49 protein-coding genes and 2 tRNA genes (1 of these 51 only partly in view) are annotated in these 57671 nt (G+C 71.4%); 39 read left to right on the top strand and 12 right to left on the bottom strand.

Annotated features, from left to right (window positions below):
* Window positions 1-209 precede the first annotated feature (209 nt).
* Window positions 210-1370, top strand: a complete 1161-nt coding sequence (locus ACFY3I_RS35730; protein WP_390865165.1) for a glycosyltransferase family 2 protein — start codon at window positions 210-212, stop codon at window positions 1368-1370.
* A gap of 27 nt (window positions 1371-1397) precedes the next feature.
* On the opposite strand, the gene ACFY3I_RS35725 is transcribed toward ACFY3I_RS35730, so the two are convergent.
* The gene (locus ACFY3I_RS35725; protein ID WP_390865135.1) at window positions 1398-2798 is read right to left on the bottom strand and encodes a polysaccharide pyruvyl transferase family protein; all 1401 of its coding nucleotides are present in this window, start codon (window positions 2796-2798) and stop codon (window positions 1398-1400) included.
* 235 nt (window positions 2799-3033) lie between these two features.
* On the opposite strand from ACFY3I_RS35725, the gene proB reads away from it, so the two are divergent.
* The 5 genes from proB (at window position 3034) to ACFY3I_RS35700 (ending at window position 8057) form a co-directional block, all read left to right on the top strand.
* Window positions 3034-4140 carry a glutamate 5-kinase gene (gene proB, locus ACFY3I_RS35720; protein WP_390865164.1) on the top strand — a complete coding sequence of 369 codons (1107 nt, stop codon included), beginning with the start codon at window positions 3034-3036 and terminating at the stop codon, window positions 4138-4140.
* 125 nt (window positions 4141-4265) lie between these two features.
* A complete protein-coding gene (locus tag ACFY3I_RS35715; RefSeq protein WP_189261483.1) occupies window positions 4266-4694 on the top strand; it encodes a hypothetical protein in 429 nt (142 codons plus the stop codon).
* A gap of 121 nt (window positions 4695-4815) precedes the next feature.
* Entirely contained in the window at window positions 4816-6102 is a 1287-nt protein-coding gene (locus tag ACFY3I_RS35710; RefSeq protein WP_390865134.1) for a glutamate-5-semialdehyde dehydrogenase, read from the top strand.
* Between the two features lie 210 nt (window positions 6103-6312).
* Window positions 6313-6897 (top strand): hypothetical protein, encoded by a 585-nt coding sequence (locus tag ACFY3I_RS35705; protein ID WP_390865133.1) that lies wholly within the window; start codon window positions 6313-6315, stop codon window positions 6895-6897.
* Window positions 6898-6986: 89 nt separating this feature from the next.
* Window positions 6987-8057, top strand: coding sequence for a hypothetical protein (locus ACFY3I_RS35700; protein ID WP_390865132.1), 1071 nt, complete (start codon window positions 6987-6989; stop codon window positions 8055-8057).
* A gap of 78 nt (window positions 8058-8135) precedes the next feature.
* Here the strand turns inward: ACFY3I_RS35700 and ACFY3I_RS35695 are convergent, their stop codons facing one another.
* Window positions 8136-9248 (bottom strand): M48 family metallopeptidase, encoded by a 1113-nt coding sequence (locus ACFY3I_RS35695; protein ID WP_390865163.1) that lies wholly within the window; start codon window positions 9246-9248, stop codon window positions 8136-8138.
* Between the two features lie 101 nt (window positions 9249-9349).
* Here ACFY3I_RS35695 and ACFY3I_RS35690 point away from each other — a divergent pair, with 101 nt between their 5' ends.
* The 7 genes from ACFY3I_RS35690 (at window position 9350) to ACFY3I_RS35660 (ending at window position 13803) form a co-directional block, all read left to right on the top strand.
* Entirely contained in the window at window positions 9350-9511 is a 162-nt protein-coding gene (locus ACFY3I_RS35690; RefSeq protein WP_390865131.1) for a hypothetical protein, read from the top strand.
* Window positions 9512-9700: 189 nt separating this feature from the next.
* On the top strand, window positions 9701-9868 hold the full coding sequence (locus ACFY3I_RS35685; RefSeq protein ID WP_390865168.1) for a hypothetical protein: 168 nt from the start codon (window positions 9701-9703) through the stop codon (window positions 9866-9868).
* 69 nt (window positions 9869-9937) lie between these two features.
* Entirely contained in the window at window positions 9938-10630 is a 693-nt protein-coding gene (gene nadD / locus ACFY3I_RS35680) for a nicotinate-nucleotide adenylyltransferase (protein ID WP_365288857.1), read from the top strand.
* Between the two features lie 16 nt (window positions 10631-10646).
* Window positions 10647-12362 carry a LytR C-terminal domain-containing protein gene (locus ACFY3I_RS35675; protein ID WP_390865130.1) on the top strand — a complete coding sequence of 572 codons (1716 nt, stop codon included), beginning with the start codon at window positions 10647-10649 and terminating at the stop codon, window positions 12360-12362.
* Between the two features lie 101 nt (window positions 12363-12463).
* Window positions 12464-12907 (top strand): ribosome silencing factor, encoded by a 444-nt coding sequence (gene rsfS / locus ACFY3I_RS35670; protein ID WP_365288855.1) that lies wholly within the window; start codon window positions 12464-12466, stop codon window positions 12905-12907.
* Window positions 12907-13575, top strand: a complete 669-nt coding sequence (locus ACFY3I_RS35665; protein WP_365288854.1) for a histidine phosphatase family protein — start codon at window positions 12907-12909, stop codon at window positions 13573-13575. The genes rsfS and ACFY3I_RS35665 overlap by 1 nt, the downstream gene beginning before the upstream one ends.
* 155 nt (window positions 13576-13730) lie before the next feature.
* Window positions 13731-13803: transfer RNA gene (locus ACFY3I_RS35660), tRNA-Ala, on the top strand.
* Window positions 13804-13863: 60 nt separating this feature from the next.
* On the opposite strand, the gene ACFY3I_RS35655 is transcribed toward ACFY3I_RS35660, so the two are convergent.
* On the bottom strand, window positions 13864-14775 hold the full coding sequence (locus tag ACFY3I_RS35655) for a helix-turn-helix transcriptional regulator (RefSeq protein WP_365288853.1): 912 nt from the start codon (window positions 14773-14775) through the stop codon (window positions 13864-13866).
* Window positions 14776-14901: 126 nt separating this feature from the next.
* Between ACFY3I_RS35655 and ACFY3I_RS35650 the strand changes: the two genes are divergently transcribed.
* From ACFY3I_RS35650 to ACFY3I_RS35640, 3 genes are all read left to right on the top strand, one after another.
* Window positions 14902-16371 carry an MFS transporter gene (locus ACFY3I_RS35650; protein ID WP_390865129.1) on the top strand — a complete coding sequence of 490 codons (1470 nt, stop codon included), beginning with the start codon at window positions 14902-14904 and terminating at the stop codon, window positions 16369-16371.
* 68 nt (window positions 16372-16439) lie between these two features.
* Entirely contained in the window at window positions 16440-16613 is a 174-nt protein-coding gene (locus ACFY3I_RS35645) for a hypothetical protein (protein WP_390865128.1), read from the top strand.
* 3 nt (window positions 16614-16616) lie between these two features.
* Window positions 16617-16850: a hypothetical protein gene (locus tag ACFY3I_RS35640; RefSeq protein WP_006136074.1), complete on the top strand. Its 234-nt coding sequence runs from the start codon at window positions 16617-16619 to the stop codon at window positions 16848-16850.
* On the opposite strand, the gene ACFY3I_RS35635 is transcribed toward ACFY3I_RS35640, so the two are convergent.
* Complete coding sequence (locus tag ACFY3I_RS35635) at window positions 16829-18040, bottom strand: glycosyltransferase 87 family protein (RefSeq protein WP_390865127.1); 1212 nt, start codon at window positions 18038-18040, stop codon at window positions 16829-16831. The two genes, ACFY3I_RS35640 and ACFY3I_RS35635, sit on opposite strands and share 22 nt — an antisense overlap.
* Window positions 18041-18153: 113 nt before the next feature.
* Here ACFY3I_RS35635 and ACFY3I_RS35630 point away from each other — a divergent pair.
* A tRNA-Ala gene (locus ACFY3I_RS35630) sits at window positions 18154-18226 on the top strand.
* Window positions 18227-18373: 147 nt separating this feature from the next.
* Here the strand turns inward: ACFY3I_RS35630 and ACFY3I_RS35625 are convergent.
* Window positions 18374-19984 carry an NADH-ubiquinone oxidoreductase-F iron-sulfur binding region domain-containing protein gene (locus tag ACFY3I_RS35625; protein ID WP_390865126.1) on the bottom strand — a complete coding sequence of 537 codons (1611 nt, stop codon included), beginning with the start codon at window positions 19982-19984 and terminating at the stop codon, window positions 18374-18376.
* Window positions 19981-21252, bottom strand: coding sequence for a cytochrome b/b6 domain-containing protein (locus ACFY3I_RS35620; RefSeq protein WP_390865125.1), 1272 nt, complete (start codon window positions 21250-21252; stop codon window positions 19981-19983). The genes ACFY3I_RS35625 and ACFY3I_RS35620 overlap by 4 nt, the downstream gene beginning before the upstream one ends.
* A 426-nt stretch (window positions 21253-21678) precedes the next feature.
* Between ACFY3I_RS35620 and leuS the strand changes: the two genes are divergently transcribed.
* From leuS to holA, 9 genes are all read left to right on the top strand, one after another.
* Window positions 21679-24558, top strand: coding sequence for a leucine--tRNA ligase (leuS, locus tag ACFY3I_RS35615; protein ID WP_390865124.1), 2880 nt, complete (start codon window positions 21679-21681; stop codon window positions 24556-24558).
* A 152-nt stretch (window positions 24559-24710) separates the two neighbouring features.
* A complete protein-coding gene (locus ACFY3I_RS35610; RefSeq protein ID WP_390865123.1) occupies window positions 24711-25439 on the top strand; it encodes a hypothetical protein in 729 nt (242 codons plus the stop codon).
* A 72-nt stretch (window positions 25440-25511) separates the two neighbouring features.
* Window positions 25512-26357: a DegV family protein gene (locus ACFY3I_RS35605; RefSeq protein ID WP_390865122.1), complete on the top strand. Its 846-nt coding sequence runs from the start codon at window positions 25512-25514 to the stop codon at window positions 26355-26357.
* 353 nt (window positions 26358-26710) lie between these two features.
* Window positions 26711-27589: a helix-hairpin-helix domain-containing protein gene (locus ACFY3I_RS35600; protein WP_390865121.1), complete on the top strand. Its 879-nt coding sequence runs from the start codon at window positions 26711-26713 to the stop codon at window positions 27587-27589.
* Window positions 27586-30246: a ComEC/Rec2 family competence protein gene (locus tag ACFY3I_RS35595; RefSeq protein WP_390865120.1), complete on the top strand. Its 2661-nt coding sequence runs from the start codon at window positions 27586-27588 to the stop codon at window positions 30244-30246. The genes ACFY3I_RS35600 and ACFY3I_RS35595 overlap by 4 nt, the downstream gene beginning before the upstream one ends.
* Before the next feature lie 13 nt (window positions 30247-30259).
* Entirely contained in the window at window positions 30260-31105 is an 846-nt protein-coding gene (locus ACFY3I_RS35590) for an arylamine N-acetyltransferase (protein WP_390865162.1), read from the top strand.
* A 174-nt stretch (window positions 31106-31279) separates the two neighbouring features.
* Window positions 31280-32161 carry a YceI family protein gene (locus tag ACFY3I_RS35585; protein WP_390865119.1) on the top strand — a complete coding sequence of 294 codons (882 nt, stop codon included), beginning with the start codon at window positions 31280-31282 and terminating at the stop codon, window positions 32159-32161.
* Window positions 32162-32231: 70 nt separating this feature from the next.
* On the top strand, window positions 32232-32477 hold the full coding sequence (locus tag ACFY3I_RS35580) for a hypothetical protein (RefSeq protein WP_390865117.1): 246 nt from the start codon (window positions 32232-32234) through the stop codon (window positions 32475-32477).
* 45 nt (window positions 32478-32522) lie between these two features.
* A complete protein-coding gene (gene holA / locus ACFY3I_RS35575) occupies window positions 32523-33512 on the top strand; it encodes a DNA polymerase III subunit delta (RefSeq protein ID WP_365288841.1) in 990 nt (329 codons plus the stop codon).
* 207 nt (window positions 33513-33719) lie between these two features.
* On the opposite strand, the gene rpsT is transcribed toward holA, so the two are convergent.
* The gene (rpsT, locus tag ACFY3I_RS35570; protein ID WP_133041041.1) at window positions 33720-33986 is read right to left on the bottom strand and encodes a 30S ribosomal protein S20; all 267 of its coding nucleotides are present in this window, start codon (window positions 33984-33986) and stop codon (window positions 33720-33722) included.
* Window positions 33987-34207: 221 nt separating this feature from the next.
* On the opposite strand from rpsT, the gene lepA reads away from it, so the two are divergent.
* Window positions 34208-36082, top strand: coding sequence for a translation elongation factor 4 (gene lepA / locus ACFY3I_RS35565; protein ID WP_365288840.1), 1875 nt, complete (start codon window positions 34208-34210; stop codon window positions 36080-36082).
* Window positions 36083-36355: 273 nt separating this feature from the next.
* Window positions 36356-38230, top strand: a complete 1875-nt coding sequence (locus tag ACFY3I_RS35560; protein WP_390865114.1) for an AMP-dependent synthetase/ligase — start codon at window positions 36356-36358, stop codon at window positions 38228-38230.
* A gap of 81 nt (window positions 38231-38311) precedes the next feature.
* On the opposite strand, the gene ACFY3I_RS35555 is transcribed toward ACFY3I_RS35560, so the two are convergent.
* Entirely contained in the window at window positions 38312-38875 is a 564-nt protein-coding gene (locus tag ACFY3I_RS35555) for a response regulator (protein ID WP_365288838.1), read from the bottom strand.
* Entirely contained in the window at window positions 38872-42975 is a 4104-nt protein-coding gene (locus ACFY3I_RS35550; RefSeq protein WP_390865112.1) for a HAMP domain-containing protein, read from the bottom strand. Before ACFY3I_RS35550 ends, ACFY3I_RS35555 begins: the two co-directional genes overlap by 4 nt.
* Window positions 42976-43077: 102 nt before the next feature.
* On the opposite strand from ACFY3I_RS35550, the gene ACFY3I_RS35545 reads away from it, so the two are divergent.
* The gene (locus ACFY3I_RS35545; RefSeq protein WP_390865110.1) at window positions 43078-45126 is read left to right on the top strand and encodes a SpoIIE family protein phosphatase; all 2049 of its coding nucleotides are present in this window, start codon (window positions 43078-43080) and stop codon (window positions 45124-45126) included.
* A 27-nt stretch (window positions 45127-45153) separates the two neighbouring features.
* Window positions 45154-46386 carry a radical SAM family heme chaperone HemW gene (gene hemW, locus ACFY3I_RS35540; RefSeq protein WP_390865108.1) on the top strand — a complete coding sequence of 411 codons (1233 nt, stop codon included), beginning with the start codon at window positions 45154-45156 and terminating at the stop codon, window positions 46384-46386.
* Window positions 46387-46463: 77 nt separating this feature from the next.
* Here hemW and ACFY3I_RS35535 read toward each other — a convergent pair whose 3' ends face one another.
* Window positions 46464-47270, bottom strand: coding sequence for a DUF3097 domain-containing protein (locus ACFY3I_RS35535; RefSeq protein ID WP_390865106.1), 807 nt, complete (start codon window positions 47268-47270; stop codon window positions 46464-46466).
* 34 nt (window positions 47271-47304) lie between these two features.
* Complete coding sequence (locus ACFY3I_RS35530) at window positions 47305-48045, bottom strand: MBL fold metallo-hydrolase (protein ID WP_390865104.1); 741 nt, start codon at window positions 48043-48045, stop codon at window positions 47305-47307.
* Between the two features lie 163 nt (window positions 48046-48208).
* On the opposite strand from ACFY3I_RS35530, the gene hrcA reads away from it, so the two are divergent.
* From hrcA to ACFY3I_RS35505, 5 genes are all read left to right on the top strand, one after another.
* A complete protein-coding gene (hrcA, locus tag ACFY3I_RS35525) occupies window positions 48209-49225 on the top strand; it encodes a heat-inducible transcriptional repressor HrcA (protein WP_362565933.1) in 1017 nt (338 codons plus the stop codon).
* Window positions 49226-50362: a molecular chaperone DnaJ gene (gene dnaJ / locus ACFY3I_RS35520; protein ID WP_217549614.1), complete on the top strand. Its 1137-nt coding sequence runs from the start codon at window positions 49226-49228 to the stop codon at window positions 50360-50362.
* Between the two features lie 195 nt (window positions 50363-50557).
* Window positions 50558-51676, top strand: coding sequence for a nitronate monooxygenase (locus tag ACFY3I_RS35515; protein ID WP_390865103.1), 1119 nt, complete (start codon window positions 50558-50560; stop codon window positions 51674-51676).
* Window positions 51673-52431, top strand: a complete 759-nt coding sequence (locus tag ACFY3I_RS35510) for a 16S rRNA (uracil(1498)-N(3))-methyltransferase (protein WP_390865102.1) — start codon at window positions 51673-51675, stop codon at window positions 52429-52431. Before ACFY3I_RS35515 ends, ACFY3I_RS35510 begins: the two co-directional genes overlap by 4 nt.
* Before the next feature lie 29 nt (window positions 52432-52460).
* Complete coding sequence (locus ACFY3I_RS35505; RefSeq protein WP_365288830.1) at window positions 52461-52853, top strand: VOC family protein; 393 nt, start codon at window positions 52461-52463, stop codon at window positions 52851-52853.
* On the opposite strand, the gene ACFY3I_RS35500 is transcribed toward ACFY3I_RS35505, so the two are convergent.
* Window positions 52795-53190: a hypothetical protein gene (locus ACFY3I_RS35500; RefSeq protein ID WP_390865101.1), complete on the bottom strand. Its 396-nt coding sequence runs from the start codon at window positions 53188-53190 to the stop codon at window positions 52795-52797. The genes ACFY3I_RS35505 and ACFY3I_RS35500 overlap by 59 nt on opposite strands.
* A 97-nt stretch (window positions 53191-53287) precedes the next feature.
* Here ACFY3I_RS35500 and ACFY3I_RS35495 point away from each other — a divergent pair, with 97 nt between their 5' ends.
* The 4 genes from ACFY3I_RS35495 to ACFY3I_RS35480 all read left to right on the top strand — a co-directional run.
* Window positions 53288-53836, top strand: a complete 549-nt coding sequence (locus ACFY3I_RS35495) for a hypothetical protein (RefSeq protein ID WP_390865100.1) — start codon at window positions 53288-53290, stop codon at window positions 53834-53836.
* A 46-nt stretch (window positions 53837-53882) separates the two neighbouring features.
* A complete protein-coding gene (locus tag ACFY3I_RS35490) occupies window positions 53883-57095 on the top strand; it encodes a S41 family peptidase (RefSeq protein WP_390865098.1) in 3213 nt (1070 codons plus the stop codon).
* A 147-nt stretch (window positions 57096-57242) separates the two neighbouring features.
* On the top strand, window positions 57243-57596 hold the full coding sequence (locus ACFY3I_RS35485; protein WP_365288826.1) for a histidine triad nucleotide-binding protein: 354 nt from the start codon (window positions 57243-57245) through the stop codon (window positions 57594-57596).
* A 6-nt stretch (window positions 57597-57602) separates the two neighbouring features.
* Window positions 57603-57671, top strand: partial view of a ribonuclease Z gene (locus tag ACFY3I_RS35480; RefSeq protein WP_390865096.1) — the start only. Its footprint extends 837 nt past the window's final position; the window shows 69 of its 906 coding nt (coding positions 1-69); its start codon is at window positions 57603-57605; its stop codon lies beyond the right edge, outside the window.

The raw sequence follows: 57671 nt of genomic DNA, 5'->3' as shown, positions 1-57671 counted from the left end.
TGAAGTAACCCGCTGTACACCACATGGCAGGACGCATGTCATGTGACGTGTGCCACTGGAAGAGCCCCCCGAGGCAACCGGCCGTGCCGGTCGGCCATCTAAGACGTTGCGAACCAGGTGATACCGGGGGAACACACCATTGACTAGGGGGAAACGTGACCGTCGCTGCGCAGCCTGATGTGACCGTGATCATCGGGGCGTACGAGGCGATGCCGTATCTCGTCGAGTGCCTGACCTCCGTGGAGAACCAGACCCTCGACCCGGCACGCATGGAGGTCATCGCCGTCGACGACGGCTCGACCGACGGTACGGGGGAGTACCTGGAGGAGTTCGCGGCCCGCGCTGCCATGCCGGTCACCGTGATCCGCCAGGAGAACTCCGGCGGCCCCAGCGGCCCCCGCAACGTCGGCCTCGGCAAAGCCGCCGGCCGCTACGTGTTCTTCCTGGACGCCGACGACCGCCTCGGCCCCGAGGCCCTCGCGCGCATGGTCGCCATGGCCGACGAGAACAACACCGACGTCGTGCTCGGCAAGGTCGAGGGAATCAACCGCAAACCCCCGCAGTCCATGTGGGGCAAGACGCTCGACCGCACCGACGTCTTCTCGTCCAACATCAAGTTCACGCTCAGCGCGCAGAAACTCTTCCGCCGCGCACTGCTCGACCGGCACGGCATGCGCTTCGACGAGTCACTGTGGACGGGCGAGGACGCGCTGTTCACCATGGAGGCCTACCTGCGCGCCGACGGCGTCTCCGTGGTCGCCGACTACCCCTGCTACTACCTGGTCGGCCGCGAGGACGGCAAACACGTCACCAAGAGCGGCAGCTACACCCTGCGCTTCGACTCGGCACGCGCCCTGATGAACCTGATCGCCGACATGGTCCCCGCCGGACCGCGTCGTGACACCCTCATGGTCCGGCCGTTCCTGGTCACCCTGCTCCCGCAGTTCGGCCCCAGATTCCTGAAGGACAGCGACGAAGTACGCCGCAAGAAGCTGGAACTGGCCAAGCCGCTGATGGACGCCCACTGGAATCCGGAGATCGCCCGCAGACTGAGGGTCCACGAACGGCTGCGACTCCACCTGGTCGCCGTGCAGAGACCCGACCTGCTCCTGGACGTCGTCGAATTCGTACGCGCCAAGAAGCAGGCCGGAGCCCTGCTGGAGAAGCGCGGCACCCGCGTCTACTTCGCCTACCCGCACTTCCGCACCCGGACGGCGGGCGTTCCCGACTGGATCTACCTCGCCGAGGCCCGCGAGGCCCGCGCCGTCGCGGGCTACCGCGAGGGCGCGGCCAACAGCTTCCTGCGGCGCGCGCTGCGCAGACTCCGCCGATCGCTGCCCAGCCGCGGAGTCAAAGCGGCGGCGGCCTGACAGGCCGCCCATCGCCCGGCCGAGGCCTTACTGGCCGGTGCCCAGCGCCCGCCGGATCGGCTTGCCCACGGCCCGGCGGGCCCGCCGGTACACCGAGGCCTGCGGGGCCGGCACGACGACCGTCTTGGCGCGGGCACCCGAACGCGCCAGTTCCTTCTGCAACCTGGCGTTGTCCAGCGACAGTTTGTCGATCCGGCTGTGCATCCAGCCGAACCGCGTGGCGAGCGAGGCGAAATCCGCCTCGTTCCACGGCCGGATACCCGCCGGGAACGTCAGCGCCCGCATCCGCTCCTCGAAGGCCGCCCCGCCGTCACCGTGCGTGAAGGTGTTCTGCAGACCGTTCCGGTCGAGGAAACCGGTGAACCGCTCGAAGCGCTCCCGGTGGCCGCCGACCAGCCCGCCGAAGTCCGCCTCCGCGTACAGCTTCGCCGGATCCGCCGAATCCAGGTCCTTGACCGCCTCGTCCAGCCGCCGGTGCGGAATCTCGAAGTAACGGCACAGCTCCAGCGTCCGCGAGTCGCCGCACAGCACGGTGGCCGGGGTGCCGGCGAGCAGTGCCGCGATGTTGCCGTGGATCCGTGAACCGAAGGAGAAGTCGAAAGAACGCAGATCGTCGATCCAGGTCAGCGGATCGATGTAGACCCGCACCTTGTCCTCGCGGAACATCGGGTGGTCCGGGTGCGTCGGCATCGCCGTCACCGCCGCGTTCGGGTCCGACAGGTCCCGCCAGTGCAGCTGCCGCGCGTCACTGAGGTTCTGGCCCACGAACCGCAGGTTCGGATAGCGCTCGTGCGTGCGCCCGATGATCCGGTCCAAGCCCTGCGCGCGCACCGCGCTGTGCGAGCCGTTGATCGCGATCCGCGACTGGGGCGTCAGCTCCAGCGCCTTCTTGTGCACCTGCAACCGGTCGCCGTGCATGAACAGCGAAGGACAGCCGATGGTCTCGACGTCTTTGAAACCCATGTCCCTCAGGTACTGCTCGGTGAACTCGCCGCGCACCCCGATCGACGCGCTGCGCTCCAGCACCGCCGCGCAGAACTCCCGCACGGTCGGCTCGATGCGCTTGAGCCGGTCGGCGTTGTAGCCGACCCCCGTCTGCGCGCCGACGCCCAGCACGACCACCGGAATCCGCAGCTTCGAGATCAGCCGGGTCATCCGCTTCAACGCGCTCTCGAAAGACGGCCGGAAGGCGTTCGCGAGCGGGATGACGAAGGCGTCGTACTCCGCGTTGATGCGGGCGGCCGCGGAGACGTCGGACGGCATCCCGTTCGAGACGACCTCGGTGCCCGGCGTCTCGAGGATCTTGTGCGCGGCATCGCTGAAGATCAGGTTGCCCGAGTTGGTGGCTATGACGTCCCGGTGCAGAGCCTCCTCGACGCCGACGACGTCGTAGGGGCTCTTTCCCGACCTGAGGAGGATGCGCTTCACGCTGCGCTCTTTAGATGACACAAACTTCAAGTTAACTTTAAGTTCGTTTCGATTTCTATGGACAGTCCACACAACCTTTTTGCCGTGTTCGGTACGTGTTCACAGCGCTACGCACCGCTGCGACCGCCGCCGTGTCCGGAGGCTGGACGGGACGGCCGGACGATGGTCCCGTTCGCGTAGATTGCTGCCACGCGTGAGGAAGTGGGGACAGGACGTGGCAAGCGCAAGGCAGGCCGTGAGCGAGGCCCGCAGGATCGTCGTCAAGGTGGGCTCCTCCTCACTGACCACCGCCTCCGGCGGCCTGGACGCCGACCGGGTCGACGCGCTCGTCGACGTCCTCGCCAAGAGCCGCGTCGGCGGCGACAAGGAGGTCGTCCTCGTCTCCTCGGGAGCGATCGCCGCCGGTCTCGCCCCGCTCGGACTGCGCCGCCGCCCGCGGGACCTCGCCCGCCAGCAGGCCGCCGCCAGCGTCGGCCAGGGCCTGCTCGTCGCCCGCTACACGGCCTCCTTCGCCCGCTACGGCGTCCGCGTCGGCCAGGTCCTGCTCACCTCCGACGACATGAGCCGGCGCGCCCACCACCGAAACGCCTCCCGCACCCTCGACAAACTCCTCGCCATGGGCGCCCTGCCGGTCGTCAACGAGAACGACACCGTCGCCACCGACGAGATCCGCTTCGGCGACAACGACCGGCTCGCCGCGCTCGTCGCCCACCTCGTCCACGCCGACCTCCTGGTCCTGCTCTCCGACGTCGACGGCGTCTACGACGGCGACCCCAGCAGGCCCGGCACCACGCGGATAGCGGAGGTGAGGGGTCCGGCGGACCTCGCGGACGTCGAGATCGGCAGCGCCGGGAAGGCCGGCGTCGGCACCGGCGGCATGGTCACCAAGGTGGAGGCCGCCCGGATCGCCGCCGCCGCGGGCGTCCCCGTCGTCCTCACCAGCGCCGTGCACGCCGGCGACGCGCTCTCCGGCGCCGACACCGGCACCTTCTTCCACCCCACCGGCAAACGGTCCGCAGACCGCCTCCTGTGGCTTCAGCACGCCTCCACCCCGCAGGGCTCCCTCACCCTCGACGACGGCGCCGTCCGCGCGGTCGTCGAGGGCCGGAAATCACTGCTGCCCGCCGGGATCGCCGCCGTGGACGGTGAATTCGCCGCGGGTGACCCGGTCGAACTGCGCGACCCCCGGGGACACGCGGTCGCCCGCGGACTCGTCAGCTTCGACGCCAGGGAGATCCCCCAGCTGATCGGGCGTTCGACCAGGGAGCTGGCGCGCGAACTGGGTCCGGCGTACGAGCGAGAGGTCGTACACAGGGACGACCTGGTGATCCTGCACCCGTAAAAACGGGGGCGCGACGACGGACCCCGGTGGGGGACGTTCCGTAAAACCGCCACACGAACTCTTGCGGCCTGCTCAACTTTGTCTCAGGACCACGTTCCGTACGAGCACAGCTGAAGGAGGCCGTCGTGAGACGAGTGCGCCCTGGGGCTGCGGCGTCCCGCGGTGCTCTGACGAGCGTCGCGGCCGGGGACACCTACGAGGAGCCGAAGGACCTGCCCCGCCTGTGGCACGTCACCCTCAGTGTCTGCGGTGCCGAGGTCCCCCTGCCGGAACTCCGCCGTGGACTCGAACAACTGGCCCACGACCACCCGTTCCTCCTCACCAGCCGGTACGCCTGCGACCACGCCGAGATCCGCTACTGGGAAGAGGCCCGCGACCTCCACGACGCCGCCGCCGTCGCGCTGCGCCTGTGGGGCGAGCACCGTCAGACCGCCGGACTGCCCGCCTGGGAGATCGTCGGCCTCGAGGTCATCGACCGGACCACGTACCACCAGCGGATCGCCGAGGGTTACGGTCCGCCGCCGGCGACACCGGTCGGAATCCACCCCTTCTGACGCCGCCCGCGCCCGGCCCGCGTCCTGCCCACGGCCGTAACCGTGATTGCCCCCATTCGCACCCGTCTCGCGAGATGGAACGACCCGGGAACCGGGCACCCGCGCGCACTACCCTTCCCCCATGACGACGCTCTCGCCGTACGACGCCATGTCCCCGGTCACCCAGGCCGCCTACCGCGCCAAGGCCGCCGCCGCCGACCTCGCGCCGCTGCCGCGTGCCGTGAAGGACGACGCGCTGCTGGCCATCGCGGACGCGCTGGAGGTCCGTACGGGCGAGATCGTCGAGGCCAACGCGAAGGACGTCGCCAAGGCCCGGGAGAACGGCACCAGCGAGGCCATCGTCGACCGTCTCACCCTCACCCCGGAACGGGTCCGCGCCATCGCCTCCGACGTCCGCGACGTCGCCAAGCTGCCCGACCCGGTCGGCGAGGTGGTCCGCGGCTCCACCCTCCCCAACGGCATCGACCTGCGCCAGGTCCGCGTCCCGCTCGGCGTCGTCGGCATCATCTACGAGGCCCGCCCCAACGTCACCGTCGACGCGGCCGCCCTGTGCCTCAAGTCCGGCAACGCCGTCCTGCTGCGCGGCTCCGCGTCCGCCTACGAGTCCAACACCGCCCTCGTCCGCGTCCTGCGCGACGCCGTCGGCGGCGCCGGGCTGCCCGCCGACGCCGTCCAGCTGGTACCGGGAGAGAGCCGTGAGTCCGTCCACGAGCTGATGCGCGCCCGCGGCCTCGTCGACGTCCTCATCCCGCGCGGCGGCGCCTCCCTCATCCGGACCGTGGTCATGGAGTCCAAGGTTCCGGTGATCGAGACCGGCACCGGCAACTGCCATGTGTACGTCGACGCCCACGCCGACATCGACATGGCGGTCGACATCCTGATCAACTCCAAGGCGCACCGGGTCAGCGTCTGCAACGCCGCCGAGACCCTCCTCGTCCACCAGGACATCGCCGCCGAGTTCCTGCCGCGCGCCCTGGACGCGCTCGCCGAGGCCGGCGTCACCGTCCACGCCGACGAGCGCGTCCTCGCCCATGCCAAGGACTCCAGGGCGACCGTCGTCGAGGCCGTCCCGGAGGACTGGGAGACCGAGTACCTGTCGTACGACATCGCCGCCGCCGTCGTCGACTCCCTGGACAGGGCCGTCGAACACATCCGGCTGTGGACGTCCGGGCACACCGAGGCGATCGTCACCACCTCCCAGCAGGCAGCACGCCGCTTCACGCAGCTGGTCGACGCCACCACCGTCGCCGTGAACGCCTCCACCCGTTTCACCGACGGCGGCCAGTTCGGTTTCGGCGCCGAGATCGGCATCTCCACCCAGAAGCTGCACGCCCGCGGCCCCATGGGCCTGCCGGAGCTGACCAGCACCAAGTACATCGTCACCGGCGACGGCCACATCCGCCACTGACCCGCGCGGACCCGTCGCCCGCCCCGCGGACCCGCCGCCGGCCCTCGCGGGCCCGGGCCGCCACCCGTTCGGCCCAGCCGCGCACGCCCTGCGGCGTGCGGGCGCGCGGGAGGGCGCGCAGGCCTCCGCATGGCGTGAGGGCCGTGGCACGGGGCTGATGAATTTCCATACCGTCTGCCCAAATTGACCCCCCAGGTCTACTCTGGATCCGTGCCGGAGGACGTGGGGGGCACGCCGTTCCCTGACGGCTGGGAGCCCGACGACGACCATGACCGCGGGACGTCGGACGAAGAGTTCGACGCCGTGGTCTTCGACGAGGCCTTCGTGAAGGCGGCGGTGATCCACGAGCCGACCGCGGTCGAACGCCTCCTGGCCGCCGCGCAGGCCAGAGCCGAGGCCTCCGAGGCCGAGGCCCGCCGCGCCCACGCCAGCGGCGAGCGCTACGACGAAGGCGTGGGACCCGACGGCCCCGACTTCGGTCACGGCGACGGCCTCGACGAGCTGGACGACGGCGACGCGTCGGACGGCGGTCACGGCGCACCGGGGACGTACGGCAAGCACGTGCGCTGGCATCGCCCCGTGGCCTGGGTACTCGCCCTCGTGATGGGCATAGGCATGGTCGCGCTGGCCTTCGCGGCGGTCTACCGCGGCGCCTCCTCGGGCGGCAGCCGCGACCAGGTGCCCCGGCCTCCCTCCACCGGCCTGGAACAGGGCACCGCGGCCGCACCCTCCGCGTCCGCCGAGTACTCCCAGCCCGCCCGGACGGCGGTCTCCGCGATCCCGCGCACCCCCTGAGCGGCAATGGCCCGTTCTGGTGAGAACCTGTCAGAAGTTGTCGCGTAGCGGGGCGTTTACCTGAGGCTTCCGAGACCTACTCTGAGAGTATGGGCGGGCCTGTGGACCCACCTGAGGGGACACCCGAGGGCGGCCCCGTGGGTGGCGAGGACGAGTATCGATCCGTCGTCTTCGACGAATCGTTCGTTCGCGCTGCCCGCCTCCAGGAGTCCTCCGCGCGCGAACGCATGTCCGACCACGCGCCCGCCGTACGCCGCCGCCCGCCACTGCGCCGCGGCCTCACCCGGCAGGCCCTGATCCTCGTCCTGCTGATCCTCGTGGCCTTCGGTACCGCGATCTACATGGGCGTCCGTCACCCGTACGGCACCCAGGAGGCCCAGCAGCCCGTCGAGCCACTGCGGATGACCGTCGTCCCGCTCGCCCCGCGGGGCAAGGTGCCCGGCGCCGCCGACGCCGAGACCCTGTTCGCGCACAGCCCTGCCGCGCACTACGAGGTCGGCGCCGAGGGCATACCGCTGCCGCCCGTCCGCAGCACCGCGCACTTCTCCGACAGCCAGATCGTCACCGCCCTGACCACCGCCAAGGACTACATCGTCCGCTCCGCGCTCTACCCCGAGGTCCTCGACAGCAGCGTGGTACGGCCCGCGCGGGTACTGCTCGACCCCGGACAGCTCGACCAGTTCGACCGCAGCCTGGACCATCCCGCGGCGGACGGCCGGCACGCGGCCACCGGATGGCTGATCCGCTTCGACCCCACCCGTGCCGAGCTCGCGGATCCGAAGATCCGCGTCCAGGGCAGCATGCGGGCCGCCGAGACCGACTCGGCCACCCTCGAGGTCACCGCCGACCACACCCTCGTCTACGCGCTGCGGGCCACCGGCGCACCGGCCGGCTCCCAGGTCTCCCTGTTCACCGTCCGCCGCGAGCTGACCTTCCGCTTCGACCGGGACGACCTGCGTCTGCGCCAGACCCAGCTGGTCGTCTCCTACGTCCAGGCCGGCCCGCTGTCCTGCGCCGACGACTCCGCCGACCACCTGCGGCCGCTCCTGGCCGGCGAGAGCGCCGGGACGGGCGGCCCGGCGGGCACGGACCCGTACGCCACGGACCACGCCGCCGCCCTGTGCGGTTCGCTGGCCGCCGGTGCCGAACCGAAGGTCTGACGGCCCTCGCCCGCCCGACGCTGCCGTCCTGCCCCGCCGCCGCTGTCCCGCTACCGATGTCCCGCTACGGCCGCTCGGCTACGCCTCGTCCTGCGGCGGCGCGTCCTTGGGGGACGAGTCCTTCGGCGGAGCGTCCTTGGGAGGCGCCGAGCCCGTGAACCCGTCGAAGCCGCGCTTGACCCGGCCGCCCAGACCACCGGCCCCGCCCGCTATGTCCGAGACCAGCTTCATCAGCGGATCCTTGGAACTCTTCACGTCGCTCGCGTAACTCGCCGCCGACTCCTTGAACGAGTCGCCGACCGACGTGTCCCTGTCCTCGTCGCGCCGCGGGTAGTGACCGTCCATGATCCGCTGGTGGTCCCGGGACTCCGCCCACTTCTTCAGCTCGGCCGCGCGGACCGTCGTGAAGGGGTGCGAGCGCGGCAGCACGTTCAGGATCTTCAGCACCGAGTCACGCAGGTCGCCCCCGGACTCGTACTCCTCGGCCTGCTGCAGGAACGCGTCCACGTTCATCTCGTGCAGGTGGTTGCCGCCCGCGATCTTCATCAGCCCGCGCATCGAGGCCCGCAGGTCCTGCCCCACCAGCAGCCCCGCCCGGTCGGCGGACAGCTCCGACTTGCGGAACCACTCGCGCAGCGCCGTCACGATCGCCATGACCGCGAGATTGCCCAGCGGGATCCAGGCGACGCGCAGCGCCAGGTTCGTCAGGAACAGCAGCACCGTGCGGTACACCGAGTGCCCGGACAGGGCGTGCCCCACCTCGTGCCCGACCACCGCCCGCATCTCCTCCTCGTCGAGCAGCTCGACGAGCCCGGTGGTGACGACGATGATCGGCTCGTCCAGGCCGATGCACATGGCGTTGGGCTGCGGATCCTGGTTGACGTACATCGGCGGGACCTTCTCCAGGTCCAGGATGTAGCAGGCGTCCCGCAACATGTCGTTCAGATGGCCGAACTGCTGGTCCGACACCCGGACCGAGTCGGACAGGAACAACAGCCGCAGGCTCCGCTCCGGAAGCAGCCCGCTGAGCGCCTTGAAGACCGTGTCGAAGCCGCTCAGCCTGCGTAGTGCCACCAGGGCCGAACGGTCCGCCGGATGCTCGTACGCGCGCGAGGAGATCCCCGGGAACCGCCTGCGCTGCCTGCCCGGCACCCGCTCGTGCCCGTTTCGCTCGTGGCCGTCTTCGGACATGTCGTCCCCCATGTGCGTGAGTGTGTCCACCGTGCCCCCGAAGCAGAGCCCAGCCTAGGCGGCGATACCGTGGACGGGCAGTACAGCCGAAGGAGTGCCTCATGGAGCACAACCCCCGAGCCGCATGGCTCGCCCAGGCCGCGAGCACCGCCCACCAACAGGGCTCGGGCGACCTGCTGCGGATCGTCCTGATCGTCATGTTCCTGGGATGTGCGCTGACCGCCTGGTTCCTGCTGCGCGGGTACAGACAGAAGGACGACTGAGCCGCGGGGATCGTTCCCCGCCCGCCGCGTCCGGCACGGACGGCGTGCACGGACGGCGTGACAGGGGAGCCGGCACGGCCGAACCGGTGACTGGGCCCAACGGAGGAGTCGGCGTGATCGTCGCCGGGCCACCCGCATACGATGGGCCGACGTCTTTATCCCGTCCACACGCGATAGGTCCTGCCGCAGATGATGAATCTTCACAGCGCCGCTGCCCAGTTCGTCACCCTCGCCGCCGAGGGCGAGGAACACGGCGGCAACCACAACAGCCTGAACCCGCTCGTCACCGGCGGCGGCGCGTTGATCGTCCTGCTGCTCCTGCTGTGGATCACCACCCGTTTCAACCGCGACCGCTGAACCGGCGGCCGAGCCCGGCACCCGTCCTCGGGGCAGGGCCCACGGTCCGGGCCGGTAGGGTCTGCACGCATGGGAGAGCAGGACATGCCTACCGGTCCGGCGAATGACGCGGCCGATGCCGCCGACGGCACGGTGACGACCCCGCGGTACACACCGGCGGGCCCGGCGCACACCGGCAAACGCCGCCTCGGCGTCATGGGCGGGACGTTCGACCCGATCCACCACGGACACCTCGTGGCGGCCAGCGAGGTCGCCGCCCAGTTCCACCTCGACGAGGTGGTGTTCGTACCCACCGGGCAGCCGTGGCAGAAGACGCACCGCAAGGTGTCACCGGCCGAGGACCGCTACCTGATGACGGTGATCGCGACCGCGGAGAACCCGCAGTTCTCCGTCAGCCGTATCGACATCGACCGCGGCGGCCCCACCTACACCGCCGACACGCTGCGCGATCTGCGCGCCCTCAATCCCGACGCCGACCTCTTCTTCATCACCGGCGCCGACGCCCTCGGCCAGATCCTGACCTGGCGGGACTCGGAGGAACTCTTCTCCCTGGCCCACTTCATCGGCTGCACCCGGCCCGGCCACCAACTGACCGACCGCGGTCTCCCGGAGGGCGGTGTCTCGCTGGTGGAGGTTCCCGCACTGGCCATCTCCTCCACAGACTGCCGTGCGAGAGTCGCCAAGAGCGACCCCATCTGGTACATGGTGCCGGACGGAGTCGTGCGCTACATCGACAAGCGCGAGCTGTACCGCGGCGAGTGAGCCGAGAGGGGCACCGGTGAACGACCGATACGACGCGGGCTACGGCAGCGACCAGTACGAAATCGTCGGCTACGACGAGTACGGGCAGCCGGTGTACCGCCAGATCCCGGCACAGCAACAGCAGACGTACGACCCGTACGCCGGACAGGGCTACGGGTACGACCCCTACAACGACGGCGGCCGGCAGGGCACGTCCCCGTACGGCCAGCCGCGGCAGGCCGGGCCGGGGTACGACACCGGGCAGCAGGCCCCCGTCCACGACACCGGACAGCAGCCCGCCCAGCCCGCCCACGACCCCTACGGCACCGGCAGGCAGCCCGCCTACGACCCCTACGGCCAGGCCGCCCCCGGCGGCCGGCAGCCCCGGGTCGCCGAGCAGACCGCGCACATCCCGCAGCAGGCCGGCCCCGTTGGTGAACCCGCCCCTCCCCGGCAGACACCCGAGGACGAACGGGACTACAGCACCGGACAGTTCGCGTTCGTCGAGGCCCCGGACGGTGACTCCGAGGACGTCATCGACTGGCTGAACTTCACCGAGAACCGCACCGAGCGCCGTGAAGAGGCCAAACGCCGCGCCCGCAGCCGCATGATCGCCCTGGTCGTCGTCCTCGCCCTGGTCGCCGTGGGCAGCGCCGGCTACCTCTGGTACGCCGGAAAGCTGCCCGGACTGTCCTCGTCCACCGGCAAGGGCGGCGCCACCACCTCCACGGCCGCCCAGAAACGCGACGTGGTCGTCGTCCACCTGCACAACACCGGAGGCGGCGGCACCTCCACCGCGCTGCTCGTCGACAACACCACCACCAAGCAGGGCACCACCGTCCTGCTGCCCAACTCGCTCGCCATGACCGGCGACGACGGCACCACCACGACCCTCGCCAAATCCGTCACCGACGACGGTTCCTCCGGGACCCGCGACCAGCTCGACACCGTCCTCGGCACGAACATCGAGGGCACCTGGCGCCTGGACACCCCCTACCTGCAGAACCTCGTCGAACTCGTCGGCAACATCGACATCGACACCAACACCGACGTCCCCGACCCGGACACCAAGAAGAAGGGCCAGGCACCCCTCGTCCACCAGGGCAAGGACCAGACCCTCAGCGGCAAGGCCGCCGTCGCCTACGCCACCTACCGCGCGTCCGGCGAGGCCGAGAACGCCCAGCTGGAACGGTTCGGGCAGGTCATGCAGGGCGTACTGCGCAAGATGTCCTCCGACTCCTCGGCGGCCACCGTCACCGTGCAGACCCTCGCGCAGATCCTCGACCCCTCGCTCACCGACAAAGACCTCGGCACCTTCCTCGCCAAGCTCGCCGACCTCGCCAAGGGCGGCGACTACAAGACCGCCCTGCTGCCGGTGCAGAACGACGGCACCCTCAGCGCCCAGACCAGTGCCAGCGTGGTCAAGGACGTCCTGGGCGGCACCGCCAAGAGCCCCTCGGCGGACTCCGCGGTCCGGGTCTCCGTCCAGAACGCCACCGGCGTCAAGGGCAACGCCGACAAGGCCCGCGTGGTCCTCGTCAACGGCGGTTACACCTTCCTGGAGGGCGGCACGGCCTCCGGCACCCAGGCGGCCTCGAAGGTGCTGTACTCCGACGCCGCCGACAAGGAGAACGCCACCGAGGTCGCCAAGACCCTCGGCCTCGGCACCGAAGCCGTCGCCAAGGGCACGGTCGGCTCGGGCGCCGACATCTCGGTCGTCCTCGGCCAGGACTACAAGCCGTCCTCGTCCTGAGTTCGCCCGCCGCACCCCACGTGACGCGGTAATCACGTGGGGTGCGCCCAGCGGTCCGTGAGACCCTTGAGGTCAATCGACCGCCGACGGAAAGCCATGTAGTGACCGCCACCGACCGTTCCCTCGAGCTCATCACCGCCGCCGCCCAGGCGGCCGCCGACAAGCTCGCCCACGACGTCATCGCCTACGACGTCAGCGACGTCCTGTCGATCACGGACGCCTTCCTGCTGGCCTCCGCGCCCAACGACCGCCAGGTCAAGTCGATCGTCGACGAGATCGAGGAGCGCCTCCAGAAGGAACTCGGCGCCAAGCCGGTGCGCCGCGAGGGCGACCGCGACTCCCGCTGGATCCTGCTCGACTACGTCGACATCGTCGTCCACGTCCAGCACAGCGAGGAGCGCGTCTTCTACGCCCTGGAACGGCTGTGGAAGGACTGCCCCGAGATCGAGCTGCCCGCCGACGCCAAGGCCACCCGCGGCAAGGCCGCCGAACACGCCGAGCTGAAGGCCGCCGAAGCCGACCACGAGCCGGACGGGGCGTGGTGATGAGCGCCACGGGCGAGGTGACCGACCACAGGGGCCGCGGCCGCCGCATCATCCTGTGGCGGCACGGCCAGACCTCCTGGAACGTCGAGCGCCGATTCCAGGGCTCCACCGACGTCGAGCTGACCGAGACCGGCGTCGGCCAGGCCCGCCGAGCGGCCCGTCTGCTCGCCTCCCTGGGCCCGGACGCGATCGTCTCCTCCGACCTGCGGCGGGCCGCCGACACGGCCGCCCGGCTCGCCGAGCTCACCGGCCTCGAGGTGATCCGCGACGAGGCGCTGCGCGAGACCTACGCGGGCGTGTGGCAGGGCCTCACCCACGAGGAGATCATCGCCCGCCACGGCGACGAGTACGCCGCTTGGAAGCGCGGTGAGCCGGTCCGTCGCGGCGGCGGCGAACTGGAGACCGAGGTCGCCGACCGGGCCGCTCCCGTCGTGCTCCGGCACGCCGAGAAGCTCCCCGAGGACGGCACCCTGGTGGTCGTCAGCCACGGCGGAACCATCCGCACCACCATCGGCCGCCTGCTCGGCCTGGAGTCCCAGCACTGGGAGAGCCTCGGCGGTCTCACCAACTGCTGCTGGTCCGTGCTCGGCGAAGGCGCCCGCGGCTGGCGTCTCCTGGAGCACAACGCGGGCACCCTCCCGGAGCCCGTCCTCGGCGACGACGACTGAGAGCGACCTTGCCGGCCGGAGAGGGCTGTCGGCCGGTGCGCGGCGGCCTTCGGGGCACCCGCCCCGCCCAGGGACCCGGATTTCACTTTCCGGCAGGTCGCAGGCTAAAGTTCTTCTTGTTCGCCCCGCCGAGAGGAAAGACGGGAAGAACGCAAGGGGCTATAGCTCAGTTGGTAGAGCGCCTGCATGGCATGCAGGAGGTCAGGAGTTCAATTCTCCTTAGCTCCACAGATCGACACTCCACACGTTGTCGAGTTGTCAAAGATCGGTGACAGAATCCCACTCTCATCAGAGGGTGGGATTCTTGCTGTTCCACTCCCGAATGATCTCGGCGGCCTCGTCCTCGGTCACCGGCCACAGCCGCTGTCTGCGCTCCCGCAACAACGCGACCTGCTCCCGCGCACGTTCGTCCTCCGGCGTGTAGACGACGATCCGGGACTCCGGCATCCCGTCGATCGACAGCGACTGCGACGTCATCCGCACCTCGCCCACGGCCTCATGACGGAACGTCTTCACCCGCGGCCCGGGCTGCGCCACCGCGCCACTCGCCCACAGCCGGGCGAAGTACGGACTCACCCCGGACAGCGCCCGTATGAAGCCCTCCCAGGCCGGCTCACCGACATGCCTGCCGTAACTGGAACGCAGCGTCGCCACCATCACCGGCAGTTCACGCTCCCGGTGCACCACCGGGCAGGCCTCCTCCGACACCGTGAACAACGTCCACAGGACGTTCGGCGCCCCGATCCGCACCGTCTCCGGCACGAGGAACAGATCCCGGTAGGCCGGATTGGTGGCCAGCACGTCGTACCGGGACGTGTACACCACCGCGGGCAGCGGATCGAGGGCGTCGATGATGCCCTGCACCTCGGCGGCGACCGACCGGGACAACCCCTGGGACGCCGCCGCGTACGGCACCTCCGCCAGCCGGTACAGATGCTCCCGCTCCGGAGCGTCCAGCCGCAGCGTGCGCGCCACCGCGTCCAGCACCTGCGGCGACGCGTTGATCGGCCGGCCCTGCTCCAGCCACGTGTACCAGGTGACCCCCACGCCCGACAGCTGGGCGACCTCCTCCCGGCGCAGCCCCGGAGTGCGCCGCCGCAGCCCCGGCGGCATCCCCACGTCGGCCGGTGTCACCCGGGCCCGCCGGCTGCGCAGGAAAGCGGCCAGCTCGGGCCTGCGGCGGTGCGCTGTCGTCGTCATCGTCCCGTCCCCCCCGTCGTCCCGTGCTCCATCGTGGGCGCAGCGAGCGCCCGCTGCCAGGTGCTGCCAGTACCAGCATCGACGGGCTCTCGGCACCCGTACCGGCCTCTCGCCACGCTCGGTCCCATGACGACGACATCCCGGACGGGACCAGATCCCGCACCCGCTCCAATCCCTGCGAAAAGTGAAGCACCCGGCACCGACAACCGGCCCGGACTGCTTCTCGCCGTCGTCCTCGCGGCACTGTTCATGGCCGTGCTGGACGTCTTCATCGTGAACGTCGCGGCTCCCACCATCGGTTCCGGACTCCACGCCTCCGGCGCCGACCTGCAACTGGTCGTGGCCGGCTACGCCATCACCTACTCCGTGCTCCTGATCACCGGGGCCCGCCTCGGCGACCGGCTCGGCCACGGCCGGGTCCACCTCGCCGGACTGGCGCTGTTCACGGCCGCCTCGCTGGCCTGCGGCCTGGCCCAGGGCGCCACCGAGCTGATCGTGTTCCGGCTGGTGCAGGGCGCCGGGTCGGCGGTGATGATCCCGCAGGTCCTCAGCATCATCCAGCGCACCTTCACCGGCGAGGCCCGCATCCGGGCGCTCGGCGCCTACTCGGCGGTCCTCGCGGTCGGCGCCGCGGCCGGCCAGATCATCGGCGGCGTCCTGGTCGGCGCCGACCTGTTCGGCACCGGCTGGCGGCCGGTGTTCCTCGTCAACGTGCCGGTCGGCGTTGCCCTGCTCGTCCTCGGAAGGCGTGTACTGCCCAAGGGCGCAGGATCCGGCCCGGAACGGGCGCGGGGCCTGGATCTGCCCGGGCTGGCCCTGCTGGGGACCGCCGTGTCGCTGCTCACGGTTCCCCTGGTGCTCGGCCAGGAGGAGGACTGGCCGATGTGGTCGTGGCTGTCCCTGGTGGCCGCCGGCCTGGTGTTCGCGCTGTTCTGCGGCTACGAGACGCGGCTCGCCCGGCGCGGCGGCGCCCCGATCGTGGCACCCCGGGTACTGCGCCACCCCGGCATGGGTCTGGCCGTCCTCCGCATCCTGGCCGTCATGGCCGTCAACGCCGGGCTCCTGTTCACCCTCACCCTGCACGTCCAGAGCGGCCTCGGCTACGGCGCACAGCGCGCCGGACTCACCTTCGCTCCGACCGCCGTCGTCTTCGGCGCGGTCGCCCTGACCTGGCGCCGGTGGCCCGCCTCCTGGCAGCGGACGCTGACCCCGGCCGGGTTCGCGCTGACCGCACTGTCCGTCGCCGCCGTCGGACTGGTCCTCCACGACGGCGGCGACGGGGGCGTGTGGCTCTACTTGGCGTACGCCGGAGTGGGCGCGGGGCTCGCGCTGGCCTTCAGCCCCACACTCACAGGAGCGCTTGCAACCGTGCGCCCCGAGGACGCGGCGGACGCCAGCGGCCTCCTGGCGACCGTCACCCAGCTCGGCCAGCTCATGGGGGTCGCCGCGTTCGGCACACTGTTCTTGAACCGGCTTGAGTCACTTGGGCCGCCACGGGCGTATACCTCTGCGGAGGCGCTGTCAGCCTGCGCATGGGCGCTCGCCGCGACGGCGGCGGCGGGTGCCGTGTCCGGACTGGTACTGAGGCGTCGCTGACCGTATTGGTCCGGCCGTGGCAGAATCAAACGGCCGGAAGGGGGCGCGGCCCGACGGGAGGAGTAGCGATGCCTGCGAGCATCCTTGAGGAGGGCGGCCACCTCCTCGATGCGGCGTTGATACGGGACACGACCACCCGGCTGCTCTGCCCTTCCTGCGGTTCCGTCGACGTGGCCCAGGTACTGGGCGACAACGGCGGGATCTCCTACGTGTGCACGGCCTGCGGCCACAGCTGGAGCTGATCGATGGGTGCACACAGGCGGAAGTGCGACTGGTGCGGAAGCGGCACCCCGATCGTCCGCGACATGGAGCCGATCAACCCCGACTACCAGTACTGGTGCGAGGAGTGCGCGCGGGCGCTGATCATAAAAGGCGACCCGATCGAGACCTACCGTGAACTCGAGGGCGAGCCGATCTACGGCCGCCTTCTCGAGGAGCACTGCACACTCAAGCGGTTCTACTCGTTCGTCACGGCCTGAGCGCCGCCCGGCTTCGGCAACGATGTCCGGGCGAGCCCCAGGAACAACAGCCCGGTGAGCGCGTAGAGCGCCGACAGCGTCAAGTCCACGGCGTTCTGGTGCAATTCGGGCCTTCCGTGCTGGTGTGGCACCCACCACAGGCCGTACGAGCAGAAGACCAGCGCCGTGCCGGCGGCCACCGGCCGGTGCCCGCGCGTCCACATCAGCAGCACCACGGGCACGCACCACACCCAGTGGTGCGACCACGACACCGGACTGACCAGCAGCGCGGTCACCGCGCACCCGGTCACCGCCCAGCCCCGCCGGCCCCGCAGCTCCGCCGTGACCGCCACCGCGAGCCCCAGGACGGCCGTCAGAGCCGCTGTGGCGGCCCAGAGCACTCCCGGCTCGGGTGAGTGCAGCAACCGCGCCAGAACGCCGCGCAGGGCCTGGTTCGCGGTCTCCTCGGCCCGCCCCACCCGCCCCGTCCTGAACACCATCCCGGTCCAGAACCGCCACGAGTCGTACGGCAGGACGGCCGCCGCCAGCACAGTCGCCCCCGCGAAGGTGGCGGCCGCCCCGCGCGCGTGCCGCAGCCACGGTCCGCCGTCCAGGCCCCGGCGGCGCGCCGTCAGGCCCGTGACGAGCAGGAAGACCGCGAATAGGGCGGGCGTCAGCTTGACCGCGGCCGCGAGCCCGATGCCCACCCCCGCCCAGCGCCCCGGCCGTTCGGCCGGAGACCGTGACAGATCCCACAGCACCAGCACCGCCAGCAGCAGATTGACCTGCCCGTAGCGCACGGTCGTCCACACCGGCTCGCACCACACCGCCGCCGCGGCGGCCCACAGCGCGCCCTCCACGCGCGCGTGCCCGACGAGCCGCAGCGACAGGGCCACGAAAGCCACCAGGAGGACGAGGTTCCCGGCCGTCGCCAGCATCCGCAGGGTCGGGACGTCCGGCAACGTCAACGGAGTGAACAGCAGCGCCGCGAACGGCGGGTAGGTGGACGGCAGATGGGCGGCCGTCGTCCGCAACGCGTAGAGATCGCCGCCCGCGAGGACGGTCGCGCCCTCCGCCCGGTAGACCATCAGGTCGATCATCGACACGCGCGCGGCCCGCTGCGCCGCCCAGAACGCCGTGAACGACAAGAGGCAGGCTCCCAGGGCCACCGGCACCCGGCGCCGGGTATCAGGCAACGCGATCACGGTCACGAAGTCCGACACTAGCCCCCGTATCCGCGCAGAACGGAAACGATTTGGTGGTGCACCCTGTCGACCGTGTAATGTTGGCGTCGCCGCCAGGGAAACCGGGCGGAACGAAACACGGGGCTATAGCTCAGTTGGTAGAGCGCCTGCATGGCATGCAGGAGGTCAGGAGTTCAATTCTCCTTAGCTCCACAGAAGTCGAAGGCGGACCATCCGAACGGATGGTCCGCCTTCGACGTTGTCGTGAAGACATCCGGAAACAGAAATCCGGAAACGTGCGCGAAGTGTTGTGCGGGCCACCCGACCGGGTGGCCCGCACAACAGTGGTGTCGGGTGGGATCAGCGGCCGAGAGCGCGGCGGCCACGGCCCTGCGAGAGGACCGGCAGGTTCTTGGTCGGCGCCTGGGAACGCGTGTCCTCCTCGAGACGCAGAGCGAGCGCAGGGCAGCGGCGCACCGCACGCAGCGCCTTGGCCTCCGCGAAACGCGGCACCTTCGCCTGCGCCACCGTCGGGAAGCCGTCCGCCCCCAGCTCGAAGACCTCCGGCAGGATGTCCGCGCACAGCCCGTGGCCCCGGCACAGCGTCCAGTCGACGTGGATCTTCTGACGGCTGCCGCCGGCCTCCTCGGGCTCCGCGCCGCCCGGGATGCCCGTCGGCGTCTTGCCGCCCTCGAACAGCGGCAGAACGCCCTCCACGGGGCGTCCGCAACCGTTCCCGAGGACATGCGCGGCCAGATCGTCGGTGAACGCCTTGATCGTCGACTCCAGGAACATCGCGGAGCCGTCGGGATGCGAGCACGCGCCGCGCCGCTTCACGTTCTTGGCGACCTGCTTGAGCGCCTCGAGGGCGGCCGGTCCGCCGCCGTTGAGGATGTCCTCCATGCCGCGCGCGGCCGCCGGCAGACCGAGGTAACAGGGACCACACTGTCCCGCGCTCTCCTCCGCCAGCCACTGGGCGACCCGCAGCGACTCGCCCAGCGGGCACGTGTCCTGCGTGATCGGCAGGATCGCGCCCGCGCCCAGCGCACCACCCACCGCGTCCAGGGAGTTCCGGGAGACGATCGCCTCGTTGACCGTCGCCGCGTCGATCCACTTGCCGTGGTACCCGCCGGTCAGCACACCCTGCGGCACCGGCGGAGCCCCGGCCAGCTGCAGCACGTAGCGCAGCGGCACACCCGTGGGCACCTCGATCACCATGGGGCGGGCGACCGCGCCGGAGACCGTCAGCATGACGGTGCCCGGCTCGTCGTACAGACCGGTGTTGCCGTAACGCTCCGGGCCGATACGAGCGGCTATCGCCAACTGCGCGAACGTCTCCGCGTTGGACAGCAGCGTGGGCGCGCCGCCGACACCGTTCTGGGAGGCGCTGCTCTTGCGGCCGGGCGGGATCGCCGGACCGCCGTCGATCGAGCGGACCAGCGACGCGGCGGCACCGGTGACCATACGGACCGGGTTCCGCTGCACGAAGGCCTTCAGAGCCGAACGGCGACCGGTGCTCAGCCCCCGTTCGGCGAGCGCCTGCTCCATGGAGCGCTGCGTCGACTCCCGAGTCACCCCCACCACGAGCGTGCGGGCACCCAGCGCCTCGGCGCACAGCAGCGCGCCGTCCAGGATCAGATGCGGGGCACGGTTGATCAACACCGTGTCCTTGCGGCAGGCCGGCTCGTCCTCGCTGCCGTTGACGACGACCACCGGCCGGACACCGCGCTTGATCGCCGCCTCGGCGACCGAGCGCAGCTTTTTGTGGAAGGGGAAGCCCGCGCCGCCGCGGCCCTTCAGATTGATACGTTCGGAGAGCTGCGCAAGCTGCTCCCCGCCCAAGGGCTCAAGTGGCCCGTGCACCTTGAGATGCATGGGCAGATCGAGTCTTTCGACAAGGTCGAAACCCGACGTGAGCTGCGGAAGGCCGACCACGCGGACTTCTGGGACGTCGGGCAGGGCCTCGTTCACCTATAGCCTCCGGAAGGCGTGTTCCAAGGTTCGCCCGAACCCGGTGCGTCGTAGGACGCGCCGGGCGCTGGTTCGTTGGCGGGACCGCTGTTGTACGTGTCATTCGAGTTGTACGTGCCATAGCGGGCGTTCGTCTCACCCGTGTCGTACACGTCACGTCCGCCTGTCCCCGTGGTGCCCGGATTGCCATAGGTCGGGATGTTGTATCCGGTGTCCTGGAGCGGGTCGTAGGCCGACCGGGGCGCCTCGCCGACCGGCGGGGGAGAGGGGACCGGCCAGCTGCCCGAGGTGCTGCCGGGGCCGTCCATGCGGGGGAAGGTCTCGGTGGCCTGCAGATCCAGCCGCTCCATGCGCGCGGTCTGGCCGGCGGCGAACGGCGACTGGGGCTGGCCGGGCGTGGACGTGGCCCGGTAGGCGGCCGCGAAGCCGGAGGCGGGGTCGGGAGCGGGTGCGCCGGACGGGAACAGCGGGTTGGGCTGCGGGGCCCTCGATCCGCGCTCACGTCCGCCGTCGTAGCCCGTCTGCCCTGACTCGCCCATCCGGGCCCGGCTGGCGTCCAGATCGTCCAGTTCGGGGCGCTCCGAGCTGCCCAGGATGGAGACGAGGCGGTCGGCGACCTTGCGCTTGAACGGGCGAGGGGCGGCGCGCAGCGCGAGTGCGGCCATCACGCCGACCAGGCACAGTTCGTACGAGATCATGAAGAAGGGCTTCGCGGCGCGGCCCGCGAACAGGCCGTGGATCAGCGCGGCGCACCAGGCCGGGTAGGCCAGCATGTGCATGGCCCGCCAACGGGCCGCCACCACGGCGGGGGCGGCGAAGTTGCTGCGCAGGGCGCCGGTGACGCCTACGAAGATCATCAGCAGTCCGGCCAGGGAGCCGAGCCCGATCAGGCCGGCGCTTCCGGTGACGCCGAGCGAGAACGGGATGATCGCGGCGATCACCACGGTGTGATCGAGAGCGATCTTCGTGACGATGTGCACCAGCAGGAACGCGATCGAGGCGACCGCGGTCGTCCGGTGGACCGCCTGGCCGACGATCCGCTGGCGGGTGTTGAGGAAGATGCGGTCCTGTGCGACCAGGCCCCAGATCACCGAGCAGCTCAGCGAGACGAGCGACAGCACGCCCGCGCCGAAGTTCAAGAACGACTGGAACTGGCTGCCTCCGGTCAGGACGACCACGGGTATGAGCAGCAGAACGACAGCGGACGCCACCCCCCAGACCGAACGGCCTGGCTTGGGGAGCGAGCTGTTACTACGACGAGGGTTCATGGGGGCAACTCCGAGCAGTTCGGGAAAGCGGTCCCGGTGCCGCAGCCTAAGTGGCGCCATACCGATCAGTACGAGGTTTGAGTTATTGCGTTGTTATCAAAGGGCAATGTGGGTCTGGTGGTGTCCCATAGGGGTTGTTACGCGAAGTAAGTTTTGAACGTGGTTCAACTCTCGTCCCGGTTGTCGCCTTAGACGTACGTGTCAACCGTTGATACGTAAGCGCGTCGCGGCTTGCTCAAGCGCTGCGGTACCCTGACGCCATGCGTGCCGTACGCCTTCTGCTTAGCGGGCCGCGCTGATCAGTACCGACCGCCGGACCAAACGGCCGGTCGGCATCGGCGCGGCGTCCCCTCCTGTGCGAGGGGATTTTTCGTTTCTAGAAAATCACAGCCGCAGGCAGAGACGATCGATGGAGCTTTGAGGATCATGAGCGAGACGAACCCCGCTGCCGCCGCCACGTCGGCGGAGGCCGCGCCGCACCGCTACACGGCCGCTCTGGCCGCCGAGATCGAAGCACGCTGGCAGGACTTCTGGGACGCCGACGGCACCTACGCCGCTCCCAACCCCACGGGTGACCTGGCGGGCGACCCCGAGCTGGTCGCCAGGCCCAAGAAGTTCATCATGGACATGTTCCCGTACCCGTCCGGGGCCGGACTGCACGTCGGCCACCCCCTGGGGTACATCGCCACCGACGTCTTCGCCCGCTTCCAGCGGATGAACGGCCACAACGTCCTGCACACCCTGGGCTTCGACGCCTTCGGCCTGCCCGCCGAGCAGTACGCCGTGCAGACCGGCACGCACCCGCGCGTGTCCACCGAATCCAACATCGAGAACATGAAAGCCCAGCTGCGCCGGCTGGGCCTGGGCCACGACAAGCGCCGGTCGTTCGCCACGATCGACCCGGACTACTACAAGTGGACCCAGTGGATCTTCCTGCAGATCTTCAACTCCTGGTACGACGACGAGGCGGGCAAGGCCCGCCCGATCTCCGAACTGATCGCCCAGTTCGAGTCCGGTGAACGTGCCGTACCGGGGCACACGCGCGCGTGGAACGAACTGACCGCGGTCGAGCGCGGCGACGTCCTGGGCGAGTTCCGGCTGGCCTACGCCTCCGACGCACCGGTCAACTGGTGCCCCGGCCTGGGCACCGTGCTGGCCAACGAGGAGGTCACCGCCGACGGACGCTCCGAGCGCGGCAACTTCCCCGTCTTCAAGGCCAAGCTGCGCCAGTGGAACATGCGCATCACCGCCTACGCCGACCGCCTGCTGGACGACCTGGAGGCGCTGGACTGGCCCGAGGCGATCAAGCTGCAGCAGCGCAACTGGATCGGCCGTTCCGAAGGCGCCCGAGTCGACTTCCCGATCGACGGCGAGAAGATCACCGTCTTCACCACGCGCCCCGACACCCTGTTCGGCGCGACCTACATGGTGCTGGCCCCCGAGCACCCGCTGGTCGACACGTTCGTCCCGGCCGCCTGGCCCGAGGGTACGCACGACGTGTGGACCGGTGGTCATGCCACGCCCGCGGAGGCCGTGGCCGCCTACCGCGCCCAGGCCGGTGCGAAGTCCGACGTGGAGCGGCAGGCCGAGGCCAAGGACAAGACCGGCGTGTTCACGGGCGCGTACGCGACCAACCCGGTCAACGGCGACAAGGTCCCCGTGTTCGTCGCCGACTACGTGCTGATGGGCTACGGCACCGGCGCGATCATGGCCGTCCCGGCCGGCGACCAGCGCGACTTCGAGTTCGCGCGCGCCTTCGAGCTGCCGATCGTCTGCATCGTCGAGCCGACCGACGGCCGCGGCACCGACACCTCCACCTGGGAGGAGGCCTTCGCCTCGTACGACGCGAAGATCATCAACTCCTCCAACGACGACATCAAGCTGGACGGCCTGCCGGTCGCGGAGGCCAAGGCCCGCATCACCGAATGGCTGGCCCGCAAGGGCATCGGCGAGGGCACCGTCAACTTCCGGCTGCGTGACTGGCTGTTCAGCCGGCAGCGCTACTGGGGCGAGCCCTTCCCGATCGTCTACGACGAGGACGGCGTCGCGCACGCGCTGCCCGAGTCGATGCTGCCGCTGGAACTGCCGGAGGTGGAGGACTACTCACCGCGCACCTTCGACCCGGAGGACGCGGACACCCACCCCGAGACGCCGCTGTCGCGCAACGAGGAATGGGTCAACGTCACCCTGGACCTGGGCGACGGGCCGAAGAAGTACCGCCGCGAGACCAACACCATGCCCAACTGGGCCGGTTCCTGCTGGTACGAGCTGCGCTACCTGGACCCGCACAACGACCAGCAGCTGGTCGACCCGGAGATCGAGCGGTACTGGATGGGCCCGCGTCAGGGCATGCCGCACGGCGGCGTCGACCTGTACGTCGGCGGCGCGGAGCACGCGGTACTGCACCTGCTGTACGCCCGTTTCTGGTCGAAGGTGCTGTACGACCTGGGACACGTCTCCTCCGCCGAGCCGTTCCACAAACTGTTCAACCAGGGCATGATCCAGGCCTACGTCTACCGGGACGGCCGCGGATTCCCGGTGCCCGCCGCCGAGGTCGAGGAGCGCGACGGCGCGTTCTACCACGAGGGCGAGCAGGTCAGCCGACTGCTGGGCAAGATGGGCAAGTCCCTGAAGAACGCGGTGACTCCGGACGAGATCTGCGCCGAGTACGGTGCCGACACACTGCGCCTGTACGAGATGGCGATGGGTCCGCTGGACGTCTCCCGGCCGTGGGACACGCGTGCGGTGGTCGGCCAGTTCCGGCTGCTGCAGCGGCTGTGGCGCGTCATCGTCGACGAGGCGACCGGAGAGGTCACCGTCACCGAGGACGCTGCCGGTGAGGAGATGCTGCGCGCTCTGCACAAGGCGATCGACGGTGTCCGTCAGGACCTGGAGGGCCTGCGGTTCAACACCGCCATCGCCAAGGTCACCGAGCTGAACAACCACCTGACCAAGGCGGGCGCCGCGGTGCCGCGCGCGGTCGCGGAGCCGCTGGTGCTGATGATCGCGCCGCTGGCACCGCACGTCGCCGAGGAACTGTGGCGCAGGCTGGGCCACACCGACTCGGTCGTCCACCGGGACTTCCCGGTCGCCGACCCGGACTACGTCATCGACGAGACCGTGACCTGCGTCGTGCAGATCAAGGGCAAGGTCAAGGCGCGACTGGAGGTGTCCCCGGGCATCTCCGAGGAGGAGCTGGAGAAGGCCGCGCTGGCCGATGAGAAGGTCGTCGCCGCACTGGACGGTGCGGGTATCCGCAAGGTGATCGTCCGTGCGCCGAAGCTGGTGAACATCGTCACGGCGTGATCGCTTCGGGCCGCTTCCGGGCGGTCCCCTACGGGCAGGTTCGGGGTTTTTCCGGAACTCCGGGCCTGCCCTTTGCGTTTACCGTTGAAGAGGGCGGCCGCCCCCGCCGTGCTCGGATGCGGTCGGGTGACCGGGAGCCGAGGAGGAGCACCGTGGAAACAGTGATCGCCGTATTCGCCGTGCTCTTCCTGCTGTTCGCCGCGGGTGGGGCATACCTCACGTTCAAGGCGATCGGTGCCGCCAAGCGCGGTGTGGACCGCACCATCACCCAGGCCCGCAGGACGGTCGAGGACCACACGCTGCGCGCCAGGTCGATGGTCCAGATCGGCCCGGCGGCCGAGATCGCCCAGTTGCGGCTCGCCCTGCGCACCTCGATGCGAGCCACCCAGGACGCGTTGGACGCCGGTGTCGCCGAGGACGAGTCGCTGAAGGAGTCCCTCGGCCTCTTCCAGCGGCTCAGCGCGCACGGGCACGAACTGGACGGCGAACTCAGGCGCCTGGAGGCGGAACCCGACCGGGCCACGCTCGCCGCGCGGCTGCCCGACCTGCGTCGGCGCACCACCCGCATCACGGAGTCCGCCGACGCCCTTCGGTGGGCCGTGCGGGACCGGGCCCACCGGTTCGCCGACGACGACCTGGACAGCCTGAGCACACAGATCGACGTCGAAGCGGACGCCCTGCGGCACTGGACCCGCCCCGCCCCCGCGGCCGACACCCCGCCGGGGCCCGAGGCCGCCGCCGGCCAGGGCGACCGTCAGACCTGGCCCGAGGCACCCCGGTCCGCCCCGGACGGGGTACCGGCGCAGCCCGCGATCACGCCGCCCGGACAGCGTCAGACCTACCGCTGGCAGAAGAAGCCGAGGCCGGAGAGCACCACTTGAGGCGGCCGGTCTAGGCCGGGGCGCGCGGGGGCGGGCTGCCGCCCTCGGGCTACGCCAGGTAACCTCCAGCTCATGTCCCGCCATGTCGCGATCGTCACCGATTCAACGGCCTACCTGCCGCCGCGGACGATGGAGCGCCACGGCATCACCGCTGTGCCCCTGACCGTGGTCCTCGGTGACCGGGCGCTCGAAGAGGGCACCGAGATCTCGACACGCTCCCTGGCCCAGGCTCTGCAGAAGCGGCGCTCCGTCACCACCTCCCGGCCCAGCCCCGAGGTGTTCGCCGAAACGTATCGCAAGGTCGCCGAGTCCGGCGCCACCGGCATCGTCTCGCTCCATCTGTCCGCCGAGCTGTCCGGCACCTACGACGCGGCGGTCCTCGCGGCCCGTGAGGCACCTGTCCCGGTGCGGGTGGTGGACACCGGGATGGTCGCCATGGCGCTGGGTTTCTGCGCGCTCGCGGCGGCCGAGGCCGCGGAGGCGGGCGGCACCGCCGACGAGGCCGTCACGGCGGCGGAGAAGCGCGCTGCCGGCACCACGGCGTACTTCTACGTCGACACCCTCGACTACCTGCGCCGCGGCGGCCGTATCGGTACGGCCCAGGCGTTGCTGGGTTCCGCGCTCGCCGTGAAGCCCCTGCTCCAGTTGGACGGCGGCCGGATCGAGCTTCTGGAGAAGGTGCGGACCGCGTCCCGGGCCATCGCCCGCCTCGAGGAGCTCGCGGCGGAGCGGGCGGGCGGTGCCGAGGTGGACATCGCCGTCCACCATCTGGCCGCCCCCGACCGGGCCTCGGCTCTCGCCGAGCGACTGCGGGCGAGGGTGCCGGGGCTGCGCGAGCTGCATGTGAGCGAGGTCGGTGCGGTGATCGGCGCGCACACCGGGCCCGGCCTGCTCGGGGCGGTCGTCTCACCGCGCTGACCCGTGGATCGGAGAGCGGCGACCTCGCGGTCCTCACCCGTGTGGGTGGCGGAGTTATCCACAATCGGGTCGTGATCCACCGAACTTGAGCAAGATCATCGCGAATCGGCGAAGAGCTCCATCCTCGTCGCATGGCACTTCGATCACGCTCACACGAGACACATGCGACCAGTGGCCCCGGCCGGGGCCCCGCCTCTGACGGCCGCACCCGTAACCGCAGGCCCGCGGTCCGGGTCCGCGCCCGTCGCCGCCCGGCTCCCGCGGAGGAGCTGCGCCGCCGGGCGGAACTCCTCTTCGGCGCCCGCGGAGTCATCCGGCCGGAACCGGACCACGGACCCCCGCACGGGGGGACGGTGACCGGTACCGGAGCTGCGGCCGGACTCACCGCGGCCACCTCCGGGGTCCGCGCCGCCGTGTCCGGAGTGCGTACCGCCGCGGCCGTCCTTTCCACCGCGGCTGCCGTGATGTCCTCGGCTCGCGTGCTCGCCGACGAGGACTCGGCCGTGCGCCGGCCGGTGCTTCCCACCGTGCGGGCCCGGTTCGGTCTCGCCGTCCGGGAGCGGATGCCGGTGTGGCTGCAGACCCGCTGCGGGCTGGAGCGCCGGGGCGCGGTCGCCCTCGGGGTGGTTCTCGTCGTGGCCGGAGCCCTGGCCGTACAGCACTTCTGGACGGGCCGCACCGAGACGGTGAGCGCCCCGGAGGTGGTGCGCGCCGAGGCACCCTACGGGAAGAGCGAAGAGAAGCCGCCGACCCCGGGCGCAAGCACCGTCGCGGCGTCCGCCGGGCCGGCGGGACACGGCGGCGAGGTCGTCGTGGACGTCGCCGGGAAGGTGCGTGAGCCGGGGGTCCACTCCCTGCCGGCCGGATCCCGGGTCACCGACGCGCTGCGGGCGGCGGGCGGGGTGCGGCCCGGCACCGACACCGCGGGACTCAACCGCGCCCGCTTCCTGGTGGACGGCGAACAGATCGTCGTCGGGGGCCCCGCCCCGCCGGCCGCCTCGGGCCCGGTGGCGGGCGGGGCGGCGGGAACGGGAGCCGCAGCTCCGGTCTCCCTGAACACGGCGACCGTCGACCAGCTCGACGCCCTGCCCGGGGTCGGTCCGGTGCTGGCCCAGCACATCGTCGACTACCGGACCGAGCACGTCGGGTTCCGCTCGGTGGACGAACTCCGACAGGTCAGGGGCATCGGCGACCGCCGCTTCTCCGACCTCCGGGATCTGGTACGGCCATGACCACCTCGGCCGGCGGAGCACCGCCGGGATCCAGGGCCCTGCCCCCGGTCGCACGGACCGGCCCGGGCAGGCGGTCCAGGACCGCGACCGGCCGGCCGGACCCGCCGGCAGACCTGCGACTGGTGCCGCCCGCGCTGGCCGCCTGGGCGACGGCGGCACTGACCCTTGACGCACCAGTGGTGTGGACGGCCGGGACCGCCGTCGGCTGCCTGGTCGCCGGAGTGATCCTGCTGTGGCGGAGCCGGACGAACCGCCGCATCGGCACGGTGCCCGGCAACGTCCCCGCTCGCGGACGGCACCCAGCGGTGACCGTCGACCCGGCCGTCGATCCGCAGGGCCTCCGCTCGGGCACGGTGATCCGTAATCCTTCGGCGCTCGCGCCTACCTGGCGGAACGCCTCCGTCGGCGCGCTGCTCCTCTGCGTCGCAGGGGCCGCCGCCTCCGCGGGGCTGCACGGGGCGGACGTGCGCCGGGGGCCGGTGCCCGCGCTGGCCCGCTCCTACGCGACCGTGACCGCGGAGGTGGAACTCACGGGCGACCCGTGGGTCAGCAGGCCACGGGTGCGAGGAGACCATGCCACGCCGGTCGCCGTGCTGGTGCGCGCCGAGGTTCGGCGCGTGGACAGCGTTGAGGGGCGGGAGGTGAGGACGCGGTCGCCGGTGCTGATGGCCGTCGGCCCGGGTGTCCGGGCGCCCGGTGGCGAGGGGCGTGCGCGGTGGCTCGGGCTGCTTCCCTCCACGCGGCTGCGGGTGAGCGGGCGGCTGGCGCCTGCGGCGGCCGGCGGGGACCCGACCGCGGCGATGCTGCGGGTGCGGGAGTGGCCGGCCCCTGTGGTGGTGGGCGGACCCGACGGGCCGCAGCGGCTGGCCGGGCGGTTGCGCGCCGGGCTGCGGGAGGCGACCGAGGGGCTGCCCGAAGACGCGCGGGCGCTGCTTCCCGGGCTGGTCGTCGGCGACACCTCGCGGATCACACCCGAACTGGACGAGGCGTTCGCGGCGACCGATCTCGCACACACCCTCGCGGTCTCGGGCAGCAACCTCACCATCCTGCTCGCCCTGCTCATCGGCCCGCCGGGGCTGGCCCAGAAGGCGGAGCGGCGCGGTCTCGCCCCGCGTATGGGGCTGTCGCTGCGGTCGACGGCGCTGTTCGCGTCGGCGCTCACCCTCGGTTTCGTGGTCGTGTGCCGGCCGGACCCCAGCGTGCTGCGTGCCGCGGCCTGCGGAGGCGTCGCCCTGCTCGCCCTGGCGACGGGCCGTCGCAGGTCCCTGATCCCGGCGCTGGCCACGGCTGTTCTCCTGCTCGTGCTGTACGACCCGTGGCTGGCGCGCAGTTTCGGTTTCCTGCTGTCCGTGCTGGCCACCGGGGCGCTTCTGGTGCTGGCGCCCGGCTGGAGCGAGGCGCTGCGGCGGCGCGGGGTGCCGGAGCGGCTGGCCGAGGGGCTGAGCGCGGCTGCCGCGGCGCAGGCGATGTGCGCGCCGGTGATCGTGGTGCTGGCGGCGCGGGTGAGTCTGGTGGCGGTGCCGTGCAATCTGCTGGCCGAGGTCGCGGTCGCGCCGGCCACGGTGCTGGGGTTCGCGGCGCTCGCGGCGGCACCGGTGGCGATGCCTTTGGCCAAGGTGCTGGCGTGGTGCGCGGGTTGGCCGGCGGGGTGGATCGCGGCGATCGCCCGGACCGGGGCCGCGTTGCCGGGTGCGGCGGTGGACTGGCCGGGGAGCTGGACCGGGGCGCTGCTGCTGGCCGGGGTCACGGTGGTGGTCGTACCGCTGGGGCGGCGGTTGCTGCGGCATCCGTGGTGGTGCGGGGCGCTGGGGTTGCTGCTGGCGCTGCTGGTGGTGCGGCCGGCGCCGTTGACCCGGGCGATCACCGGCTGGCCGCCGCCCGGCTGGCGGCTTGCGATGTGCGATGTCGGGCAGGGGGATGCGACGGTGCTCGCCGCCGGCGACGGCACCGGCGTGGTGGTGGACACGGGGCCCGACCCGGCACCGGTCGACCGCTGTCTGCGGGAACTGGGCATCACCCGGGTCCCGTTGGTGGTCCTGACCCACTTCCACGCCGACCATGTCGGAGGGTTGCCCGGAGTGCTGCGCGGACGGACGGTGGCGCAGATCGAGACGACAGGGTTCGAGGAACCCTCGGAGCAGGCCGAGTTCGTACGGAGGGAGGCGGCCGAGCACCGGATCCCTGTCACGCGTGCGGTGGCCGGGGAGCGGCGTACCACCGGCGGGCTGGACTGGCAGGTGCTCTGGCCGCCCCCGGACCCGGCACCGGCGCCGGACGGGCCGAACGACGCGAGTGTCGTGCTGCTGGTCCGTTCGGCCGGGCTGCGGATGCTGCTGCTCGGCGACCTCGAACCCGCGTCCCAGCAGGAGTTGATGAGATCACCGGCGGCCGCCGGACTGGGCCGGGTGGACGTTCTGAAGGTGGCCCATCACGGGTCCGCGTACCAGGATCCGCAGCTGCTGCGCCTGGTGGCGCCCCGGGTGGCGCTCATCTCGTGCGGGGCGGACAACCCGTACGGGCATCCGGCGCCGGACACGGTGGCGCGGCTGCGGGCCGTCGGGGCGGTGGTGCTGCGGACCGACCGGGACGGGGCGCTCGCCGTGACCGGCGGCCGTGAGGGGAGGGAGGCGGGGGAGTTGGCAGTGGCGCGAGACTGAGGGCATGAATTCGGTGAACAGTGCGCGGATCGACTCCTACCTGCGGCGGCTCGGGGCCGCCCGTCCGGCCCGGCCGACCGCGGGGGTGTTGCGCGACCTGCATCTGAGGCATCTGCGGACCGTGCCCTTCGAGAACCTGTCGGTGCACCTCGGCGAGGAGACCGTGCCGTCCGAGGAGCGGCTGCTGGACAAGGTGACGGGTTCGGGCCGCGGTGGTTTCTGCTACGAACTCAACGGTGCTTTCGCCGCGTTGCTGACCTCCCTCGGATTCGAGGTGACCCTGCTGGCGGGGCGGGTGTACGGGGACGAGGGGCGGCTCGGGATCCCGTACGACCATCTGGCGCTGCGCGTCGGGACGGTGGACGGCGGTGAGTGGCTCGCCGACGTCGGGTTCGGTGCGCACAGCCACTTTCCGCTGGCGTTCGCGGAGCGGGGTGAGCAGGCGGATCCGGGCGGTGTGTTCCGGATCACCGAGGCCGGGCCGCACGCCGCGGGGGCCGCTGGTGGGCCGGGTGCGGCGGGTGGGGACCTGGACGTGCTGCGGGACGGGAAGCCCCAGTACCGGCTGGAGGTGAGGCCGCGGACGCTCGAGGACTTCACGGCCGGGGCGTGGTGGCACAGCACCTCGCCGGCGTCCCATTTCACGCGGTCGCTGGTGTGTTCCCTGGTCACCGGGGACGGCGGGCGGATCACGCTCGGCGGTCGGACGCTGACGGTGACGACCGCGGACGGAACGCGTGAGGTACGGGAGTTGGAGGGCGACGACGAGGTGCTCAGGGTCTACCGGGAGCGGTTCGGGATCGAGCTGGACCGGGTCCCCGAGGTCGGCGAGCCGCGCGGTGCCGCCCGGAACAGCTGATTCGGGCGGCGGCGGGAGAACGCGGTATTACGGCCCCTAACAGGCTACTCATGGGTAGTTCAGGCGCATGCGCTGGTTTCCCGTGATGTGGGCCCGAGTTGCCCCGAAAGCCTCACCAGTGATCGAATGTTTCTTCGGCAACGGGTGATGGCGAGGCGTACAGGGGTGGCGTGGATGTTCGGCGGCTTGAAGGGGAACCGGACGAGCCGGGCGCAGCGGATGGGGCCCCTTGCCGCGGTGCACACTCCGCCCGACGCCGGAGTGCTGAGCTGCAGGGTGCTCGATCCGGTGAACGACCCGGTGACGAACGCCGAGTTCACCGTCACCGACACGCTCGGGCGCATGGTGGTCAGTGGCGGCGTGGATCCCTACGGATCGTTCATGACGACCCTGCCGGCCGGGGAGTACCGGCTCGCGGTGTCCGCCGAGGGGTTCGCGCCGTACCGGGCCGTCGCGCAGGTCGGTGAGGGCTCCCTCGCCTCGCTCGGTGACGTCACCCTCCAGGTCGCCCAGCCGCCGGAGATGCCGGCGCCGGGGGACTGGGAGATCGAGCCGACACACTCCTCGATCGCCTTCACCGCCCGGCACATCGGTCTGGCCCGGATCCACGGGCGGTTCAACTCGTTCGCGGGCGCGGTACGGATCGCCGACCCGATGGAACGGTCCGCCCTGCATGTCGTGATCGACGCCGCGACCATCGACACCGGCGTGCGGATGCGCGACGACCATCTGCGGTCGGCGGACTTCCTGGACGCACCGCGGTTTCCGACGCTGGAGTTCTACGGCGACCGGTTCGCGCACCGCGGTGGCACCAGGTGGGCCGTCACCGGGGCGCTGTCCCTGCACGGCGTGACCCGTACGGTCACGCTCGACACGGAGTACCTCGGACTCGGCAACGGCATGGAGGGCGAGGTACGGGCGGCCTGCCGGGCCACGACCGAACTGCACCGGGACGACTTCACCGTGAGCTGGCAGACGATGCTGGCCCGCGGGATCGCGGTGGTCGGGCCGAGCATCCGCATCGACCTCGACGTGCAGATCGTCCCCAAGGGCTGAGCCGTCCGCCACTGACCGCCCCGGCCGCTCCGGCTCGTTGCGGCCTGCCGCGGTGTCCGAGAATGGTGCCGTGAGCGATGTGAGACATGTGCTGGTACTGCCGGACCGCGACGCCGCCCAGGAGGCCGCCGAGGCGCTCGGGGAGCGCTTCGGGACCGGTGAGGAGCCGCGGCTGGTTCGGGAGGCCCTGGCGGGGGAGGACGACGCCGAGGACGCCCAGTGGCTGCTGCTCCTGCGCGACGCGGAAGGGCGGCTGGACCCGGCCGAGCTCGACGAGTTCGCTGGCGAGTGGGAGGGGTGGCGGGAGGAGCCGTAGCGGTGACCGGCCGCGTTGTCAGTGGGCCGTGGGATGCTTGGCGTGATGGCGAAGAAGACTGCTGATGACGACCCGCTCGCCCCGCTGACGCTCGCCGTGGGGCAGGAGGAACTGCTGCTCGACCGCGCCGTGCAGCAGGTGGTGGCCGCTGCCCGGGCCGCCGACGCCGACACGGACGTGCGGGATCTGACCCCGGACCAGTTGCAGCCCGGCACGCTGGCCGAGCTGACCAGTCCGTCGCTCTTCGCGGAGCGCAAGGTCGTCGTCGTGCGCAACGCCCAGGACCTGTCCGCCGACACGGTCAAGGACGTGAAGGCGTACCTCGGGGCGCCCGCCGAGGAGATCACGCTGGTGCTGCTGCACGCGGGCGGGGCCAAGGGCAAGGGGCTGCTGGACGCGGCGCGCAAGGCGGGAGCACGGGAGGTCGCCTGCCCGAAGATGACCAAGCCCGCGGACCGGCTCGCGTTCACGCGGGGCGAGTTCCGTGCGCTGGGACGCTCCGCCACCCCCGAGGCCTGCCAGGCGCTCGTCGACGCCATCGGCAGCGACCTGCGGGAGCTGGCCTCCGCCGTGACGCAGCTCGCCGCCGACGTCGAGGGCACCATCGACGAGGCCGTCGTCGGCAGGTACTACACCGGGCGGGCCGAGGCGTCGAGCTTCACCGTCGCCGACCGGGCCGTGGAAGGACGCACGGCGGAGGCGCTGGAGGCGTTGCGCTGGTCGCTGGCGACCGGGGTCGCCCCGGTGCTGATCACGAGCGCGCTCGCGCAGGGGGTCCGGGCCATCGGGAAGCTGTCCGGCGCGCGGGGCGGGCGGCCCGCCGATCTCGCGCGGGAGCTCGGCATGCCGCCGTGGAAGATCGACCGGGTACGGCAGCAGATGCGCGGCTGGACGCCCGACGGGGTCGCGGTGGCGCTGCGGGCCGTCGCCGAGGCCGACGCGGGGGTCAAGGGCGGCGGGGACGATCCCGAGTACGCCCTGGAGAAGGCCGTCGTGACCATCGCGCGGGCGGCACGGTCGCGAGGCCGGGGCTGACGAACCGCGCCGACCAGAAGAACGGGCCCGCCGGGTATGCCGAAAGCCCCGGCTTCCGCCCTGGGGAAGGGCGAAGTGCCGGGGCATCGGGTTCAAGCTTTTCGAGCCCGTTCCCGCGTGGCGAACGCAGGCCGCGAACAGGCTCAGGGGGCCGGCCGGGGGCGGATGAGAGGGCCCGCCCGGGTCCTACCGGCGTCGTATCAAGTGTCAGCCCTGGAGGGAAGCGACCTTGGAAGCAAGCGCCGACTTCTTGTTGGCGGCCTGGTTCTTGTGGATGACGCCCTTGGAGACGGCCTTGTCGAGCTGACGCGCGGCAGCGCGCTGGTACTCGGTGGCCTTCTCGACGTCACCCGCGGCAGCAGCCTCACGGGCCTTGCGGATCGCGGTCTTCAGGGAGGACTTGACGGCCTTGTTGCGCAGCCGAGCCTTCTCGTTGGTCTTGATCCGCTTGATCTGGGACTTGATGTTCGCCACGAATGAGCCTTTTCAGGTTCTGGTGCGGGACCGTGCAGATCCCGTACCGATGATTTCCAGAAGACGTGCCTCGTGCTGAGAGGGCATGAGACACAGCTGCCCAGAGTAGCAGCGCGGCGGGGACCCGCCCAAACCGGTCCCCGGTCCCCCGTCATGGGACCATGGAGGCTACGTATCGATCCGACCCGAGGCATAAGGCGCCTCAAGAGACAGGACCCTGCGTGCCCGCGACCCCTAACAATGTGCCCGAGCCGAGCCGTACCGACCCGGCGCTGATCCGCAATTTCTGCATCATCGCGCACATCGACCACGGCAAGTCCACGCTCGCCGACCGGATGCTCCAGCTGACCGGTGTGGTCGAGCAGCGGCAGATGCGTGCTCAGTACCTCGACCGGATGGACATCGAGCGCGAGCGCGGCATCACGATCAAGTCCCAGGCGGTGCGTCTGCCCTGGGCCCCGACCGAGGGCCCCGACCAGGGCAGTACGCACATCCTCAACATGATCGACACCCCGGGGCACGTCGACTTCACCTACGAGGTCTCGCGGTCGCTGGCGGCCTGCGAGGGGACGGTCCTCCTCGTCGACGCGGCCCAGGGCATCGAGGCGCAGACCCTCGCCAACCTCTACCTGGCGATGGAGAACGACCTCACGATCATTCCCGTGCTCAACAAGATCGACCTGCCGGCGGCCCAGCCGGAGAAGTTCGCCGAGGAACTGGCGAACCTGGTCGGCTGCGAGCCGGACGACGTGCTGCGGGTCTCCGCCAAGACCGGCCTCGGCGTCGACGCCCTGCTGAACAAGGTGGTCAAGGAGATCCCCGCGCCGGTGGGCGTCGCCGACGCACCCGCCCGCGCGATGATCTTCGACTCGGTCTACGACTCCTACCGCGGTGTCGTCACCTACGTCCGTGTCATCGACGGGCAGCTCAACAAGCGCGAACGCATCAGGATGATGTCGACCGGTGCCACGCACGAGCTGCTGGAGATCGGCACGAACTCGCCCGAGATGCTCGGCGCCGACGGCCTCGGCGTCGGCGAGGTGGGCTATCTGATCACCGGTGTGAAGGACGTCCGGCAGTCCAAGGTCGGCGACACCGTCACCAGCCAGAACAAGGGCGCCACGGAGGCTCTCGGCGGCTACAAGGACCCGAAGCCGATGGTCTTCTCCGGTCTGTACCCGCTGGACGGCTCCGACTACCCGGAGCTGCGCGAGGCCCTGGACAAGCTGCAGCTCAACGACGCCGCGCTCGTCTACGAGCCGGAGACCTCCGCCGCCCTCGGGTTCGGCTTCCGGGTCGGCTTCCTCGGCCTGCTGCACCTGGACGTGATCCGGGAGCGGCTGGAGCGCGAGTTCGGGCTCGACCTGATCGCGACCGCCCCGAACGTGGTCTACCGCGTCGTCATGGAGGACGGCAGCGAGCACACGGTCACCAACCCGAGCGAATTCCCCGAGGGGAAGATCGGCGAGGTGTACGAGCCGGTCGTGCGCGCCACCATCCTGGCGCCCAGCGAGTTCATCGGCTCGATCATGGAGCTGTGCCAGACCCGGCGCGGCACCCTGCTCGGCATGGACTACCTGTCCGAGGACCGCGTCGAGATCCGGTACACGCTGCCGCTCGCCGAGATCGTCTTCGACTTCTTCGACCAGCTGAAGTCGAAGACGCGCGGTTACGCGTCGCTGGACTACGAGCCCACCGGCGAGCAGACGTCCAGCCTGGTCAAGGTCGACATCCTGCTGCACGGCGACAAGGTGGACGCCTTCTCGGCGATCACCCACAAGGACGCGGCCTACGCGTACGGGGTCCGGCTCGTCGCCAAGCTGCGCGAGCTCATCCCCAGGCAGGCCTTCGAGGTGCCCATCCAGGCCGCCATCGGCTCCCGGGTGATCGCCCGGGAAACCATCCGCGCCATCCGAAAGGACGTCCTCGCCAAGTGCTACGGCGGCGACATCTCCCGTAAGCGCAAGCTGCTGGAGAAGCAGAAGGAAGGCAAGAAGCGGATGAAGATGGTGGGTTCCGTGGAGGTTCCGCAGGAGGCCTTCATCGCCGTCCTGAGCAGCGATGACAGCGCGGGATCGGCCAAGAGCAAGAAGTAACCTTCGGTATCGGCCGACCGTGGTCGCAAAACAGGTGCAACAGGGGTCCGTCGTACGAAAGTGCGGCGGACCCCTACGCGTGCGTAGGGTCGCTCTGCGTGGAACATGCGAGGAAACAGACAGGCCGATGCCTCTTACGCGAGGGCCGGTCGCGGCTTACTCTGATCCCTGCTCGATAGTTACTCGCGAGTTAAACAAGTAGTGCGAACCGCACCGTGAGTAAACCCAGCCGCACTGAGCCAGCCGCACCGTCGCGGGCCCCCGGAGGATGTCGTGAGCGACACGCAGACACTGATCGAGAACCGTCCGCCGTCTGTGGCGGCCCTCTTCCTGGAGCGTGTGGCGGCCACACCGGACGCCGAGGCGTACCGGTACCCGGTGCCGGCCGCCTCCGGTGAGGGCCCGGACGACTGGAAGTCGCTGAGCTGGGGGCAGGCGGCCGATCGCGTCTACGCCATCGCGGCCGGTCTCATCGAACTCGGCATCCAGCCCGAGCAGCGGGTCGCTCTCGCCTCCTCCACCCGTGTCGAGTGGATCCTCGCCGACCTGGGCATCCTGTGCGCCGGCGCGGCCACCACCACGGTCTATCCGCAGACCAACGCCGAGGAGTCGGCGTTCATCCTCTCCGACTCCGAGAGCCGGGTGCTCATCGCGGAGGACGCGGCACAGGCCGCCAAGGCCGCCGAGAACCGCGCGGAGCTGCCCGAGCTCGCCCAGGTCGTCGTCATCGACCCGGCCGGCGTCGAGAGCGGCGACTGGGTCATCACCCTCGCCGAGCTCGAGGAGCGCGGCGCCAGGTACCTCGAGACGCACCCCGAGCTGATCAAGGAACGGGTCGGCGCGATCACCAAGGACCAGCTCGCCACCCTCATCTACACCTCCGGCACCACCGGCCGTCCCAAGGGCGTACGACTGCCGCAGGACAACTGGTCGTACATGGCGAAGGCGATCGCCGCGACCGGCCTGGTCGGCCGCGACGACGTGCAGTACCTGTGGCTGCCGCTCGCCCACGTCTTCGGCAAGGTGCTCACGTCCGGGCAGATCGAGGTCGGGCACGTCACCGCCGTCGACGGCCGCGTCGACAAGATCATCGAGAATCTTCCGATCGTGCAGCCGACCTACATGGCCGCGGTGCCGCGCATCTTCGAGAAGGTCTACAACGGCGTCGCGGCGAAGGCCCGCGCCGGCGGCGCGGCGAAGTACAAGATCTTCCAGTGGGCGGCCGACGTGGCCCGCGAGTACGCCAAGGCCACCCAGGACAACTTCCGCCGCACCGGCTCGGCCACCGCCCCCTTCGGGCTCACCGCCAAGCACAAGGTCGCCGACGGACTCGTCTACTCCAAGCTGCGGGAGGCCTTCGGCGGTCGGCTGCGGGCCTGTGTCTCCGGTTCCGCCGCGCTGGCGCCCGAGATCGGCTACTTCTTCGCCGGTGCCGGGGTGCACATCCTGGAGGGCTACGGCCTCACGGAGTCCTCGGCCGCGTCCTTCGTGAACCCCGGCGAGGCCTACCGCACCGGTACGGTCGGCAAGCCGCTGCCCGGCTGCGAGGTGCGGATCGCCGACGACGGGGAGATCCTGCTGCGCGGTCCCGGCATCATGCAGGGCTACCACGGGCTGCCCGAGAAGACCGCCGAGGTCCTGGAGGCGGACGGCTGGTTCCACACCGGGGACATCGGCGAGCTGTCGCCCGACGGCTACCTGCGGATCACCGACCGCAAGAAGGACCTCATCAAGACGTCCGGCGGCAAGTACATCGCGCCGGCCGAGGTCGAGGGACAGTTCAAGGCGGTCTGCCCGTACGTCTCCAACATCCTCGTGCACGGCGCCGACCGGAACTTCTGCACGGCGCTGATCGCCCTCGACGAGGTCGCGATCCTCGAATGGGCCAAGGAGAACGGCCTGGAGGGCAGGACGTACGCCGAGGTGGTGGCGGCGCCGGCGACCGTCGAGATGGTCGACGGTTACGTCAAGGAGCTCAACGAGGGGCTCCAGCGCTGGCAGACCATCAAGAAGTTCCGGCTGCTGCCCCGGGACCTGGATGTGGAGCACGGCGAGATCACGCCGAGCCTGAAGGTGAAGAGGCCGGTCGTCGAGCGCGGTTACAAGCACCTCATCGACGAGATGTACGCCGGGACACGCGAGGCGTAGGGGCGTACGGGCGCGGGGATCCGTGGCGGCCGCTGTCAGTGGTGGCCTGTCGTCGGCGTCCCCGCGCCTTTTCGCGTCCGGTCAGCCGGGGCGCCGGGCGCCGCTCAGCAGCCGGCGCAGTTCCCCTACGTCCTCGCGCAGCGCCGCCATGTCGACGGGTTCGCCGGACAGCCGGTCCTCCAGAACCGTCAGCCGTTTGCTCAGCCCGTCGAAATCGGCCTGTTCGCGTGCCAGAAGTGACTGCAGTTGCTGGTTCTTGCGGTGCAGTTCCAGGAAGACGTTGACCTTCGCCCGCAGCACCCACGGATCGAAGGGTTTGGTCAGATAGTCCGCCGCGCCCGTCGCGTAACCGCGGAAGGCGTAGCCGGCGTCCTCCTCGACTCCCGTCAGGAAGATGATCGGGACGTCCTTGGTCTGGTCGAGGCGTTTGATGTTCGCGGCGGTTTCGAAGCCGTCCATGCCCGGCATGCGGATGTCGAGGAGGACCACGGCGAAACGGCGGCGCAGCAGGGCCTTCATCGCCTCCTCGCCGGAACGCGCGCGCACTATGGGCTCGTTCAGCGACCCCAGCACGGCCTCCAGGGCGATCAGGTTGTCCTCCATGTCGTCGACCAGGAGGATGCCGGCCCGCTCGTCAGTGGTCATCGAACCGTCCGTTCCTCGTCGGCGTTCTCGCCGCCTTCCGTGCCGTCGGGGTCCAGGAGCGCGCAGACGACGGTGAGCAGCCGGTCGACGTCCACCGGTTTGGGGACGTAGTCGTTGGCGCCGCGCGCGATGGACTTCTCCCGGTCGCCCGGCATCGCCTTCGCCGTCAGCGCGACGATCGGCAGGCCGGTCCAGCGGGGAGCCCGGCGGATGGCCGCGATGGTCTCGTAGCCGTCCATCTCCGGCATCATGATGTCCATCAGGACCAGTTCGACGTCCGCGTTGCGTTCGAGGGTCTCGATGCCCTCCCGGCCGTTCTCCGCGTACAGCACGGGCATGCCGACGCGGCCCAGGACGTGGGTCAGCGCGAAGACGTTGCGGATGTCGTCGTCGATGATCAGGACACGCCGGCCGGGCAGGATACGGCCGGCGCGGCCGCGCTGCCAGGCCTCCAGTCCGGCCGGCGCCGGCCAGGAGTCGTCGGTGTCGGGGGCGCCCGTCCTGGCGGGGTCGGGGACCGGCAGCGCGTGCTGTTCGGGGGTGGGTCCGGTCGCCGCGTGGCCGGGGCTGGCGACCGGGACGTACAGGGTGAACGTCGAGCCCCTGCCCTGTTCGCTCGCCGCGACGATACGGCCGCCGAGCAGGCCCGCGATCTCGCGGCTGATGGACAGTCCGAGGCCGGTGCCGCCGTACTTGCGGTTGGTGGTGCCGTCGGCCTGCTGGAACGCCTCGAAGATCACCGGGAGTTTCTCGGCGGCGATCCCGATGCCGGTGTCCGTCACCTCGAAGGCGATCACGTCGTCGCTGCCGTGGACGTAGTGCTGGTCGGGGTCCTTCACCCGGCCGACCCGCAGTTCCACGCGTCCCTTGGCGGTGAACTTGATCGCGTTGGAGAGCAGGTTGCGCAGGATCTGCTGGAGGCGCTGTTCGTCGGAGTGCATCTCTCGCGGCACGTCCTCGCGGACCGTCACCTCGAAGGCCAGGCCCCGGTCCAGGGTCAGCGGGCGGAAGGTGGCGTGGACGTAGTCGAGGAGTTTGATCAACGGCAGGCGCTTGGGGCGTACGTCCATCCGGCCCGCCTCGATCTTCGACAGGTCCAGGATGTCGTTGATGAGCTGGAGGAGGTCGGAGCCCGAGCGGTGGATCGTCGTCGCGAACTGGACCTCCTGGTCGGAGAGCCGGCCGTCCGGGTTGTCGGACAGCAGCCGGGCCAGGATCAGCAGGGAATTCAGCGGGGTGCGCAGTTCGTGGGACATGTTCGCCAGGAACTCGGACTTGTACTGCGAGGACGTCGCCAGCAGGGCGGCCTTTTCCTCCAGTTCCGCGTTCGAGCGCTGTAGTTCGGCCTGTTGTTTCTGGAGTTCGTCCGAGCGTTCCTGGAGTTGCATCGCCAGGCGTTGCGACTCGCCGAGCAGGGACTCCGTGCGCGAGTTCGCGATGATCGTGTTGATGGCCACGCCGATGGTGTTCACGAACTGGTCGAAGAACGCGAGGTGGACGTCGGAGAAGCGGGAGAAGGAGGCCAGTTCGATCACGCCGAGGAGTTTGTCCTCGAAGAGGATCGGGATGATGACGATCGTCGTCGGTGCCGCCTCGCCCAGACCACTGTTGATCTTGATGTAGTCCGGTGGGGTCTCCTCGACGAGAATCCGCTTCTTCTCCCGGGCCGCCTGGCGGACCAGCCCGTGCACCGGCAGGCCGCCCGTCTCGACGATCGCGCCCTGTGCCGAGCCGTAGCCGGCGATGAACGCCAGGCCTTTCGCCGGTACGGCCGTCCCGACGGCGGCGCCGTCCTCGTCGGGGTCGGCCAGGAAGAACGCGCCGTACTGCGCGTTCACCAGCGGGGTCAGCTCGCGCAGGATCAGGTCGGCGACCTCCATCAGGTCCCGGTGGCCCTGCATCAGCGCGGCGAGCCGGGCCAGGTTGGACTCCAGCCAGTCCTTCGCGCGGGTCGTCTCGCGCAGGTTGGCCACCATCAGGTTGATGTTGTCCTTCAGTTCGGCGACCTCGCCCTGCGTCTCCACCGTGATCGACCGGGACATGTCGCCCTGGGCCACCGCGGAGGCGACCTCGGCGATCGCACGGACCTGGGTGGTGAGGTTGAGGGCGAGTTCGTTGACGTTGGTCGTCAGGCGTTTCCAGGTGCCGTACACGCCCTCCACGCGCGCCTGGCCGCCGAGCTGACCCTCGGAGCCCACCTCGCGGGCCACCCGGGTCACCTCGGACGAGAACGACGACAGGGTGTCGACCATCGTGTTGATCGTCGTCTTCAGTTCGAGGATCTCGCCGCGCGCGTCCACGTCGATCTTCTTCGACAGGTCGCCCTGGGCCACGGCCGTCGCCACCTGGGCGATGTTCCGTACCTGTGAGGTGAGGTTGTCGGCCATGTAGTTGACGTTGTCGGTCAGGTCGCGCCAGACGCCGGAGACGCCGAGTACCTGGGCGCGGCCGCCCAGCCGGCCGTCGGTGCCGACCTCGCGGGCCACGCGGGTCACCTCGTCGGCGAAGGCCCGCAGCTGTTCCACCATCGTGTTGACGGTGTCCTTCAGTTCCAGGATCTCGCCGCGGGCGTCGACGGTGATTTTCTTGGACAGGTCGCCGTTGGCGACGGCTGTCGTCACCTGGGCGATGTTGCGGACCTGCGAGGTCAGGTTCAGCGCCATGAAGTTGACGTTGTCGGTGAGGTCTTTCCAGACGCCGGAGACTCCGCGTACCTGGGCCTGCCCGCCGAGGTTTCCTTCGGTCCCGACCTCCCTGGCCACCCGGGTGACTTCGTCGGCGAACGCGGAGAGCTGGTCGACCATCGTGTTGATCGTCGATTTCAGTTCGAGGATCTCGCCCTTCGCCTCCACGGTGATTTTCTTGCCGAGATCGCCCTGGGCGACGGCCGTGGAGACGAGCGCGATGTTGCGGACCTGGGACGTCAGGTTGTCGGCCATGAAGTTGACGTTGTCGGTCAGGTCTTTCCAGACCCCGGACACGCCTCTGACCTGCGCCCGGCCGCCGAGATTTCCTTCCGTCCCCACCTCCCGCGCGACGCGGGTGACTTCGTCGGCGAACGCGGAGAGCTGGTCGACCATCGTGTTGATCGTCGATTTCAGTTCGAGGATCTCGCCCTTGGCGTCGACCGTGATCTTCTGTGAAAGGTCGCCGTTGGCGACGGCCGTCGTCACCTGGGCGATGTTGCGGACCTGCGAGGTCAGGTTCGACGCCATGAAGTTGACGTTGTCGGTGAGGTCCTTCCAGACGCCGGAGACTCCGCGTACCTGGGCCCGGCCGCCCAGCTGTCCCTCCGTGCCGACCTCGCGGGCGACGCGGGTCACCTCGTCGGCGAACGCGGACAGCTGGTCGACCATGGTGTTGACGGTGAGTTTGAGTTCCAGCAGTTCGCCGGTCGCCTCGACGGTCACCGTGCGGGTCAGGTCGCCGCGGGCCACCGCCGTCGTCACCAGGGCGATGTCACGGACCTGCGCGGTCAGCCTGGACGCCATCGTGTTGACGGCCTCCGTGACGTCCCGCCAGCTGCCGGACAGCCGCTGCACCTTGGCCCGGCCGCCGAGCCGCCCCTCGGTGCCCACCTCGCGCGCGACCCGGGTCACCTCGCCGGTGAACAGGGACAGCTGGTCGACCATCTTGTTCACGGCGCGGCCCAGTCTGCGCAGATCCCCGCGCAACTGGCGGCTGCCGTCGTGCAGATCGACGCGCTGGGTCAGATCGCCGCCGGCCACCGCGTCCAGGACGCGCGTGGCGTTGGCGGCCGGGGCCACCAGCGCGTCGAGGATGTGGTTGACGTCGTTGACCCGGGACGTCCAGGCGCCCTGGCCGGGGCTGGCCGACACGCGTTCGTCCAGGCGGCCGTGGCGCACCAGCTCGCGTTTCACGCGCTGCACCTCGGTGTTGAAGTGAACGCTGCGGTCCATGAGCTGGTTGAAGACCGCGGTGAGTTCGCCGACGATCCCCTCCCCGGTCTCCGGCGCCTTCGTGAAGTCGCCGTCGCGGGCGGCGGTCATCGCGGCGAGCAGTGGGCGCAGCTCGGATGCTCGGAGTTGTTCCGGTTTCTGTCCGTCTTCGAGCACACGCGTAGCACTGTTCTCACTCATGGCGGCCCACTTCGGTAACTCGGTGCTTATGGGCGCAGTCAGTCTGTCACTCTGTCCGCATCCATCGGGATGCATTCGTCCGAACTGCTCGGGGAGCTGGACATGGGGGCCATACCCACGCAACGGGAGACCGTGTCCCGGGTCCGTGAGGCGCCTGCGCACCGCGGCGCGCCCGCGCACAGCGAGATGCCCGCGCACGAGGGCACGCCCACACGCGAGGACATGCCCACCCGCGAGAGCGCCTCCGCCCATGACGGCGCCTCCGCCCACGACGGCGCCTCCGCCCACGACGGCGCCGGCGCGTACGCGCAGGGGCGCGCGACCCTCCCCGGGAGCCCGCTCGCCCCGGGTTCCGCCCGTTCGCTGGTGCGCGCCTGTCTCGACGAGTGGACCGACTGCGGCCTGCTGGAGCCGGGGCAGCGGGTCGCCGAGGACGCCATGGTCGTCGTCAGCGAACTCGTCACCAACGCCGTGGTGCACGCCGGCACGGACGTCGAGGTCGAATGGTGGCTGGAGGAGAGTCGGCAGGAGACGGCGTTCGTCGTCGAGGTCACCGACCACCACCCCTCGCGCGCCCCGCGCGACCACCCGGGCGAGACGCCCTACGAGACTCCGGAGTACGGGCGCGGGCTGCGCCTGGTGGCCACGCTCGCCGAGTCCTGGGGGGTCACCTACCGCATCGGCGCGAAGACGGTGTGGGCGCGCCTGACCGGCCGCGGCGGCACCCTCCCGGACGAGCACGAGCTGAAGGTGGCCGAGATCCTCGCGCCGGAGCCGCCCGCGCACGCCACCGCGTTCGAGCGGGGGTCCTCGCCGCGCGCCGAACGGGACCGGGACTGGCTGGACCGGGGCGCGCTGTCGTTCCTCGCCGAGGCCTCCGACCTGCTCGCCGGGCAGCTCGACGAGAACCTGGTGGCGGCGCTCACCGGCCAGCTGATCGTGCCGCGGCTGGCCGACTGGTGCGCGGTGTGGCTGGAGGACGAGTCGACCGTGCGGTCCGGCGGCTGGGGCGACGGGAGCGGCGCGGGCGGTCCGCGGCTGGCCCGGGTCTGGCACGGCAGCGAGAACCGCATCGAGGAGCTGCGCCGGGCGCTGGAGAAGGACCCGCCGTGCGCGACGGGCGGCTTACGGTCGGGGCCCGAGCCGTATCCCTGGCCGGGCGAGGCGCTCGGTCCGCAGGGCGCCCGCGGCTCGGCGCTCTCCTACCGGCTGATCGCGGGCGGCCGCCCGCTCGGCTCGCTGGTGATCGGACGCTCCGGCCCGGCCGGCTTCCCGGACGAGATCACCGGCCTGGTGGAGGACTTCGGGCGCCGGGTCGCCCTGGCCATCGGCGCGGCCCGTCAGTACGCCCGCCAGGCCACCATCAGCGCCGTCCTCCAGCGCGGTCTGCTGCCCGGCGCGGTCGCCGAGATCCCGGGCGTGCGCAGCGCGCTGGTCTACGAGCCGTGCGACAAGGGCGGCCCCAGCGGTGACTTCTACGACCTCTTCCCGGCCGGTGACGGCCGCTGGTGCTTCGCCGTCGGCGACGTCCAGGGCAAGGGCCCCGAGGCCGCCGTCGTGATCGGCCTGGCCCGGCCCTGGCTGCGGCTGCTGGCCCGGGAGGGGTACCGGGTCGCCGACGTCCTGGACCGGCTCAACCAGCTCCTCCTCGACGACGCCACCGAGGCCGCGGACGCCGCCGCGCGGGCCCTGGTCGCCGCCGGCGGCCGGCAGGTGCCGCCCGGCGACGGCCCGCAGACCCGTTTCCTGTCCCTCCTGTACGGCGAACTCACCCCTCTCGAAGCGGGCGGTGTCCGCTGCACCCTCGCCTCCGCCGGGCATCCGCTGCCACTGCTCCTCGGCCCGGACGGCCGGGTCCGCACCGCCGCCCGGCCGCAGACCCTGCTCGGGGTCGTGGAGGACGAGACGTACACGAGCGAAACGTTCGAGCTGGGGTCGGGCGACAGCCTGCTGTGTGTGACCGACGGGGTCACCGAGCGCCGCTCGGGCTCCCGGCAGTTCGACGACGGCGACGGGCTCGCGCGGGCGCTGGCGGGCTGCACGGGGCTGAGCGCCGAACTGATCGCCGAGCGCATCAGGCGGCTCGTGCACGAGTTCGGCGGCGGTCAGCCGGAGGACGATCTGGCGCTGCTGGTGCTCCAGGCGGAGTAAGCGGCGTCGTACGGGACAATGGAGGACATGCCTTCCGCACTTCCCGACGGCGAGCCGGTCCCGGACGACGGCGCGCTCCCCGCGCACGCGCTGGCCGGTGCCGCCGACCGCCCTCTCGGCTTCTACCTGCACGTCCCGTACTGCGCGACCCGCTGCGGCTACTGCGACTTCAACACGTACACGGCGACCGAGCTGCGTGGCACCGGCGGTGTCCTCGCCTCCCGCGACAACTACGCCGACACCCTGATCGACGAGGTCAGGCAGGCCCGCAAGGTCCTCGGCGACGACCCGCGCGAGGTCCGCACGGTGTTCGTGGGCGGCGGCACGCCGACCCTGCTGGCCGCCGCGGATCTGGTGCGGATGCTGGGCGCGATCCGGGACGAGTTCGGTCTCGCCGCCGACGCGGAGGTCACGACGGAGGCGAACCCGGAGTCCGTCGACCCCGCCTACCTGGCGGCCCTGCGCGAGGGCGGCTTCAACCGGGTCTCCTTCGGCATGCAGAGCGCCCGGCAGCACGTGCTGCGCGTCCTGGACCGCACCCACACACCCGGACGTCCCGAGGCGTGTGTCGCGGAGGCCCGCGCGGCCGGTTTCGAGCACGTCAACCTCGATCTGATCTACGGCACGCCGGGGGAGTCCGACGACGACTGGCGGGCCTCGCTGGAGGCGGCCGTCGGGGCCGGCCCGGACCACGTGTCGGCGTACGCGCTGATCGTCGAGGAGGGCACGCAACTGGCCCGCCGGATCCGCCGGGGCGAGGTCCCGATGACCGACGACGACGTGCACGCGGACCGTTATCTGATCGCCGAGGAGATGCTGTCGGCTGCGGGCTTCGACTGGTACGAGGTGTCCAACTGGGCCACCTCGGAGGCCGCGCGCTGCCTGCACAACGAGCTGTACTGGCGGGGCGCCGACTGGTGGGGCGCGGGACCGGGCGCGCACGCGCACGTGGGCGGCGTGCGCTGGTGGAACGTCAAGCATCCGGGGGCGTACGCGGCGGCGCTGGCGGCGGGGCGCTCGCCGGGCGCCGGGCGTGAGGTCCTGACGGACGAGGACCGCCGGGTGGAGCGGATCCTGCTGGAGCTGCGGCTGCGCGAGGGCGTGCCGCTGACGCTGCTGAAGGAGCAGGGGCTGGCGGCCTCGCGGCGGGCGCTGGGGGAGGGGCTGCTGGAGTCCGGCCCGTACGGCGACGGGCGGGCCGTGCTGACGCTGCGGGGGCGGCTGCTGGCCGACGCGGTGGTCAGGGACCTGGTGGACTGACGGGCGCCGCGACGGGGGCTAAGGGGTCTGACGGGCGCCGCGACGGGGGCTAAGGGGTCTGACGGGCAGCGCGGGGGCTACGGGGCCGTCACGAAGTCGATGAGTTCCTCCACCCGGCCGAGCAGTTCCGGTTCCAGGTCCTTGTAGGAGCCGACCCGGGCCAGGATCGCCTGCCACACCGCGCCCGTGTTGTCCGGGGGCCAGCCGAGGGCCCGGCACACGCCCGTCTTCCAGTCCTGGCCGTGCGGGACGCGCGGCCACGCCTCGATGCCGACGGCGGCGGGTTTCACCGCCTCCCAGATGTCGATGTAGGGGTGGCCGACCACCAGGGCGTGTTCGCTGGTCACCGACTGGGCGATGCGCCACTCCTTGGTGCCGGGGAGCAGGTGGTCCACCAGGACGCCGAGGCGGGCGTCGGGGCCCGGCGTGAAGTCGGCCACGATCGACGGGAGGTCGTCGACGCCCCCCAGGTACTCCACGACCACGCCCTCCACGCGCAGGTCGTCGCCCCAGACCTTCTCGACGAGTTCCGCGTCGTGGCGGCCCTCGACGTAGATGCGGCCGGCGCGGGCCACGCGCGCGCGTGCGCCGGGGACGGCGACCGAACCTGAGGCGGTGCGGGAGGGGCGTGCGGGGGCGGCGGAGGCGGGGCGTACGAGGGTGACCACCCGGCCCTCCAGGAGGAAGCCGCGCGGCTCCAGCGGGAAGACGCGGTGTTTGCCGAAGCGGTCCTCCAGGGTGACCGTGCCCGCCTCGCAGCGGATCACCGCGCCGCAGAAGCCGGTGCCGGGTTCCTCGACGACCAGGCCGGGTTCGGCGGCCACCTCGGGTGCCGGTCTCGGCTTCTTCCAGGGCGGGGTCAGGTCGGCGGAGTACTGGCGCATTCGGATGACGATAGGAGAAGCGGGGGCGGCGTGGTCACGACACGCCGAAGCGGGCGGCCAGCGCGTCGCGTTGCCGTCGTACGAACGCGGCGTCCACCACCGCTCCGTGACCGGGCACGTACCGGGCGTCCTCGCCGCCGAGGGCGAGCAGCCGGTCCAGGGCGGCCGGCCAGCGGGACGGCACGGCGTCGGGGCCCGCCTGGGGGTCTCCGGACTCCTCCACCAGGTCGCCGCAGAACACCACCGGCCGGTCGTCCGGGCCGCCGGAGTCGCCGGTGACGAGGACCGCGAGGTCGTGGGCGGTGTGACCGGGGCCGACGTCGGCCAGCAGGGCCCGGCGGCCGCCGCCGAGGTCGAGGGCGCACTCGCCGGAGACCGGGTGGCCGGGCACGGGCAGCGCGTCGGCGGACTCCTCGGCCAGGTCGGCGGGCAGGCCGTTGCGTACCGCGTCCTGGCACAGTTCCGCGCGGCCGTGCGCGAGGACGGCCTCCGCGCCGGCCGCCGCGTACACGGCGGCGCCCGCGAACACGGGGGTGCCGAAGACGTGGTCGAAGTGCGGATGGGTGAGCGCGAGATGGGTCACACGGCGCCCGGCGAGCCGCCGCGCCGCGTCGCGCAACCGCGCGCCCTCCGCCAGACTCGACCCCGCGTCCACCATCAGGGCACTGCCCGCCCCGAGAACCAGCCCGGCCGTGCAGTCCCAGCCCGGCAGCCGGCGGCGGCCGACCCCCTCGGCCAGTCGCTCCCAGCCCAGCTCTTCCCAAGTCACCGTCATACCGCGACGCTAGCCGTGGAACGCCGTGGGTCCCGACCGACCTTGCCCAGTCGGTACCCGACGGCCGTACACTGGGCCGGGGATCCTGGCACTCGGGCTCGAAGAGTGCCAGACGAAAGACCCGAAAGGCCGCGGGGACGACTTTCTGGAGGTGTGGCGCCGCATGCTGAGTGAACGCAGGCTTCAGGTATTGCGCGCCATCGTCCAGGACTACGTCGGAACCGAGGAACCGGTCGGGTCGAAGGCGCTGACCGAGCGGCACAACCTGGGCGTCTCCCCGGCGACCGTACGCAACGACATGGCCGCCCTGGAGGACGAGGGGTTCATCGCCCAGCCGCACACCAGCGCCGGGCGGATCCCCACCGACAAGGGCTACCGGCTGTTCGTGGACAAGCTGGCGGGCGTCAAACCGATGAGCGCGCCCGAGCGGCGGGCCATCCAGAACTTCCTCGACGGCGCCGTCGACCTGGACGACGTGGTGGCCCGCACGGTGCGGCTGCTGGCGCAGCTGACCAGGCAGGTCGCGGTCGTGCAGTACCCGTCGCTGACGCGGTCCACCGTGCGGCACGTGGAACTGCTCGCGCTCGCGCCGGCCCGGCTGATGCTGGTGCTGATCACCGACACCGGGCGGGTCGAGCAGCGGATGGTCGACTGTCCGGCGCCGTTCGGGGAGTCGTCGCTGGCGGACCTGCGGGCACGGCTGAACAGCCGCGTCGCCGGCCGCCGGTTCTCGGACGTGCCCCGGCTGGTGGAGGACCTGCCGGACGCATTCGAGGCCGAGGACCGCGGCACGGTCTCGGCGGTGCTCTCCACGCTGCTGGAGACGCTCGTCGAGGAGAACGAGGAGCGGCTGATGATCGGCGGCACCGCCAATCTCACCCGCTTCGGACATGACTTTCCCCTCATGATCCGGCCCGTCCTGGAGGCTCTGGAGGAACATGTCGTCCTCCTCAAGCTCATGGGCGAGGCCGGGGATTCGGGCATGACCGTACGCATCGGTCACGAGAACGCCTACGAGGGACTCAACTCCACGTCCGTGGTGTCGGTCGGTTACGGTTCGGGCGGCGAAGCACTCGCCAAACTCGGCGTGGTCGGACCGACCCGCATGGATTACCCGGGAACGATGGGAGCGGTACGAGCGGTGGCACGGTACGTCGGACAGATCCTGGCGGAGTCGTAAGTGGCCACGGACTACTACGCCGTTCTCGGCGTGCGCCGCGACGCGTCGCAGGAAGAGATCAAGAAGGCCTTCCGTCGGCTCGCGCGCGAGCTGCACCCGGACGTCAACCCGGATCCGAAGACCCAGGAGCGGTTCAAGGAGATCAACGCCGCTTACGAGGTGCTCTCGGACCCGCAGAAGAAGCAGGTCTACGACCTCGGCGGCGATCCGCTCTCGCAGAGCGGCGGCGCGGGCGCGGGCGGCTTCGGGGCGGGCGGCTTCGGGAACTTCTCGGACATCATGGACGCGTTCTTCGGCACGGCGTCGCAGCGCGGACCGCGCTCGCGCACCCGCCGCGGCCAGGACGCCATGATCCGGATCGAGGTCGAGCTGGACGAGGCGGCCTTCGGCACGACCAAGGACATCCAGGTCGACACGGCGATCGTCTGCAACACCTGCAACGGTGAGGGCGCGGCGCCGGGCACCTCGGCCCAGACGTGTGACATGTGCCGCGGGCGCGGCGAGGTGTCGCAGGTGACGCGGTCCTTCCTCGGCCAGGTCATGACCTCGCGGCCGTGCCCGCAGTGCCAGGGCTTCGGCACGGTCGTGCCGACGCCGTGCCCCGAGTGCGCCGGTGACGGCAGGGTGCGCTCGCGCCGGACGCTGACCGTGAAGATCCCCGCGGGTGTCGACAACGGCACCCGGATCCAGCTCGCCGGCGAGGGCGAGGTCGGCCCCGGCGGCGGTCCGGCCGGTGACCTGTACGTCGAGATCCACGAGCTGCCGCACTCCACGTTCCAGCGGCGCGGCGACGACCTGCACTGCACGGTGACGATCCCGATGACGGCGGCGTCGCTCGGCACGAAGGTGCCGCTGGAGACGCTGGACGGGCTGGAGGAGGTCGACATCCGGCCGGGCACCCAGTCCGGGCAGTCGATCCCGCTGCACGGGCGCGGTGTCACGCATCTGCGGGGCGGCGGCCGGGGCGACCTGATCGTCCACGTCGAGGTGACGACCCCGACCAAGCTCGACCCCGAGCAGGAACGCCTCCTGCGCGAACTGGCCAAGCTGCGCGGCGAGGAACGCCCGACGGGGCAGTTCCAACCGGGTCAGCAGGGTCTGTTCTCGCGGCTGAAGGACGCCTTCAACGGCCGCTGACGGGTCGCCCGCGACGGTCGCCGGGATCCCGGGGGTCCGCGCCCGGACCCGGACCCGGGTCGGCCCCCGGACCCGTGCGGCTGCCGCGGGGGCGTGGCGGGCGGGGACACCGTCCCTTCGGCCCGGACATGTCTGGCATGTGCCGCGGGGGCGGCCCGATTCGGTCTTGTTCGGAGGACGTGACAACATGCCGTCATGTCCTCCGCGCTGACCGATCTCTTCCCGCTTCCGATCGTGCAGGCCCCGATGGCGGGCGGGGTCTCCCTCCCGCGGCTCGCCGCCGCCGTCTCCGAGGCGGGCGGACTGGGGTTCCTGGCCGCCGGGTACAAGACCGCCGACGGGATGTACCAGGAGATCAAGCAGTTGCGGGGACTGACCGGCCGCCCCTTCGGCGTGAACCTGTTCATGCCGCAGCCGGAGCACGCCGAGTCCGGCGCGGTGGAGGTCTACGCGCAGCAGCTGGCCGGTGAGGCCGCCTGGTACGGGACCGAGCTCGGCGATCCGGACAGCGGCCGGGACGACGGCTACGACGCGAAGCTCGCCGTACTCCTGGACAACCCGGTGCCCGTGGTCTCCTTCCACTTCGGCGTGCCGGCCCGTGAGGCGCTGGAGGCCCTGCGCCGGGCGGGCACCCGCACCCTCGTCACCGCCACCACCGCCGAGGAGGCCCTGGCCGCCGAGCAGGCCGGCGCGGACGCGGTGATCGCCCAGGGCGTGGAGGCCGGCGGGCACCAGGGCACCCACCGGGACGTGCCGGAGAACGACGGTTCCGGGATCGGCCTGCTGTCCCTGGTGGCCCGGATACGCGAGACCGTGGGCATCCCGGTGGTCGCCGCCGGCGGCATCATGCGCGGCAGCCAGATCGCCGCCGTGCTCGCCGCGGGCGCCAGCGCCGCCCAGCTGGGCACCGCCTTCCTCGCCACCCCCGAGTCCGGTGCCGCCGACCCGTACAAGCGGGCGCTGACCGACCCGCTGTTCACCCGGACCGCGCTGACCCGCGCGTTCTCCGGCCGGCCGGCCCGAGGCCTGGTCAACCGCTTCATGCGCGAGCACGGCCCGTACGCGCCCGCCGCCTACCCCGAGGTGCACCACCTCACCTCCCCGCTGCGCAAGGCCGCCGCCGCGGCCGGGGACGCGCAGGGCATGGCGCTGTGGGCGGGGCAGGGGCACCGGATGGTCAGGGAGCTGCCCGCGGGGCGGCTCGTGGAGGTCCTCGCGGAGGAACTCGCCGCGGCGTCGACAGTGTTGTCGTCCACGACCGGCGCGGACGGCGGTGCCCTGGGCGGTACGGACGTGACGGGAGCCGGGCGGTGACCGCCCCGGTGTTCGTGCTCGACCCGCTGGTCGTGCCCGACTTCTCCGGTGGCGAGGTCGTCCTGGACGGTCCCGAGGGCCGGCACGCCGTCTCCGTGAAGCGGCTGCAGCCCGGTGAGGACGTCATCCTCACCGACGGGCGCGGACGCTGGGGCGAGGGCGTCGTCAGGGCCGCCGAGGGCAAGGACCGGCTGGTCGTGACGGGCCTGGGGCAGCTCCACGAGGAGCCCCTTCCGCAGCCCCGTATCACCGTCGTCCAGGCCCTGCCCAAGGGCGACCGCGGCGAGGTCGCCGTGGAGACCATGACCGAGGTGGGCGTCGACGCGGTGGTGCCCTGGCAGGCCGCGCGCTGCATCACCCAGTGGAAGGGCGAGCGGGGAGTGAAGTCCCTCGCGAAGTGGCGGGCCACCGCCCGCGAGGCCGGCAAGCAGTCCCGCCGGGTGCGCTTCCCGGAGATCGCGGACGCGGCCACCACCAGGCAGGTCGCCGCGCTGCTCGCCGGCGCCGCCCTGGCCGTCGTGCTCCACTCCGACTTCGAGCACGGCAGCGAACCGCTCGCCACCGCGCCGCTGCCCGCCGAGGGCGAGATCGTGCTGGTCGTCGGCCCCGAGGGGGGTGTCGCCCGGGACGAGCTGGCGCTCTTCGAGGAGGCGGGTGCGAGGGCCTGCACCCTGGGGCCTACCGTGATGCGCACATCGACCGCCGGGACCGCGGCCACCGCGCTGCTCCTCGGACGTACCGGCCGGTGGTCCTGACCCGTACGACAGCACAGGGGGAACGCGCCGTGGAACTCGCCCAGGTCCGGCTTCTGGTGTCCGACTTCGCCGCCTGCTACCGCTTCTACGCCGAGGTGCTCGGGCTGAGGCCGCAGTCGGGGGCGAGCGAGGGACCGTACGAGAAGTTCAGTCCGCACGCCGGGTCGGCGGGGATAGCCCTGCAGGACCGGACGATGATGGCCGAGGTGCTGGGCGAGGTGGGGGACACCGCGACCGGGCACCGTTCGCTGGTGGTGCTGCGCGTCGACGACCTGGACGCCTACTGCGAGCAGATAGCCGCCCGGGGCGCGGTCCTGGTGCAGGGGCCGGCGCCGATGACCGAACGCATGCGCGTCGCCCATCTCAAGGACCCCGAGGGCAATCTGGTGGAGCTTCAGGAGTGGCTGCTGCTGCGTACCTGACGGCGGCCGCGGGGAGCAGTTCCCAGCCGTCCAGATCGGCGTGGCGGTCCAGTAGCCGGCGGTGCGCCGTCTCGTCGACGAACGCGCGTACGGCGCCGGGTCGGTGCAGGTTGAGATGGTTGTCGTCGGCGTCGCCCACCAGACCCTGGAACCAGTAGCCGCCCGTCACCACGCGGCCCGGTCCCTCCTCGAAGACGATCCGGGTCCGCACACCGTCCCGGTGCAGGGTGAGGACGGTGCGGGCCGGTTCGCCGGACCGGTTGCGGTGCCGGACCTTCCACCGGTAGACGGTGCCCGCGTCCACGACGAGGGTTCTCAGCCTGTGGTCACTGTGCACGCCGTCAGGCTACCGCCCTTCCGGGGGACGTACTCGAACGCGTGAGTGGCCGTCCGCCCCCTACCGTCACGGGCGGGACGGTGGCAGGCTGCCTTTCATGGGGGCATTGAGGCCTGTTCTGCGAGGGCCGCGGACGACCAGGGCGGCGGCCGTGGCGGGGCTCGTGGCGATCGCCGTGGCAGGCGTGGTGGGCTGTCAGCCCACCGACCTGAACTCCGCGACCGTCGCGTTCACCACCGACCGGACCGCCACCGCGGAACTGAAACGGCAGCACGTCGACGTCAACTGGCTGACCTGCACCGGAAACTACGGTTCCGCCGCCCCGAAGGCGCCCTCGGCGTCCGAGACGTCCGTCGTCTCGGTGGACTGCCGGGGCAGGACCAGGGACGGCCGGGACATCACCGTCACCGGCCGGGTCACCAAGGCGGTCAGCGGCGCCTGCGTGCGCGGGAACCTGGTCGCGAAGGTCGGCGGCAAGGAGTGGTTCCGGGTCGACGGCCTCGGCGACTGCGACGCCACCCCCGCACCCGCGTACAGCACCTACCGGCCGCCCACCTACGGACAGCGGCCGGGCCCCACCGTGACCGTGACGAAGACCCTCTGGTGCCAGGGCGACCCCAAGTGCTGGCCGGTGCAGGGCAAGTGATCGAAATCGGCCGACGCGATCGGGCCGCGGTGCATAGGCTGGGCGAGTGACTCAGGGTGCAGCGACAGGACCGCGGTCCTACCTCCGATTTCCCCATGTCCACGGCGACCTGGTCGCCTTCACCGCCGAGGACGACGTGTGGCTCGCGCCCCTGGACGGCGGACGGGCCTGGCGGGTCAGCGCCGACAACGTCCCGGTGACCCTGCCGCGCATCTCGCCCGACGGGACCACCCTCGCCTGGACCTCCACCCGCGACGGCGCCCCCGAGGTCCACGTCGCCCCCGTCGACGGCGGCCCGTCCACCCGCCTGACGCACTGGGGGAGTTCGCGCACCCAGGTGCGCGGCTGGACCGATGACGGACAGGTCCTCGCCATCAGCACCTACGGCCAGTCCAGCCTCCGGCGCAGCTGGGCGAGGACCGTCCCGCTCGACGGCGGCCCGTCCACCGTCCTGCCCTACGGCCCGGTCGGTCATGTCGCCGACGGCCCGCACACCGTGCTGCTGTCCGCGCCGATGGGGCGGGAGGCGGCCTGGTGGAAGCGGTACCGGGGCGGCACGGCCGGGAAGCTGTGGATCGACCGGGCCGGGGACGGCGAGTTCGTACGGCTCCACGAGGATCTGGACGGGAACCTGGAGTACCCGACGTGGGCGGGGGAGCGGATAGCGTTCCTCTCCGACCACGAGGGCACCGGGGCGCTGTACTCCTCCCTCGCCGACGGTTCCGACCTGCGCCGGCACACCCCCCTCGACGGGTTCTACGCCCGGCACGCGGCCGGCGACGGCACCCGGGTCGTCTACGCCTCGGCCGGTGAACTCTGGCTCCTGGACGACCTGGAGGGGGCCGAGCCGCGCCGGCTGGACATCCGGCTGGGCGGGGCCCGGGTGGACCGGCAGCCGCACCCGGTCAGCGCCGCCCACTGGTTCGGCTCCGCCTCGCCCGACCACACCGCGCGCGGCAGCGCCGTCCTGGTCCGCGGCGGCGTGCACTGGGTGACCCACCGGTCGGGCCCGGCCCGCGCCCTCGCCGACCGGCCCGGGGTGCGGGCCCGGCTGCCCGTCACCTTCCGCGCGGACGCGGAGGAGTGGGTGGTGTGGGTGACGGACGCCGAGGGCGACGACGCCCTGGAGTTCGCGCCCGCCACCGGTCCGGTGCCCGGCTCCACCCCGCGCCGGCTCGCCGCCGGACAGCTCGGCCGGGTCCTGGACCTCGCCGTCGCCCCCGACGGCGGCCGGGTCGCGGTCGCCGCGCACGACGGACGCCTCCTGCTCGTCGAACGCGAGACCGGCGAGGTGCGCGAGGTCGACCGCAGCGAGGACGGTGACGTCTCCGGGCTCGCGTTCTCGCCCGACTCCGGCTGGCTGGCCTGGTCCCATCCCGGCGCCGGCGGGCTCGCCCAGCTCCGCCTCGCCCACACCACCGACCTGACGGTCACCGAGGCGACGCCGCTGCGGTTCCAGGACTACGCGCCCGTCTTCACCCGGGACGGCAGACACCTCGCGTTCCTCTCCACCCGGTCCTTCGACCCGGTCTACGACGAGCACGTCTTCGACCTGGCCTTCGTGGTCGGCGACCGGCCGCACCTGATCACCCTGGCGGCGACCACCCCCTCGCCGTTCGGCCCGCAGCGGCACGGACGCCCCTTCGAGACGCCCGACAAGGACGAGACCCCGGACTCCGAGGGCACCCCGGCCACCCGGATCGACCTGGAGGGCCTCGCCGACCGGATCGTGCCCTTCCCCGTCGAGGCCGGCCGGTACTCCGGGCTGCGCGCCGCCAAGGACGGCGTGCTGTGGCTGCGCCACCCGGTGCGCGGGGTGCTCGGCGCCTCCCGCGCCCACCCCGAGGACCCCGACCCGAAGACCGAGCTGGAGCGCTACGACCTGGCTCAGCAGCGCATCGAGTACCTCGCCTCCGACGCCGACCACTTCGAGGTCAGCGGCGACGGCAAACGCGTCCTGCTGTGGGCCGACGGCAAGCTCAAGGTCGTGCCCAGCGACCGCCGGGCCTCGGGCGACGACGACAGCGACAGCAACATCACCGTCGACCTGTCCCGTGTCCGGCAGATGCTCGACCCGGCCGCCGAGTGGCGGCAGATGTTCGACGAGACCGGCCGCATCATGCGGGACCAGTTCTGGCGGCCGGACCTCGGCGGCGTCGACTGGGACGGCGTCCTGGCCCGCTACCGTCCGCTCGTCGAGCACGTCGCCACCCACGACGACCTGGTCGACCTGCTGTGGGAGGTGCAGGGCGAACTGGGCACCTCGCACGCCTACGTCACCCCGCGCGGCGGCTACGGCCACGGGCCCCGCCAGGGCCTGCTGGGCGCGGACCTCTCCCGGCACCCGGACGGCAGCTGGCGGATCGACCGGATCCTGCCCGCCGAGACCTCCGACCCCGGCGCCCGCTCCCCGCTGGCAGCACCCGGCGTCGCGGTGCGCCCGGGCGACGCGATCGTGGCCGTCGCGGGCCGGGCCGTCGACCCGGTGACCGGACCCGGGCCGCTGCTGGTCGGCACGGCCGGCAAGGCGATCGAGCTGACCGTGTCGCCGGCGGGCGGCGGCGAGCTGCGCCACCCCGTCGTCGTGCCGGTGGCGGACGAGGAACCGCTGCGCTACCACGCGTGGGTGGCCGGCCGGCGGGCCCGTGTGCACGAACTGTCCGAGGGCCGGCTGGGGTATCTCCACGTGCCGGACATGCAGGCACCCGGCTGGGCGCAGATCCACCGCGACCTGAGCGTGGAGATGGCCCGCGAGGGCATCGTCGTGGACGTCCGGGAGAACCGCGGCGGGCACACCTCCCAGCTCGTCGTGGAGAAGCTGGCCCGCCGGATCGTCGGCTGGAACCTGCCGCGCGGCATGCGCCCGTTCAGCTATCCGAAGGACGCGCCGCGGGGTCCGGTGGTCGTCGTCGCCAACGAGTTCTCGGGCTCCGACGGGGACATCGTCAACGCGGCGGCCAAGGCGCTGGGCATCGGCCCGGTGGTCGGCACCCGCACCTGGGGCGGTGTGATCGGCATCGACAGCCGCTACCGGCTGGTCGACGGCACGCTGGTCACCCAGCCGAAGTACGCGTTCTGGCTGGAGGGCTACGGCTGGGGCGTGGAGAACCACGGCGTCGACCCGGACGTGGAGGTCGTACAGACCCCGCAGGACTGGGGTGCGGGACGCGATCCCCAACTGGACGAGGCGGTACGGATCGCGCTGGAGTCGCTGGAGACGACGCCCGCGAAGGAGCCGCCGACGTTGCCGACGGACTGAGGGGCGCGGGCCCGGCGGAGGGGCGCGGCCGTGTCGGCCGCGCGGCTCCGTCCCGGGGGCGCGGCAAGCCCTCGCCGGACTCCCGCCGGACCCGCGGCCGACGGCGATACGATGCCCCCGAAACCGATCACCGGTCGAGGAGGAAAAGTGGCAGGGGAACCCCAGGACGACTGCCTGTTCTGCAAGATCGCCGCGGGTCACGTCCCCGCGACGGTCGTCCGCGAGACCGGCACCACCGTCGCCTTCCGGGACATCAACCCCCAGGCCCCGACCCACGTCCTGGTGATCCCGAGGGTCCACTACGAGAACGCGGCCGAACTCGCCGGGGCCGAACCCGCCGTCGCCGCCGACATGCTGCGCGAGGCGCAGGCCGTCGCCGACGACGAGAAGCTGGACAGCTACCGCATCGTCTTCAACACCGGCAGCGGCGCGGGCCAGACCGTCTGGCACGCGCACGCCCACGTCCTCGGGGGCCGCGGCCTGCAGTGGCCGCCCGGATAGCCGGCCGTGTCCGTCCGTGAACTGGTGGTCCTCGGCACCGCCAGCCAGGTTCCCACCCGGCACCGCAACCACAAC

Source organism: Streptomyces sp. NPDC001068 (assembly GCF_042897315.1).
GTDB lineage: Bacteria > Actinomycetota > Actinomycetes > Streptomycetales > Streptomycetaceae > Streptomyces.
The sequence above is the reverse complement of the archived record's forward strand: the minus strand, read 5'-3'. Positions and strand labels throughout refer to the sequence as shown.

Coding starts and splice junctions, on each gene's coding strand:
- hemW (WP_390865108.1), top strand. CDS start 45,154: ATGCCTTCCGCACTTCCCGACGGCGAGCCGGTCCCGGACGACGGCGCG.
- ACFY3I_RS35495 (WP_390865100.1), top strand. CDS start 53,288: ATGGGGGCATTGAGGCCTGTTCTGCGAGGGCCGCGGACGACCAGGGCG.
- ACFY3I_RS35665 (WP_365288854.1), top strand. CDS start 12,907: ATGAGCGCCACGGGCGAGGTGACCGACCACAGGGGCCGCGGCCGCCGC.
- ACFY3I_RS35605 (WP_390865122.1), top strand. CDS start 25,512: ATGTCCCGCCATGTCGCGATCGTCACCGATTCAACGGCCTACCTGCCG.
- ACFY3I_RS35685 (WP_390865168.1), top strand. CDS start 9,701: ATGATGAATCTTCACAGCGCCGCTGCCCAGTTCGTCACCCTCGCCGCC.
- holA (WP_365288841.1), top strand. CDS start 32,523: ATGGCGAAGAAGACTGCTGATGACGACCCGCTCGCCCCGCTGACGCTC.
- ACFY3I_RS35710 (WP_390865134.1), top strand. CDS start 4,816: ATGACGACGCTCTCGCCGTACGACGCCATGTCCCCGGTCACCCAGGCC.
- ACFY3I_RS35645 (WP_390865128.1), top strand. CDS start 16,440: ATGCCTGCGAGCATCCTTGAGGAGGGCGGCCACCTCCTCGATGCGGCG.
- ACFY3I_RS35640 (WP_006136074.1), top strand. CDS start 16,617: ATGGGTGCACACAGGCGGAAGTGCGACTGGTGCGGAAGCGGCACCCCG.
- ACFY3I_RS35555 (WP_365288838.1), bottom strand. CDS start 38,875: ATGACCACTGACGAGCGGGCCGGCATCCTCCTGGTCGACGACATGGAG.
- ACFY3I_RS35585 (WP_390865119.1), top strand. CDS start 31,280: ATGTTCGGCGGCTTGAAGGGGAACCGGACGAGCCGGGCGCAGCGGATG.
- ACFY3I_RS35620 (WP_390865125.1), bottom strand. CDS start 21,252: ATGAACCCTCGTCGTAGTAACAGCTCGCTCCCCAAGCCAGGCCGTTCG.
- nadD (WP_365288857.1), top strand. CDS start 9,938: ATGGGAGAGCAGGACATGCCTACCGGTCCGGCGAATGACGCGGCCGAT.
- ACFY3I_RS35730 (WP_390865165.1), top strand. CDS start 210: ATGCCGTATCTCGTCGAGTGCCTGACCTCCGTGGAGAACCAGACCCTC.
- ACFY3I_RS35515 (WP_390865103.1), top strand. CDS start 50,558: ATGTCCTCCGCGCTGACCGATCTCTTCCCGCTTCCGATCGTGCAGGCC.
- ACFY3I_RS35690 (WP_390865131.1), top strand. CDS start 9,350: ATGGAGCACAACCCCCGAGCCGCATGGCTCGCCCAGGCCGCGAGCACC.
- ACFY3I_RS35700 (WP_390865132.1), top strand. CDS start 6,987: ATGGGCGGGCCTGTGGACCCACCTGAGGGGACACCCGAGGGCGGCCCC.
- ACFY3I_RS35535 (WP_390865106.1), bottom strand. CDS start 47,270: ATGCGCCAGTACTCCGCCGACCTGACCCCGCCCTGGAAGAAGCCGAGA.
- leuS (WP_390865124.1), top strand. CDS start 21,679: ATGAGCGAGACGAACCCCGCTGCCGCCGCCACGTCGGCGGAGGCCGCG.
- hrcA (WP_362565933.1), top strand. CDS start 48,209: ATGCTGAGTGAACGCAGGCTTCAGGTATTGCGCGCCATCGTCCAGGAC.
- ACFY3I_RS35545 (WP_390865110.1), top strand. CDS start 43,078: ATGGGGGCCATACCCACGCAACGGGAGACCGTGTCCCGGGTCCGTGAG.
- ACFY3I_RS35530 (WP_390865104.1), bottom strand. CDS start 48,045: ATGACGGTGACTTGGGAAGAGCTGGGCTGGGAGCGACTGGCCGAGGGG.
- ACFY3I_RS35655 (WP_365288853.1), bottom strand. CDS start 14,775: ATGACGACGACAGCGCACCGCCGCAGGCCCGAGCTGGCCGCTTTCCTG.
- ACFY3I_RS35550 (WP_390865112.1), bottom strand. CDS start 42,975: ATGAGTGAGAACAGTGCTACGCGTGTGCTCGAAGACGGACAGAAACCG.
- ACFY3I_RS35695 (WP_390865163.1), bottom strand. CDS start 9,248: ATGTCCGAAGACGGCCACGAGCGAAACGGGCACGAGCGGGTGCCGGGC.
- ACFY3I_RS35650 (WP_390865129.1), top strand. CDS start 14,902: ATGACGACGACATCCCGGACGGGACCAGATCCCGCACCCGCTCCAATC.
- ACFY3I_RS35595 (WP_390865120.1), top strand. CDS start 27,586: ATGACCACCTCGGCCGGCGGAGCACCGCCGGGATCCAGGGCCCTGCCC.